The 57,113-nt window shown below is 68.1% G+C and carries 51 protein-coding genes (1 of these 51 only partly in view); 19 read left to right on the top strand and 32 right to left on the bottom strand.

From position 1 onward, the window contains the following. The 8 genes from DIE16_RS01520 to DIE16_RS01485 form a co-directional block, all read right to left on the bottom strand. On the bottom strand, window positions 1-582 hold the 5' end (the start) of the coding sequence (locus tag DIE16_RS01520) for a cytochrome c (RefSeq protein ID WP_185500285.1). The gene continues 747 nt to the left of window position 1, outside the view; the window shows 582 of its 1,329 coding nt (coding positions 1-582); its start codon is at window positions 580-582; its stop codon lies beyond the left edge, outside the window. Between the two features lie 16 nt (window positions 583-598). After that, complete coding sequence (locus DIE16_RS01515) at window positions 599-2,818, bottom strand: xanthine dehydrogenase family protein molybdopterin-binding subunit (RefSeq protein ID WP_124519461.1); 2,220 nt, start codon at window positions 2,816-2,818, stop codon at window positions 599-601. 84 nt (window positions 2,819-2,902) lie between these two features. Continuing rightward, window positions 2,903-3,358 (bottom strand): (2Fe-2S)-binding protein, encoded by a 456-nt coding sequence (locus DIE16_RS01510; RefSeq protein ID WP_124891638.1) that lies wholly within the window; start codon window positions 3,356-3,358, stop codon window positions 2,903-2,905. A 142-nt stretch (window positions 3,359-3,500) separates the two neighbouring features. After that, complete coding sequence (locus DIE16_RS01505; protein WP_044843118.1) at window positions 3,501-3,800, bottom strand: putative quinol monooxygenase; 300 nt, start codon at window positions 3,798-3,800, stop codon at window positions 3,501-3,503. 94 nt (window positions 3,801-3,894) lie between these two features. Continuing rightward, entirely contained in the window at window positions 3,895-4,938 is a 1,044-nt protein-coding gene (locus DIE16_RS01500; protein WP_124519462.1) for an NADP-dependent oxidoreductase, read from the bottom strand. A 205-nt stretch (window positions 4,939-5,143) separates the two neighbouring features. Further along, window positions 5,144-5,764: a TetR/AcrR family transcriptional regulator gene (locus tag DIE16_RS01495; protein ID WP_044843116.1), complete on the bottom strand. Its 621-nt coding sequence runs from the start codon at window positions 5,762-5,764 to the stop codon at window positions 5,144-5,146. A gap of 124 nt (window positions 5,765-5,888) precedes the next feature. Further along, window positions 5,889-6,899, bottom strand: a complete 1,011-nt coding sequence (locus DIE16_RS01490) for a DNA-binding protein (protein WP_124519697.1) — start codon at window positions 6,897-6,899, stop codon at window positions 5,889-5,891. A gap of 246 nt (window positions 6,900-7,145) precedes the next feature. Beyond that, window positions 7,146-8,492 (bottom strand): PLP-dependent aminotransferase family protein, encoded by a 1,347-nt coding sequence (locus tag DIE16_RS01485; protein ID WP_124484830.1) that lies wholly within the window; start codon window positions 8,490-8,492, stop codon window positions 7,146-7,148. 133 nt (window positions 8,493-8,625) lie between these two features. On the opposite strand from DIE16_RS01485, the gene DIE16_RS01480 reads away from it, so the two are divergent. Genes DIE16_RS01480 through DIE16_RS01470 form a run of 3 tightly spaced genes read left to right on the top strand, consistent with a single transcriptional unit; the run spans window position 8,626 to window position 10,595 of the window. Continuing rightward, on the top strand, window positions 8,626-9,030 hold the full coding sequence (locus tag DIE16_RS01480; RefSeq protein ID WP_124519463.1) for a VOC family protein: 405 nt from the start codon (window positions 8,626-8,628) through the stop codon (window positions 9,028-9,030). Between the two features lie 35 nt (window positions 9,031-9,065). Continuing rightward, window positions 9,066-9,695, top strand: coding sequence for a LysE family translocator (locus DIE16_RS01475; protein ID WP_124519464.1), 630 nt, complete (start codon window positions 9,066-9,068; stop codon window positions 9,693-9,695). Window positions 9,696-9,749: 54 nt separating this feature from the next. Next, window positions 9,750-10,595, top strand: a complete 846-nt coding sequence (locus DIE16_RS01470; RefSeq protein ID WP_124519465.1) for a PhzF family phenazine biosynthesis protein — start codon at window positions 9,750-9,752, stop codon at window positions 10,593-10,595. A 150-nt stretch (window positions 10,596-10,745) separates the two neighbouring features. Here DIE16_RS01470 and DIE16_RS01465 read toward each other — a convergent pair whose 3' ends face one another. Further along, entirely contained in the window at window positions 10,746-11,936 is a 1,191-nt protein-coding gene (locus tag DIE16_RS01465) for a helix-turn-helix transcriptional regulator (protein WP_044843154.1), read from the bottom strand. Window positions 11,937-12,217: 281 nt separating this feature from the next. Between DIE16_RS01465 and DIE16_RS01460 the strand changes: the two genes are divergently transcribed. From DIE16_RS01460 to DIE16_RS01440, 5 genes are all read left to right on the top strand, one after another. Continuing rightward, complete coding sequence (locus DIE16_RS01460; protein WP_124519466.1) at window positions 12,218-13,156, top strand: alpha/beta hydrolase; 939 nt, start codon at window positions 12,218-12,220, stop codon at window positions 13,154-13,156. Further along, window positions 13,153-14,277 (top strand): bifunctional 3,4-dihydroxy-2-butanone-4-phosphate synthase/GTP cyclohydrolase II, encoded by a 1,125-nt coding sequence (ribBA, locus tag DIE16_RS01455; protein WP_124519467.1) that lies wholly within the window; start codon window positions 13,153-13,155, stop codon window positions 14,275-14,277. The genes DIE16_RS01460 and ribBA overlap by 4 nt, the downstream gene beginning before the upstream one ends. 198 nt (window positions 14,278-14,475) lie before the next feature. Continuing rightward, window positions 14,476-14,898: a helix-turn-helix transcriptional regulator gene (locus tag DIE16_RS01450; RefSeq protein ID WP_124519468.1), complete on the top strand. Its 423-nt coding sequence runs from the start codon at window positions 14,476-14,478 to the stop codon at window positions 14,896-14,898. Between the two features lie 2 nt (window positions 14,899-14,900). Next, window positions 14,901-16,235, top strand: a complete 1,335-nt coding sequence (locus tag DIE16_RS01445) for a type II toxin-antitoxin system HipA family toxin (protein WP_124484837.1) — start codon at window positions 14,901-14,903, stop codon at window positions 16,233-16,235. Between the two features lie 107 nt (window positions 16,236-16,342). Further along, window positions 16,343-17,578 carry an NADH:flavin oxidoreductase gene (locus tag DIE16_RS01440; protein ID WP_124519470.1) on the top strand — a complete coding sequence of 412 codons (1,236 nt, stop codon included), beginning with the start codon at window positions 16,343-16,345 and terminating at the stop codon, window positions 17,576-17,578. A gap of 71 nt (window positions 17,579-17,649) precedes the next feature. On the opposite strand, the gene DIE16_RS01435 is transcribed toward DIE16_RS01440, so the two are convergent. Further along, entirely contained in the window at window positions 17,650-18,777 is a 1,128-nt protein-coding gene (locus tag DIE16_RS01435) for a 4-hydroxyphenylpyruvate dioxygenase family protein (protein ID WP_044843109.1), read from the bottom strand. 356 nt (window positions 18,778-19,133) lie between these two features. Between DIE16_RS01435 and shiA the strand changes: the two genes are divergently transcribed. The 4 genes from shiA to DIE16_RS01405 all read left to right on the top strand — a co-directional run bounded on the left by shiA (window position 19,134) and on the right by DIE16_RS01405 (window position 23,794). Then, window positions 19,134-20,441: a shikimate transporter gene (gene shiA, locus DIE16_RS01425; RefSeq protein ID WP_124484839.1), complete on the top strand. Its 1,308-nt coding sequence runs from the start codon at window positions 19,134-19,136 to the stop codon at window positions 20,439-20,441. Between the two features lie 211 nt (window positions 20,442-20,652). Further along, window positions 20,653-21,954, top strand: coding sequence for a UDP-N-acetylglucosamine 1-carboxyvinyltransferase (locus DIE16_RS01420; RefSeq protein WP_124519561.1), 1,302 nt, complete (start codon window positions 20,653-20,655; stop codon window positions 21,952-21,954). A 396-nt stretch (window positions 21,955-22,350) separates the two neighbouring features. Further along, a complete protein-coding gene (locus DIE16_RS01415; RefSeq protein ID WP_124519472.1) occupies window positions 22,351-22,722 on the top strand; it encodes a DUF4440 domain-containing protein in 372 nt (123 codons plus the stop codon). A gap of 301 nt (window positions 22,723-23,023) precedes the next feature. Continuing rightward, on the top strand, window positions 23,024-23,794 hold the full coding sequence (locus DIE16_RS01405; protein ID WP_124484841.1) for an IclR family transcriptional regulator C-terminal domain-containing protein: 771 nt from the start codon (window positions 23,024-23,026) through the stop codon (window positions 23,792-23,794). 54 nt (window positions 23,795-23,848) lie between these two features. Here the strand turns inward: DIE16_RS01405 and DIE16_RS01400 are convergent, their stop codons facing one another. From DIE16_RS01400 to DIE16_RS01375, 6 genes are all read right to left on the bottom strand, one after another. Next, on the bottom strand, window positions 23,849-26,149 hold the full coding sequence (locus DIE16_RS01400; RefSeq protein ID WP_124519564.1) for an ATP-dependent DNA helicase: 2,301 nt from the start codon (window positions 26,147-26,149) through the stop codon (window positions 23,849-23,851). After that, the gene (locus DIE16_RS01395) at window positions 26,146-27,840 is read right to left on the bottom strand and encodes a VRR-NUC domain-containing protein (protein WP_124519474.1); all 1,695 of its coding nucleotides are present in this window, start codon (window positions 27,838-27,840) and stop codon (window positions 26,146-26,148) included. The genes DIE16_RS01400 and DIE16_RS01395 overlap by 4 nt, the downstream gene beginning before the upstream one ends. Before the next feature lie 107 nt (window positions 27,841-27,947). After that, window positions 27,948-28,826: a MipA/OmpV family protein gene (locus tag DIE16_RS01390; RefSeq protein WP_044843101.1), complete on the bottom strand. Its 879-nt coding sequence runs from the start codon at window positions 28,824-28,826 to the stop codon at window positions 27,948-27,950. A 207-nt stretch (window positions 28,827-29,033) separates the two neighbouring features. Then, window positions 29,034-29,345 (bottom strand): hypothetical protein, encoded by a 312-nt coding sequence (locus tag DIE16_RS01385; RefSeq protein ID WP_044843100.1) that lies wholly within the window; start codon window positions 29,343-29,345, stop codon window positions 29,034-29,036. Between the two features lie 17 nt (window positions 29,346-29,362). Next, on the bottom strand, window positions 29,363-29,554 hold the full coding sequence (locus DIE16_RS01380) for a hypothetical protein (RefSeq protein ID WP_124519566.1): 192 nt from the start codon (window positions 29,552-29,554) through the stop codon (window positions 29,363-29,365). A gap of 89 nt (window positions 29,555-29,643) precedes the next feature. Next, window positions 29,644-29,943, bottom strand: coding sequence for a hypothetical protein (locus tag DIE16_RS01375; RefSeq protein ID WP_124519568.1), 300 nt, complete (start codon window positions 29,941-29,943; stop codon window positions 29,644-29,646). A 141-nt stretch (window positions 29,944-30,084) separates the two neighbouring features. Here DIE16_RS01375 and DIE16_RS01370 point away from each other — a divergent pair, with 141 nt between their 5' ends. The 3 genes from DIE16_RS01370 (at window position 30,085) to DIE16_RS01360 (ending at window position 31,672) form a co-directional block, all read left to right on the top strand. After that, window positions 30,085-30,333, top strand: coding sequence for a hypothetical protein (locus tag DIE16_RS01370; protein ID WP_124519570.1), 249 nt, complete (start codon window positions 30,085-30,087; stop codon window positions 30,331-30,333). Between the two features lie 343 nt (window positions 30,334-30,676). Then, entirely contained in the window at window positions 30,677-31,108 is a 432-nt protein-coding gene (locus DIE16_RS01365; protein WP_044843097.1) for a CBS domain-containing protein, read from the top strand. A gap of 63 nt (window positions 31,109-31,171) precedes the next feature. Next, window positions 31,172-31,672, top strand: a complete 501-nt coding sequence (locus tag DIE16_RS01360) for a PRC-barrel domain-containing protein (RefSeq protein ID WP_124484847.1) — start codon at window positions 31,172-31,174, stop codon at window positions 31,670-31,672. Window positions 31,673-31,706: 34 nt separating this feature from the next. Here DIE16_RS01360 and DIE16_RS01355 read toward each other — a convergent pair whose 3' ends face one another. Both DIE16_RS01355 and DIE16_RS01350 read right to left on the bottom strand, forming a co-directional pair. Further along, window positions 31,707-32,351, bottom strand: coding sequence for a DUF4142 domain-containing protein (locus tag DIE16_RS01355; protein ID WP_124519901.1), 645 nt, complete (start codon window positions 32,349-32,351; stop codon window positions 31,707-31,709). A 380-nt stretch (window positions 32,352-32,731) separates the two neighbouring features. Beyond that, window positions 32,732-34,699 (bottom strand): ATP-binding protein, encoded by a 1,968-nt coding sequence (locus tag DIE16_RS01350; protein WP_124519572.1) that lies wholly within the window; start codon window positions 34,697-34,699, stop codon window positions 32,732-32,734. A gap of 378 nt (window positions 34,700-35,077) precedes the next feature. On the opposite strand from DIE16_RS01350, the gene DIE16_RS01345 reads away from it, so the two are divergent. Continuing rightward, complete coding sequence (locus tag DIE16_RS01345) at window positions 35,078-36,115, top strand: sigma-54-dependent Fis family transcriptional regulator (RefSeq protein ID WP_124519903.1); 1,038 nt, start codon at window positions 35,078-35,080, stop codon at window positions 36,113-36,115. Window positions 36,116-36,159: 44 nt separating this feature from the next. On the opposite strand, the gene DIE16_RS01340 is transcribed toward DIE16_RS01345, so the two are convergent. Together DIE16_RS01340 and DIE16_RS01335 are read right to left on the bottom strand one after the other, a co-directional pair. Continuing rightward, entirely contained in the window at window positions 36,160-37,959 is a 1,800-nt protein-coding gene (locus DIE16_RS01340; RefSeq protein ID WP_124484850.1) for a methyl-accepting chemotaxis protein, read from the bottom strand. Between the two features lie 238 nt (window positions 37,960-38,197). Further along, window positions 38,198-38,452, bottom strand: coding sequence for a DUF3562 domain-containing protein (locus tag DIE16_RS01335; protein WP_124484851.1), 255 nt, complete (start codon window positions 38,450-38,452; stop codon window positions 38,198-38,200). A gap of 614 nt (window positions 38,453-39,066) precedes the next feature. Between DIE16_RS01335 and DIE16_RS36475 the strand changes: the two genes are divergently transcribed. Then, window positions 39,067-39,477, top strand: a complete 411-nt coding sequence (locus DIE16_RS36475) for a hypothetical protein (protein ID WP_185500291.1) — start codon at window positions 39,067-39,069, stop codon at window positions 39,475-39,477. Window positions 39,478-40,009: 532 nt separating this feature from the next. Here the strand turns inward: DIE16_RS36475 and DIE16_RS01330 are convergent. From DIE16_RS01330 to DIE16_RS01300, 6 genes are all read right to left on the bottom strand, one after another. Then, window positions 40,010-40,945 carry a universal stress protein gene (locus DIE16_RS01330; protein WP_124519574.1) on the bottom strand — a complete coding sequence of 312 codons (936 nt, stop codon included), beginning with the start codon at window positions 40,943-40,945 and terminating at the stop codon, window positions 40,010-40,012. 259 nt (window positions 40,946-41,204) lie between these two features. After that, window positions 41,205-42,587: an amino acid permease gene (locus tag DIE16_RS01325; protein ID WP_124519477.1), complete on the bottom strand. Its 1,383-nt coding sequence runs from the start codon at window positions 42,585-42,587 to the stop codon at window positions 41,205-41,207. Between the two features lie 654 nt (window positions 42,588-43,241). Continuing rightward, window positions 43,242-44,444, bottom strand: a complete 1,203-nt coding sequence (locus tag DIE16_RS01315; protein WP_124519576.1) for an MFS transporter — start codon at window positions 44,442-44,444, stop codon at window positions 43,242-43,244. Between the two features lie 141 nt (window positions 44,445-44,585). Continuing rightward, entirely contained in the window at window positions 44,586-45,611 is a 1,026-nt protein-coding gene (locus tag DIE16_RS01310) for a DedA family protein/thiosulfate sulfurtransferase GlpE (RefSeq protein WP_124519578.1), read from the bottom strand. Window positions 45,612-45,799: 188 nt separating this feature from the next. After that, window positions 45,800-46,306 (bottom strand): cupin domain-containing protein, encoded by a 507-nt coding sequence (locus DIE16_RS01305; protein WP_124519580.1) that lies wholly within the window; start codon window positions 46,304-46,306, stop codon window positions 45,800-45,802. A 288-nt stretch (window positions 46,307-46,594) separates the two neighbouring features. Beyond that, a complete protein-coding gene (locus DIE16_RS01300; RefSeq protein WP_124484858.1) occupies window positions 46,595-47,065 on the bottom strand; it encodes a universal stress protein in 471 nt (156 codons plus the stop codon). A gap of 390 nt (window positions 47,066-47,455) precedes the next feature. Here DIE16_RS01300 and DIE16_RS01295 point away from each other — a divergent pair, with 390 nt between their 5' ends. Then, window positions 47,456-49,498 (top strand): PAS domain S-box protein, encoded by a 2,043-nt coding sequence (locus DIE16_RS01295; RefSeq protein ID WP_124519582.1) that lies wholly within the window; start codon window positions 47,456-47,458, stop codon window positions 49,496-49,498. After that, complete coding sequence (locus tag DIE16_RS01290; RefSeq protein ID WP_124484860.1) at window positions 49,495-50,142, top strand: response regulator transcription factor; 648 nt, start codon at window positions 49,495-49,497, stop codon at window positions 50,140-50,142. The genes DIE16_RS01295 and DIE16_RS01290 overlap by 4 nt, the downstream gene beginning before the upstream one ends. A 69-nt stretch (window positions 50,143-50,211) precedes the next feature. Here the strand turns inward: DIE16_RS01290 and DIE16_RS01285 are convergent, their stop codons facing one another. From DIE16_RS01285 to lhpH, 6 genes are all read right to left on the bottom strand, one after another. Then, window positions 50,212-50,616 (bottom strand): lysozyme inhibitor LprI family protein, encoded by a 405-nt coding sequence (locus DIE16_RS01285; protein WP_124484861.1) that lies wholly within the window; start codon window positions 50,614-50,616, stop codon window positions 50,212-50,214. Between the two features lie 218 nt (window positions 50,617-50,834). Beyond that, window positions 50,835-51,545, bottom strand: a complete 711-nt coding sequence (locus tag DIE16_RS01280; protein WP_124519584.1) for a hypothetical protein — start codon at window positions 51,543-51,545, stop codon at window positions 50,835-50,837. A gap of 217 nt (window positions 51,546-51,762) precedes the next feature. Beyond that, on the bottom strand, window positions 51,763-52,092 hold the full coding sequence (locus tag DIE16_RS01275; protein WP_124484862.1) for a DUF4148 domain-containing protein: 330 nt from the start codon (window positions 52,090-52,092) through the stop codon (window positions 51,763-51,765). 295 nt (window positions 52,093-52,387) lie between these two features. Further along, window positions 52,388-53,263 carry a PilZ domain-containing protein gene (locus DIE16_RS01270; protein WP_124519585.1) on the bottom strand — a complete coding sequence of 292 codons (876 nt, stop codon included), beginning with the start codon at window positions 53,261-53,263 and terminating at the stop codon, window positions 52,388-52,390. Between the two features lie 78 nt (window positions 53,264-53,341). Next, a complete protein-coding gene (locus tag DIE16_RS01265; RefSeq protein ID WP_185500284.1) occupies window positions 53,342-55,882 on the bottom strand; it encodes a penicillin-binding protein 1A in 2,541 nt (846 codons plus the stop codon). 196 nt (window positions 55,883-56,078) lie between these two features. Continuing rightward, window positions 56,079-57,086 carry a trans-3-hydroxy-L-proline dehydratase gene (lhpH, locus tag DIE16_RS01260; protein ID WP_124484865.1) on the bottom strand — a complete coding sequence of 336 codons (1,008 nt, stop codon included), beginning with the start codon at window positions 57,084-57,086 and terminating at the stop codon, window positions 56,079-56,081. Window positions 57,087-57,113: the final 27 nt, after the last annotated feature.

The following is a 57,113-nucleotide window of genomic DNA, read 5'->3' as shown; positions in this document are numbered from 1 at the left end:
CCACATCGCGTCCTTGGCCGGCTTGTCGGCATAAGGCGTCGTATCGAGGAACACCATGTTCCACAACGCGAGCGGCCAGCGCATGTTGAGCGGCCACGGGATGTCGGACGCCCGGTTCGCCTGCTTCACCGGCTCGACGCCGTGCATGAGGTACGCGTACAGCGCCTTCACGTCGTCGTCCTTCAGCTTCGCGTACGACGGATACGGCATCGCCGGATACAGGTTGTGGCCGTCCTTCGCGACGCCCTTGCGCAACGCGTTCGCAAAATCGGCTTCCGTATAGCCGCCGATGCCCGTGTCCGGGTCGGGCGTGATGTTGGTCGTGTAGATCGCGCCCATCGGCGTGACCATCTTCAGGCCGCCGGCGAACGGCGTGCCGCGCGGCGCGGTGTGGCACGCGACGCAATCGCCGGCCTTCGCAAGATACGCGCCGCGTGCGACCAGCGCGCTGTCGGCGGCGGCCGCTTGCGCGGCATGCGCCGTCGTGCCGGCCATCAGTGCGGACAGCGCGATCAACGACGTGCCGAACGTGCGAGCGGCGCGATTCAGGCGGTTCGGACGATTCGAGGTGAGGTTTCGCATGGTTCGTGTCCTCCCCTCAAGCCGTCTTCAGCTGGTTGCCGACCGGCAGCTTGCGCAGCCGCGTGCCGGTCGCCGCGAAGATCGCGTTCGACACGGCAGCCGCGGTCGCCGCGGTGCCCGGCTCGCCGATTCCGCCCGGCGCCTCGGCGCTTTTGACGAGATGAACCTCGATCGGCGGCGTCTCGTTGATGCGCATCACCCGGTAGTCGGTGAAGTTGCTCTGCACGACGCGGCCGTCCTCGATCGTGATCTCGCCATACAGCGCGCCCGTGATCCCGAAGATGATGCCGCCCTGCACCTGCGCCTCGATCGTGCTCGGATTCACGGCCATCCCGCAGTCGACCGCGCACACGGCACGCTTGACCTGCACTTCGCCGCCTTCCACCGCGACGTCGATGACGATCGAGAAGAAGCTGCCGAACGCGTGCATCACCGATACGCCGCGCCCTTGCCCCTTCGGCAGCGGCGTGCCCCAGCCGGCCGCCTTCGTCGCGACATCGAGCACGTTGCGCGCACGCGGCGTCTTGTCGAGCAGCGCGCGGCGGTACTGGACGGGATCGGTCTTGGCCTGCGCCGCGAGTTCGTCGATGAAGCTCTCGACGACGAACGTGCTGCGGGTCGGCCCGACGCCGCGCCAGAACGCGGTCGGCACGTGGCGCGGTTCCTGGCGCACGTAGTCGATCAACTGGTTCGGCAGGTCGTACGGCAGGTCGTTGGCAACCTCGACCGCGTCGGGATCGACGCCGTCCTTGAAGGCCGGCGGTGCGAAGCGCGCGAGGATCGACGAACCGACGATCCGGTGCTGCCATGCGACCGGCTTGCCGTTCGCGTCGAGGCCGGCCGAGATCCGGTCGTAGTAGTACGGGCGATACATGTCGTGCTGGATGTCTTCCTCGCGCGTCCACACGACCTTCACCGGCGCGTTGACCTGCTTCGCGATCTTCACGGCCTGGCCGATCATGTCCGTTTCGAGCCGTCGGCCGAAACCGCCGCCGAGCAGGTGGTTGTGCACGACGATCCGGTCGGGCGCGAGACCCGTGAGCTTCTGCACGGTGTCGACCGCCCGCGTCGGCACCTGCGTGCCGACCCAGATCTCGCAGCCGTCGCCGCGCACGTGCACCGTGCAGTTCACCGGCTCCATCGTTGCGTGCGCAAGGAGCGGCTGTTCGTAGACGGCATCGATGCGCGTCTTCGCGTTCGCGAACGCGCGGCCGACGTCGCCGTCCTTGCGCGCGACCGCGCCCTTCCCGTTCGCGGCGGCCTGCGCGAGATCGGCGACGATGTCCTTCGTCGACACCTTCGCGCCCGCGCCTTCGTTCCACTTCACGACGAGCGCCGACGCGCCGCGCTTCGCGGCCCACGTGTGATCGCCGACCACCGCGACCGCGTTGTCCGCGCGCACCACCTGGCGCACGCCGGGGATCTTCTTCGCGGCCGTGTCGTCGACGCTCGCGACCGTGCCGCCGAACACCGGGCTGTTCACGATCACCGCATACAGCATGCCTGGCACGCGCACGTCGAGCCCGAACTGCGCGGTGCCGTCGACCTTCTCCGGCGAGTCGAGCCGCTTCACCGGCTTGCCGATCAGCTTGAAATCGGCCGGCTGCTTCAGCGCGACGTCCTTCGGCACCGGCAGCTTCGACGCGGCGTCCGCGAGCTGGCCGTACGATGCGCGCCGGCCGCTCGGCGTGTGCTGCACTTCGCCGTTCGCCGCCCGGCAGCTGGCCGGATCGACGTTCCATTGTTTCGCCGCCGCCGAAACCAGCAGCGTGCGTGCGGTCGCGCCCGCGCGGCGCAGCGGTTCCCACGCGTAGCGCACCGACGTCGAGCCGCCGGTCAGCTGGCCGCCGAGCAGCGGATCGAGGAACAGCTTCTCGTTCGGGGGCGCATGGTCGAGCGTGACGTTCGACAGCGGCACCTCGAGTTCCTCGGCGATCAGCATCGGCAGCGCCGTGTAGACGCCCTGGCCCATTTCGACCTTCGGCATCACCAGCGTGACCTTGCCGGCGCGGTCGATCTGCACGAACGCGTTCGGCGCGAATACGCCGGCGCGCGCGCTTTCGTCCGCATCGCCGCCGATCACCGAGCGGCGTGCATCATCGCCCGCCGCCGGCATGCTGAAGCCGAGCAGCAGGCCGCCGCCCGCCGCCGCGCCGAGCGACATGCCCGCCTTGAGAAACGAACGGCGCGACACGCCCGCGCCGGCCCGACCTGCTTCGATCAGTCCTCGCGACATGTCAGCCTCCGCAGAGCCGCCTCAACGAGGCTGACCGCCCCCTCGCGGGGCAGCGAACAAAGTGAGCGTGGTGGCTGTTTCATCTCATGCCCCCTTCGCGGCGTGTTTGACCGCCGCGCGAATCCGGTTGTAGGTACCGCAGCGGCAGATGTTGCCGGCCATCGCCGCGTCGATGTCGGCGTCGCTCGGGTTCGGGTTCGATGCGATCAGCGCGGTGGCCGCCATCACCTGCCCGGACTGGCAGTAGCCGCACTGGACGACGTCGACCTCGCGCCATGCCTGCTGGACCTTCTGCCCGGCCGGCGTCGCGCCGACGGCTTCGATCGTCGTGATCCTGCGGCCCGCGACGGCCGCGACCGGCAGCACGCATGCGCGTGCGGCGACGCCGTCGAGATGCACGGTGCACGCGCCGCATTGCGCGATCCCGCAGCCGAATTTCGTGCCGGTCAGGCCGACGACGTCGCGCAGGACCCACAGCAGGGGCATGTCGTCGGGGGCGTCGACCGTGCGGTTCTCGCCGTTGATGTTGAGGGTGACCATTCAGCCTCCGGGGACGGTGTATTGGGGAAGCGGCGCGAACGATGCGCTGCGCCGCGTTGTCGTTGTCATCGCCGTTGCGTCATGCGTGACGGCTGCCGCACGGTCCCGGGCGAGAACGGGCCGTGACGGGGGTACCGCGTCGTTACTCGGCCACGTCGATGCCCGACAGCACCTTGATGACGGGCGGCGCCGCGAACCAGTCGGCCGACTTCACGCGAAATTCCGTGAAATGCGGGCTGGCGAGGTGCGCGTCGAACGCGGCCTGGTCGTCGTAGATCTCGTACAGGTGCAGGTTCGGCGAACCGTCCTGCTCGCGGAACAGGTCGTAGCGCCGGTTGCCCGGCTCGACGCGCGTCTTGGCGACCATGCTGCGCAATTCGGCCTCGGCGGCCTGCGCGTGTTCGGGTTTCAGGAACAGGGAAGCAATCACGTGAAGCGCCATCTTTGTCACTCCTTTCGAAACGGAATCGAGCATGCCACAAGCCGGCGTCTCGCGACGCCAGCGTGCAATCGTCGTGTGTCGTCTTGCGCCGGTGTCAGGCCAGTTCGTCCGGACCCACGCGCACGACGACCTTGCCGAAATTCTTGCCGGCGAGCAAGCCGATCAGCGCGTTCGGCGCATCGGCGAGATCGGGGATGACATCCTCGAGCGCCTTCACCTTGCCCTGCGCGAGCCACTCGCTCATCTCCGTCAGGAACTGCGCGTAGCCCGTCGCGTAATGATCGAAAATGATGAAGCCCTGCATCCGGATGCGCTTGCGCAGGATCGTCCCCATCAGCAGCGGCAGGCGATCGGGGCCGGCCGGCAACGCGGTGTCGTTGTAATGGGCGATCAGTCCGCACACCGGCACGCGCGCATGCTCGTTGAGCAGCGGCCACACCGCATCGAACACGGCGCCGCCGACGTTCTCGAAATAGACGTCGATGCCCTTCGGACAGGCTTCCTTCAGCCGGGCGGCGAATTGCGGATCGCGGTGGTCGACGCAATCGTCGAAGCCAAGCGTGCCCTTCACGTACGCGACCTTGTCGGCGCCGCCCGCGACGCCGATCACGCGGCAGCCCTTCAGCTTCGCGATCTGGCCGACCACCGCACCGACCGCCCCGCTCGCGGCGGCGACGACCACGGTTTCGCCGGCCTTCGGCTCGCCGATCTTCAGCAGCCCGGTGTACGCGGTGAACCCCGGCATGCCGAGCACGCCGAGCGCGTGCGACGGATGCGCGAAGTCGCGGCCGAGCGGAATGAGACCGCTGCCGTCCGACAGCGAATAGTCCTGCCAGCCACCGCGCGCGACGACCAGGTCGCCTTCGCGATACGCGGGCAGGTTCGACGCCACGACACGGCTGACCGTGCCGCCGACCATCACGTCGCCGAGTTCGACCGGCGGCGCATACGACGGCGCGTCGCTCATCCGGCCGCGCATGTACGGGTCGAGCGACAGCCAGATCGTGCGCAGCAGCACCTGGCCGGCACCGGGCACCGGTACGTCGCCGGTTTCGAGACGAAAGTCGTTCGGGGTGGGCGCGCCGACCGGGCGCGCATTCAGAATGATTCTGCGGTTTGCTGCCTTGCCTTGCGGCATGGGAACCTCCGTCAACAGGAAGGGACGTGCACGGGCACGATCGGATCAACGTTGGACAACCGTGATGCGCGAGGCTGCGGCGTTGCCGGCGAATCAGCCGGCGGCGGGGCCGCGGCCTCGCGGGTAAAACAATGTGACCTCAGCGTAAGTAGACCAGTCGTCTAGCGCTCACGCAAAAAACAAGGCGCGCCTGCGCGCGCCCACATTACGACTGCACTCCGTCAGGCTCGAAGGACGGCAGGTTCAGCATCCGCCGTGTTTCGAGCATCGCGCGTTCGAGCGGTTTGCGGTCGCGGTGAATCTTCTCCAGCAGCGTCGCGCCCAGCCACAGCTCGTAAAGGATCGCGGCCGTATGCGCCGGATCGTCGACGCCGCCCAGCGAACCGTCGGCCAACCCGGCCTCGATCCCGCCCGCGAGCCGCTCGATGATCTGGCCGGTGCCGCGCCGCAGGACCGCGCGCATCGCCTCCGACAAATCGGACACTTCCGCACCGAGCTTCACCGCGAGGCACTTGCCTTCCGGATCGTCCGCGCACTGCGTGCGCAGCCAGTTGCCCCAGTACGTCATCAGGCGCTGCGCGCCCGTGCCGGCCGGGTGCTTGAGCAGGTTGTCGAGGTGCTCGAGATAGCCTTCGAAATACGATTCGAGCAGCGCCTCGCCGAACGCCTCCTTCGAGCCGAAGTAATGGTAGAACGAGCCCTTCGGGATGCCCGCCGCGGCGAGAATCTCGTTCAGACCGACCGCCGAAAACCCCTTGTGGAGCATGATCGGCTTCGCGATATTCAGGATGTGCTGGCGGACTTCCGCGCCTGAAGATGCATTCATGATGGCGTATCTTAGCAACGATTAGACCGGTCGTCTAGTAAGGTCGAGCCGGCAAGTTGAGCGGCACTTTACCCGAATCGCACCGCGTCGCGGACACGTCGTCGCCACACCGTGGCGCCCCAAGTCACGCGGGTTTGGGGGCGAGCTTCCTCGCGACCGGTTTCGCCGCACGCAGGGTGCCGCCCGCCGGTCGACCCGGCGCCCGGCGCGCGGGGGCGCGTGACGCGCGTTCGGCACGCAATGCGTCGAGTTCGCCGACGTACGCGGCATTGGCCGCGCGGGCCCCGTCGAGCTGGCCTTCGAGCATGCCGCAGCGGTGTTGCGTGTCGGCCAGTTGCGCCTGCAGTGCCGCGAGATCCTTGCGGTGCTGCGTATCGCGCTGTTCGGCACGAGCCGTGGCCGCGTCGAATTCCTTCTGAACGCGTGCGGCCGCGAGCCGTTCGCGGTCGATCTCCTGAAGCGCTCGCTTCTCCGCTGCACGCAAGCGCTCCTCGGCCCGGCCCGCGTCGTCGCGCAGCCGGTCGAGTTGCGACGTGAAATCGGCGCGCGCCTGCGCCAGCGCGCGATCGGCGTCCGCGTTGTCGGACTTCAGCCGCTCGATTTCCGCTTGCAGCGCGCGGCGCGATGCTTCGTCGGCCGCCCTCGCCTGCTCGAGTTCCTGGATGCGCACCTGGGCCGCCAGCAACGCGCTCGTGCGGTGCTCCAGCGCGGTTTCGGTGCGGGACAGGTCGGCTTGCAATGCCGCGACCTCCGCTTTCGCCGCGGCCCGCTCGGCTTCGACTTCGGCGCGCAGTGCATCGAGCGCTGCGGCGGCATCGGCACTCGAGCGGCGCCACAACGCGGCGACGAGCTCGCCCGCTGCCGCCTGCAGATCGGCCGGCAAATCCGGATGCTCGATGCGCACCCGGCTCTTTTCCCGCAACTCGGCCCAGAACTCGCCGAGCACCGCCGTCGGCGTGCTCATGCTGCCCTTGCGCACGAGCTGGTAAAGGCGGTTCGCGGTGGGCGTGACGCCGAAACGGAAGAACATCAACGCGCAGACCTCGCGATAGAGCTCGCGGGTCTTCGGGAAATCGGCTCTCAGGCGGTCGATTTCGGCGATCAGGCGGGATTCGTCGGCAACGAGGTCGGACATGACGGTTTGAGTCGGTAGTTTCGTTAATAATATAACGTAAACCGTTAAATATCCAACTTTCACGCCCCTGCTGTTTGACATTATTTCTATAATGTTGAAATGAGCGAGGCGTGTGGCGTGTGGAATCGAAGCAGATCGTTTGCACGATTTGGTAATCGCCGGACCAAAGAGCCGCCAATTACCGTTAGTGGGGAGAGATACAAAACCCTGCGACCAAACGGCTAGTACGGTGCTCGCCCGGTGGCGTCACGCGCGCTGCTTCATCAGCCCTGCCAGAAGGGTCAGTGCTTCTGTCAGATCGTCGAACGACGGGCCGCCGAGGCAAAGTCGAATTCCGCTCGCCCGATCCTCCGGGTTCACCATCATGGATTCCGGAGGGGTCACCTTGATACGCATCGCTGCTGCGACGGATGCGACACGATTGGCAGCGTCACGCTCCATCGGCAGCCACGCGTTGTAGGCGCCGGGATGCGAGACCACTTCGCTCGCGCCGAGCAGAGAGATGGCCAGATTGGATCGACGCCGCGCCTCGTGGTGGAGGTCCCGCTGGATCGAGGAGATGACGTCGGTGGCCAGCCACTCCTCAACCACTGCGCAAGAGAGCGCCGACGGCGCCATTGGCAGGTCCCGCAGCGCGTCTTCCGCTGCGTCGTTGAGTCCGGCCGGCAGCGCGAGCACGCCGATCTGCAAACCGGGGCCGAGCGATTTGGACAGCCCGTTCACATGCAAGGTGATCTCGGGCGCCAACGCCGCAAGCGGTGGCGAAGCCGGCTCTGCCGACGCATAGACGCCGTCCTCGATGATCCACGCGCCCGCCCGGCGGCAAATATCCACGATGGCCTGCCTTCGTTCCGTGCCCATCGTTGCGGTGGTCGGGTTGTGCAGCGTCGGCGTGAGATAGACCGCCTTGCTGCCGGTCGACGCGATGCCGTCGAGTGCGTCCGCCAGTGCCCCCGGCGCCATCCCCTGCGCGTCGGTCTCGACGCCCTGCATCCGATATCCGCTACGCCGAGCCAGCGCGATCGCGCCAGGATAGGTGATCCGCTCGGTCAGAAGCAGCCCCTGCGAGCCACAGGCAAGATCGAAGGCCAACGATAGCGCCTGACGGGCGCCGCTCGTTAGCACCAGATGCGTCGGTTCCACCATCAGGCCCAGCGTTTCGAGCCAGCGAGCCAGCACACGTCGGTGCTCCATATGTCCGGCGGGCGGGGCATAGAGATTGAGATGGTCCGCATCGATCTTGCGTGCGATCCCCGTCAACGTTCGCGCCAGCAAGCGCGCGTCGAGCATGGCTGGCGGCACATTGGACGAAAGGTCGATCTGGCGATCGTGATGCGCCTGGCGGATCGCCACGAAAGTTCCTCGGCCCTTGATGCTGCGCGTCAGGCCTCGCCGTTCAAGCGAGGCATAGGCTTTCGTCACCGTGCCAAGGCCAATCCCCAGTTTCAACGCGAGATCGCGATGAGCGGGCAGACGGTCGCCTCCCGTCAGCCGCCCCTCGATGATGTCGTCGGCGAGGGCGAGGACCAACCGCTCGGCGGTATTCGCGTCGATGTCGGCAAGTCGTGGTGACCAAGGGGATTGCAGAAGCATGTTCGCCGCCCAAATATTAGTGTCACGTGACACTATTTATGAAAGCAACAAGCGTAACATGCGCGATGTGATTGGATGAGGTCATGCATTTCTGGAGGCGCCTGATCGCCATGACAGGCGTGTGGAGAGTCGAATGTTGAGCCATGTAACTGTTGGGGCGCGTGATCTTGGGCGGGCAGGCCGTTTCTATGACGCGCTGCTCGCTCCGCTCGGACTGAAGCGTCGCGTCGTCACGTCCGATGGCGGGCCTCCGGCGCTTTGCTGGGTAACCGGTCAATCGCCGCTGCCGCGCTTCTATGTCTACATCCCGTACGACGGTGAGCCGGCGACCATCGGCAACGGCAGCATGGTCGCCTTTCTGGCCCCCTCGCAAGAAGCCGTGAACACGGCCTACGCGAACGGTCTCGCGCACGGCGGGACGGACGACGGCGCACCCGGGTTACGCCCCCACTACGGTGACGGCTACTTCGGCGCGTATCTGCGCGACCCCGACGGGAACAAGGTCCATATCGTTCATCGCGGAGACCTCCAGCCGTAACGCTGGAGACGCCCCGCATCTTTGGAGAAACTCGAATGATCGCCAGTCAGATCGCACTCGCCTACGGCACCTACCTCATCGCCACCGCCAGCCCCGGACCGAGCAACATGGCGATCATGGGAACAGCGATGCGCGACGGCCGTCTGCCGGCCCTCGTTCTGGCTGCCGGCGTCATCACGGGCTCACTCTTCTGGGCGATCCTGGCGGCGACCGGCGTTTCCGCCGTGCTGGCCGCCTATGCCGAGGCGCTTTTCGTCATCAAGATGGTTGGGGGTGTCTATCTGCTCTACCTGGCGTTCCGCACGGGCAGATCGGCGCTGAAACTGGGCTCCGGCTTCGCGAAGATGGAACCAGGACGCTCGACACCTCGCTATCGGCGGCTCTACCGCCAGGGCATTCTCATGCATATCGGGAACCCGAAGGCGGTTCTGGCCTGGATGGCAATCATGTCCCTTGGGCTTCAGGAGCACGCCCCCGGCGGCACCTTGCCGGCGATCATCGGTGGTTGCGCGTTCCTCGGCGTCATCGTGTTCGGTGGTTATGCGGTCCTCTTCTCGACCGCTCGGATGATCGCCCTGTATACCCGTCTTCGGCGCTGGATCGAAGGCACGCTATCCGCGGTGTTCGCCGTTGCGGGAGTCAATCTGCTTGCCTGGCAACGTTGATATCCCGGCTTGTCGGCGCCATCACGAACTGACCTGAATTGAAAGAGCGATGTCATGACCTTTGCGATCCATATGATCGATGTCTTCGGCGCCGGGCCGCTTTCGGGCAATCCGCTGGCGGTCGTCATCGGTGCCGATGCCCCGGCAACGGATGACATGCAGCGGCTGACGCGGTGGTTCAACCTGTCCGAGACCGCTTTTCTCTTGCCACCCACGCATCCTGAGGCGGACTACCGGGTCAGGATCTTCACGCTGGACAGGGAGATGCCTTTTGCCGGGCACCCGACGCTCGGCAGCTGTCATGCGTGGCTCTCGACGGGCCGCGTGCCGAAGAGCGAAGCGGAAATCGTCCAGGAATGCGGAGCCGGGCTGGTTCCGATCCGACGCAATCACGAGCGGCTTTCCTTCGCCGCCCCGCCGCTGATCCGCTCCGGCGCGCCGACACAGGATGAATTGGACCAGGCCCGGCGACTGCTGGGGATCGAATCCGGCGATGTCCTTGATGCCGCCTGGATCGACAACGGTCCCGGATGGCTGGGCATCAGGCTGGTATCGGCGGAAACGGTGCTCGCCCTCAATCCGCTCCGCGGTTGGCCCGGCCGGATCGATGTCGGCGTTATCGGCCCTCATGCAACAGGCGGCAACGCGGCCTTCGAGGTTCGCGCCTTCTTCAGCGACCATCTGGGCACCGTCGTCGAAGACCCGGTCACTGGAAGCCTCAATGCTTCAATGGCGCAGTGGCTGTTCGCGACAGGTGTGGTTGACGACGACTATGTCGCCGCCCAGGGGACACGCCTCGGCCGCCATGGCCGCATTCATTTGACCCGCGACGAGGCTGGTCAAATCTGGGTCGGCGGCAAGACCCGCACGCATGTCGAAGGCCGGCTCCGCGGCCTTTGAAAGGGCAAACGAGAAAGCGGCAACCGGATGTACGGGCGAGCCTCTTTTGCATGATGCCTCCATCGCCGAGCGTCACGTGCCCCGTCGACCGTTGTCGCTGGCTCGCCAGAGGAATGCGGCCGACTCCGACGGATCGACATCGGCCTCTACTTATCCCAGCGGCACCACGCTCCCGAGCAGGATTCGCACGAGTGTCGCCTGGCGCGTCACGCCCGTCTTCGAGAAGATCGCGCGCAGGTGCGTACGCGCCGTGTTCTTGCTGATCCCCGACTCCTCCGCCGCCTCCTCGAGCGTCAGCCCGTTCGTCAGCAGCAGCGCGAGCGACGTCTCGGCGGGTGTCAGGTCGAACAGCTTGCGGATGATTTCCTGCGCGCCTTGCGGCTTGCGGTCGGGGTCGCGCAGGAACAGCGTGACGGCCGGCCGGCGCTTGTTGTCCTCCGACCAGTCGGACAGCAGCACGGTGCGCACCAGCAGCCCGAGGCGCGGCTTGTCGAAGCCGCGCGTGATCGGCATCGCCTCGACGATCGCCGCGGCCGTGCCGTGATGCCCCATCACCGCGTGGCGGATCAGCCGCTTGAGCGTGCGGTTCTCCTGCGCATCGGTCGCCTCGATCGTGCCGCGCGCAATCGTCAGACCGTTGTTCTGCTTCAGGATCTCGTCGGCGACGCCGTTCATGTCGATGATCGTGCCGTTCTCGTCGAGCGTGATCGTGCCGATCTGCATCCGGTTGATCGCGTTGGCATAGATCGACCGCTCGACCTCGGCCGTGTCGAGCCGCGAATGCAGTTCGACCGCCCGCTTCAGGTGCGGCAGCAGCAGCGCGCAGATCGCCTTGTCGCGCGCGGAGAACTGCTTCGACGCATGATTGCGGCACACGCGGAACCGGCACTCGACGCCCGACGGCGTGCGCAGGTCCGCGCCGAGAATGTAGCGCACGTCCTGCGGCTTCAGGAACTGCTTGTACAGTTCGCTCGACAGCCAGCCCGTATCGCCGAACACGTCGTCGACCGTGACCACGCGATCGGCCGGCAGGCCGACGAACGGGTCGAGCGAATAGTAGTAATTGTTGTACGACGCCTCGCCGTCCCCCGGCACGACCGGGCCGAACTCCGATGCATGCACGGACAGCGGCGCGCGACGGTCGCTCGCGGCCGCGCGCAGGATCAGCGTCACGTAGCTGGCCTGCAGCAGCCGGCGAACCATCTCGAGCGCGCCGGCCCACGGCGGCGTTTCCATCGGCCCCTGGTAGATGCGCGCCATCAGCTCGCTGAAATCAGCGACGCCGATGTCGGCCTCCTCGCTCGTTGACTGGCTCTCTTGCGGGGCCCATCTCGTCTCCATCAGCACGCTCCATCCTCCATGCAACTTGTGTTCGGTGCGATTCATCCGCGCCGCCATGATTAAGACGTGTCTTAATTCCGGCGTCATCGGGACATTCACTGAATGGTGAGCTTTGGCCATCCGGACGCGCGAACCATCGTCCAATCGGATGATGTGGCACCCTGCCCGCTGCGCTGGAATGCCCGTCAGGCCGTGCCGGCAAGCATCCGGCGCGGGCTCAGGGAAAACCGCGATGCGGGTTTACCTGATTCAGACCGCATCCGATTCAGACAGGAGTTCCAATGCCGCTCGACCCTCAGGCGCAGGCGCTGCTCGCCGCGCTCGCCCAAGTGCCCCCGATCGATTTCGATCCACTGACCGTGCCCGCGTACCGTGCGAGCCTCGCCGGAGGCAGCGCGTTCGCGCCCGGCGACGCGATTGCCGCCGAAGAGGACTGGCAGATCCCGGCGCCGGGTCGTCAGTTATCCGCACGACTGTATCGGCCCGATGCCGACGGGCCGTTGCCGCTGACCGTGTTTTTCCACGGCGGCGGCTTCGTCGCGTGCGGGATCGATTCGCACGCGAACCTGTGCCGCAGTCTTGCCAGGCGGGCGCGCACGCTCGTGCTGTCGGTCGATTACCGGCTCGCGCCCGAAGCGCGCTTCCCGGCAGCCGCGCAGGACGCTTGCGACGCGGTGCGCTGGGCCGCCGCCGGTGCGCGTGATCTCGGTGCGCGCGCCGGGGCGATCGCCGTGGCCGGCGACAGCGCGGGCGGCAACCTGGCCGCGGTCGCCGCGCTGCAGTTGCGCGGCTCGGGCATCGCGATCGCGCACCAGTTGCTGCTGTATCCGGTCGTCGATTGCGCGAACGAGCATCCGTCGTACGAATCGCTCGGCGAAGGCTATTTCCTGACGGCGGACGCGATGCGCTGGTTCAAGCGCCAGTATTTCGACGACGGCGCCGACCGCGCATCGCCGCTCGCGAGCCCGCTCGCCGTGGCGGACCTGTCGGGCGCGGCGCCGGCCACCATCGTCAGCGCGGAATTCGATCCGTTGCGCGACGAGGCCGAAGCGTACGCACTGCGCCTCGCGCAGGCCGGCACGCCGGTCTCGCTCGTGCGTTGGCCGGGGCAGCTGCACGGCTTCGCGAGCATGCTCGGCGCAATCGACGCGGCCGATCGCGTGCTGACCTTCGGCGCCGACGCGCTGCGCCGCGCCTTCGACGCGACGGAGGCGCAATGACGCTCGCCGGTACGCGGGAAATCGTCGACGAGCTGCGTGCGGGACGGATGGTCCTGCTCGTCGACGAGGAGGACCGCGAAAACGAAGGCGACCTCGTGATCGCGGCCGATCACGTGACGCCCGACGCGATCAACTTCATGGCGCGCTTCGGGCGCGGGCTGATCTGCCTGACGCTGACCGCGGAGCGCTGCGAGCAACTGCGTCTGCCGCCGATGGCCGATCGCAACGGCACGCCATTCGGTACCGCGTTCACCGTCAGCATCGAGGCGGCCGAAGGCGTGACGACCGGCATTTCGGCAGCCGATCGCGCGCGAACGATCCGCGCGGCGGTGCGCGCGGGCGCGCGTCCCGACGATCTCGTGCGGCCCGGCCACGTGTTTCCGATCGCCGCGCGCCCGGGCGGCGTGCTGGTGCGCGCGGGACACACGGAGGCCGGCTGCGATCTCGCGGCGCTCGCCGGGCTCACGCCCGCGTCGGTAATCTGCGAGGTGATGAACGACGACGGCACGATGGCGCGGCTGCCCGAGCTGCGGACGTTCGCCGCGCATCACGGGCTGAAGATCGGCACGATCGCGGACCTGATCCATTACCGCCGCGAGCACGAGTCGCTCGTCGAACGTGTCGGCGAACGGCCGCTGCATACGCCGTGGGGCCGGTTCCGCGCGATCGAGTATCGCGACACCGTGCACGGTGCGCCACATCTTGCGCTGGTGCGCGGCGAGCCCGATCCGTCGACACCCGTGCTGACGCGCGTGCACGAATGCCATTCGCTGCTCGACCTGCTCGACGCGGAACCGTCCGCGCATTCGTGGCCGCTGCACGCGGCGCTGCAGCGGATCGACGCGGCCGGTTGCGGCGTCGCGGTGCTGCTCGACTGCGACATGCGCGGCGACGCGATGCGAACGCCGGCCGGCCACGCACGCCGTGACGGCCGCGTGACGGGAATCGGCTCGCAGATCCTGCGTGAGCTCGGCGTGCGGCGGCTGAACGTGCTGTCGAGTCCGTTCCGGCTGCCGGCGCTGTCGGGGCACGACCTGGAAATCATGGCGTTCATCCCGCTCGGCGACGACGATCCGGAAAGCGCGGGCGCCGCCGATGCGAGCCCGCTGCGGGCGGCGTGATGATGCCGGGCTGACGGGCTGACGGGCGACAGGCTGACAGGCGCGTGCCGCGCGTCCTGGCGCCGCCCCACGGGTTTCCGCTTGACGGGCTATCGTTTGTTTTTATGAAATACAGTCTGAGGTTTGTATTTTGACGATACATACCATAGACTGTATTTTTCGATTACAAACGATCGCCTGTCATTGCGCGGAGAGCCCATGGCATTCCCTGTCCAGACCTTGAGCCAGTTGCGCCCGATCCTCGTCGGCTTCCGGAAGTCGGCGGGGTTCACGCAGGCGCAGCTCGCTGCCCGCCTCGGCGTGACGCAACAGTCGTACGCGCAGCTCGAAGCCAATCCGTCCACGGTCAGTATCGAACGTCTTTTCAAGGTGCTGAACGTGCTCGGCGTTCGCCTGGCGCTCGAGCCGGGCACGCCGGACGACGCAGCGGCGCCAGCTGGCACCGCGCCGGCGCCCAAGCGCACGCCGGCCGCGCGCGGTCGCTCGTCCGGTTCGCCCGGTTCGTCCGAGCTGCCGGCTCGCCCGCCGGCCGCTGCGAAGGCCCCATCCGCCGCCACGCGGAAACGGCCCGCCGCCGCCACGCCCGGCAAGCCTCGGGGCACCACGCGGGAGGACTGGTGACGATGGCCCGCCGCCCCCGCCACGACCGCCTCGACCTGTGGATGAACGGCATCCCGGTCGGCTACTGGGAAGTCCGGCGCGGCGTCGAGCGCCTCGTCTACCTGCCGGCGTGGGTCGACGATCCGCAAGGCCGTCCGCTGTCGCTGTCGCTGCCGTTCACGCCGGGCAATCAGCCGCACCAGGGCGCGATCGTCGCCGACTACTTCGACAACCTGCTGCCGGACAGCCAGCCGATCCGCCGCCGCATCGCGCAGCGCTACCGGCTCGGGTCGACGGCGCCGTTCGAACTGCTCGCGTCGATCGGCCGCGATTGCGTCGGGGCGCTGCAGTTGTTGCCCCCGGACGAAGCACCGGTCGACCTCGAATCGATCGACGGCACCGCGCTCGACGATACGGCCGTGGCCGACGTGCTGCGCCACGCGACCGCCGCGCCGCTGCCCGGCCACGCGGAGCCGGACGGCGAGCTGCGCCTGTCGATCGCCGGCGCGCAGGAAAAAACCGCGTTATTGCGCGACGGCGATCGCTGGCTGCTGCCGGCGGGCAGCACGCCGACCACGCATATCTTCAAGCTGCCGCTGGGGCGCGTCGGGAACATGCAGGCCGACATGCGCACGTCGGTCGAGAACGAATGGCTGTGTTCGAAGATCGTCGCCGCGTACGGCCTGCCGGTCGCCGCGTGCGACATCGGCCGGTTCGACGACCAGAAGGCGCTGATCGTCGAGCGTTTCGACCGCCGTCCGTCCCGCGACGGCACCTGGATCCTGCGGCTGCCGCAGGAGGACATGTGCCAGGCGACCGGCACGCCGTCGGGCGCCAAATACGAATCCGACGGCGGCCCCGGCATCGCGACGATCATGGGCATCCTCGCGAATTCCGCCGAGGCCGCGCGGGACCGGACGAACTTCTTCGTCACGCAGCTCGTGTTCTGGGTGCTCGCGGCCATCGACGGCCACGCGAAGAATTTCAGCATCGCGCACCTGCCCGGCAACACGTATCGCAGCACGCCGCTGTACGACGTGCTGTCCGCGCATCCGATCATCGGCACGCGCCGCAACCAACTGCCGCCGCGGCGCGCCCGGCTCGCGATGGCCGTGTGCGGGAAGAATCGCCATTACGTGATCGGCGACATCCAGCCGCGTCACTGGATCGCGCAAGGCGCGCGTGTCGGTCTGACCGAAGACGTCGTACGCGCGGCCATGGCCGATGTGGCGGCACGCACCGAACCGGTAATCGCCGGCGTCGCGTCGCGCATTCCGGCGGATTTCCCGTCAGACGTGGCCGATGCGATCTTCGACGGGATGCGCCGCCAGGCGCGCAAGCTGGGCGCGGCCGACTAGGCGGTGCGGGCGCCCGGGCGGCGGGCGGCGGATCATCCACGTGGACGATGCGATCCGGCGTCGGCTCCGCACAATGGTCGCCATCCCCATTCCGACGCACGCCCGACATGGAACCTGCCGCCCTCGATACTGCATTCAGCCCGCTGCAGATCGGCCCGCTGACGCTGCGCAACCGCTTGATCAAATCCGCGACCAACGAAGGGATGACGCCGAACGGCGTGCCGTCGCGTGCGCTCGTCGGGTTTCATGAACGCATCGCCGCGGGCGGCGCCGCGCTGACGACGGTCGCGTACTGCGCGGTCAGCGACGACGGCCGCACGTTCGTCGACCAGGCGCGGCTCGATGCGCCCACGGTCCGGCAATTCCGCGCGCTGACCGACGCGGTGCATCGCCACGGCGCGGCGGCGTCCGCGCAGATCACCCACGGCGGCTGCTTCACGTTCCTGCCGTCGCTGTCGACGAAACGTCCGTTGAGTGCGTCGGGCGGGTTCAACAAGGTCGGCGTGATGAGCGGCCGCTTCCTGAAGCAGGCGATGACGCGCGATCAGATGACCGTCATCGCCGACGAATTCGCACGCGCGGCGCGCCACGCGCGCGACGCGGGCTTCGACGCGGTCGAGATCCATATGGGTCACGGTTATCTGCTGAGCCAGTTCCTGTCGCCGCTGTACAACCGCCGCCGCGACGCATACGGCGGCGATGCGGCGCGTCGCGCGACGTTCCCCGTCGAGGTGCTGCGCCGCGTGCTCGATGCGGTCGGCCGCGATCTCGCCGTGGTCTGCAAGATCGGCGTGACCGAAGGGGTGCGTGGCGGCGGAACGCCCGACGACGCATCCGAGATCGCACGGCGGCTCGAGGCCGAGGGCGCGCACTTGCTGGTGCTGAGCGGCGGGATGAACGTCGAGTCGGTGTGGCAGCTGTTCGGCAGCCCGCTGCCCGGCGAGGCGCGCGCGAACGCCGACAACGCGATCGTGCGCACCGCGATGGCGCTGCAGAAGCTCACCGAGCCGAAGATGGGCGCGTTTCGGGAGATGTATTTCCTCGAGCATTCGCGGCAGGTGCGAGCGGCCGTCCGGATGCCGCTCGCCTATCTCGGCGGCGTGCGCTCGCGCGAGAACGTCGCGCTGGCGATGCGCGAAGGATTCGACGCGGTGGCGCTCGCCCGCGCGCTCGTGTTCGAGCCGGGTTTCGTGAACGAACTGCGCGACGGCCGCATCGCGCAATCGGGCTGCACGTCATGCAATCGCTGCGTCGTGTCGATGTACACGCCGGGCGGTACCGCATGCGCGCTCAAGGCGCCGAACGATCCGGCGCCGAACCGTGTGCCGGCCGCGGGCGGGTGACGTTACGCGGTCGCTGATTTCTCAGTCGCACTCGCAGCCGTCGCCACTACCGCGACCACGCCCTCTGCCGCTCACCCGGCGTCGCGGGCGCGGGCCAGCGCTGCGAGGTTCCCTTCCCCGAATCCGTGGTGCCCCTGCCGCTGCACGATCTCGAAGAAGATCTCGCCGGGCCGGCGCTTGACGAAGGTCTGGAAGAACAGGCGCGGCACGCCGTCGCTGCCGATTTCGCCGTCGACCAGCACCGCGCGGCGGCGCAGCGCGTCGAGATCGACGCCGTGCCCCGGCAGCCGCGCATCGACTTCGTCGTAATAGCGCGCCGGCGGTTCGATGAATTCGACGCCGTTCGCGCGCAGCGCATCGACGCTCGCCAGGATGTCGTCGGTCGCCAGCGCAACGTGCTGGACGCCTTCGCCCGGATGGTCCGGCAAATACGCGTGCATCAGCTCGGTGCGGCGCGTGCCTTCCTCGTAGACCGGAATCCGCACCGCGCCGCACGGCGACACCATCACGCGCGACTCTTCCGACACATGCCAGTGCGCGTCGATTTCATGGATTTCGCGGAAGTGCAGCAGGTCGTGATAGAAGTCGAGCCACTCGCGCATGCGCCCCGCGCCGACCGTCTGCGTGAAATGGTCGACCTGCTGCAGGCCCGTGCCCGCGCAATCGAGATCGGTATGCGCGGTCGCGATGTCGATCGGCCGGAAATCGATGTCGAAGATCGAGATGTCGCCGACGCCGCCGCGCTGGCCGTCCCGCCCACGCCAGCGATCGACGAAATAAAGGTGCGAATCGCCGATCCCCTGGATCGCCGGAATCTTCAGCTCGCCGACCCCGATCCGCTCGCCCTCGAACGCCCACGCGCCGAGCTCGATCGCACGCTCGAACGCGCGCCGTGCGCTGGCCACCCGCAGCCCGATCGCGCACACGCCCATCCCGTATTCCTCTGCATAGCGCGCAGCGAACGAATCGGGCTCGGCGTTGATCAGGAACTGCATCTGCCCTTGCCGGTACAGCGTGACGTTCTTGCTGACATGGCGCGCGATCGCCTTGAATCCGAGCTGCTCGAAGCGTTGCGCGAGCGCGTCCGGCACCGGCGCCGCGAACTCGACGAATTCGAGTCCGGCCATCCCGAGCGGATTGGCGGCCGGATCGGCAACGGGCGGCGTATCGCTGGACAGGGGGTGGGAATTGCCGGGCATTACAGTCTCCGGGGGTATGCGGTCGATGGGGATGACGCCCGCGCGTGCGGCATCCCCGGCCGATGGGGTGGCCGGGTGTCCGCCCGATTCGGGCAAGGTTTTGATGGTCCCGATTTTAACCAGATCGTTCACGCCGGCACACCCTGGCCGAACGGGATACGAATGCCTCGCCTAGTGCAAACCCGGGATTCGTTCGATAATCGCACATAAAAGAGCGATAATCGCGCATTTTGTCCGATCGGCCAATTGCCGTCGCGCGGCGCGCGCCCTATTCTCCGTCCACCCATCGACTTCAATGCAGCATCGGACGCGGCGCCGCCACGATTCCACGATGCGCCATGCCAGGAGACTTCGCCATGACCCCAACCTTCGACACCCTCGACGCCGCCGCCGGCGCCCGCGCGCGCAGCCAGGCCCGCAAGGCCGCGATCGGCAGCTTCGTCGGTGCCGTCGTCGACTGGTACGACTTCCTGCTGTACGGGATCGTCGCCGCACTCGTCTTCAATTCCGAATTCTTTCCGAAGGTCAGCCCGACCATGGGCACGCTCGCGGCGTTCGCGACCTTCGGCGTCGGCTTCCTGTTCCGGCCGCTCGGCGGCGTCGTGTTCGGCCATTACGGCGACCGGCTCGGCCGCAAGCGGATGCTCGTGCTGACCGTGATGCTGATGGGGCTGTCGACCGTCGCGATCGGCCTGCTGCCGAGCTTCGCGACGATCGGCTGGTGGGCGCCCGTGCTGCTGGTGCTGATGCGTGCGATCCAGGGCTTCGCGGTCGGTGGCGAATGGGGCGGCGCGGCGCTGATGGCCGTCGAGAGCGCACCGAAGCAGAAAAAGGCGTTCTACAGCAGCGGCGTGCAGGTCGGCTACGGCGTCGGGCTCGTGCTGGCCACGGGGATCGTGTCGATCCTGAGCCATACGCTCGGAGAGGCCGCGTTCAAGTCGTGGGGCTGGCGCCTGCCGTTCGTGTTCAGCATCGTGCTGGTGCTGATCGGGCTGTGGGTCCGCAAGAGCATGGACGAGTCGCAGGAATTCGTCGAGAAGGTCGAGCACGGCAATCGCAAGCTGCGCCTGCCGGTGCTGGAGGCGCTGACGCGCCATCCGAAGGCGTTCCTGCTGATCGTCGCGCTGCGGCTCGCCGAACTGTTCACGATGTATATCGTCACCGCGTTCGCGCTCAGCTATTCGACGTCGAACCTCGGCATGTCGCGCGACCTGTTCCTGAACATCGGCCTGCTGGTCGGCGCGGTCAGCTGCGTGACGATCCCGTGTTTCGCGTGGCTGGCGGACCGCTTCGGCCTGCGCCGCATCTACCTGATCGGCGCGCTGATCGGCCTCGCGTCGGCGGTGCCGTTCTTCGTCGCGCTGGAATCGCGCTCGATCGCGTGGATCGTGGTCTTCTCGATCCTGCTGGCCAATGCCGCGCACGACATGATCGTGAGCGTCCAGCAGCCGCTCTTCACCGAGTTGTTCGGTGCGGAATACCGCTACAGCGGCGCGGGCGTCGGTTATCAGTTCGCGAGCGTCGTCGGCGGCGGGTTCACGCCGTTCATCGCGGTGGCGCTGGTCAGCCTGGCCGGCGGTTCATGGCACCTGGTCGCCGGCTATCTCGCGGTGGGTTGCCTGATCTCGCTGGTGGTCGCCGCGCGGATGCGGGCGGCGGAGTGAGGAGATGACCGGAGGGCCGGCCGCAATACGCGCCGGCCATTTTCACACCGGCTACTATCCCCGGCGAGCCGGACGGGCCCGGCCCTCGCCCAACGTCAAACACGGTCAATCCCGCGCGCAGAAGCCCTTTTTGCCCTCTGAACATTCCACGTCACCCGCCGACCAATGGCATCATATGGGCCTACGTCAGTCACAGATACGCCCCCATATCATGTCGAATCTCATCGTCCACGGCGGCACTCCGCTGCGCGGGGACATCAAGCCGTCCGCGAACAAGAACGCCGTCCTGCCGATCCTGTGCGCCACCCTGTTGACCGATCAGCCGCTGCGCCTCGTCGGCGTGCCGGACATCACCGACGTGCGCAAGATCCTCGACATCTTCCGCACGCTCGGCAGCGACGTGTCGGTCGACTTCACGACCGGCATTCTCGAACTCCACCATCGCAACACGACGTTCGACCCGGCCGTTCACCGCCTGCCCGAGGCGATGCGTTCGTCGATCATGCTGATTCCGCCGCTGCTCGCGCGCTTCGGCGTCGCGCGCCTCGAGAACGACGTGAAGGGCTGCACGCTCGGCGTGCGCGAAATCGATCCGCACGTCGAAGTGTTCGAGCGCTTCGGCGCGCACATCGAGCGCACGCCCGATTCGCTGATCGTCCGTGCCGACGGCCCGCTGACGGCCAACGATCACTGGCTCGACTACGCATCGGTGACGACCACCGAAAACTTCGCGCTGTGCGCGACGGCCGCCGGCGGCACCTCCACGCTGATGAATGCGGCGTCCGAGCCCCACGTGCAGGAGTTCTGCCAGTTCCTCGCGATGATCGGCGTCGCGATCGAAGGCATCGGCACGTCGCGCCTGTGCGTGACGGGCGGCGGCAAGCTCGGCGGCGGCGAATTCCGCTTTGCCGAGGATTTCCACGAAATCGCGACGTTCCTCGCGCTGGGCGCGATCACCGGCGGCGACATCACGGTGCGCAACTCGTCGCCGGAGCATTTCCCGCTGATCGACCGCACGTTCGCGAAGTTCGGCGTGACCGTCACGCACCGCGACGGCTGGTCCCGTGCGGAACGCGACGGCCCGCTGCGCGTGCGCCGGCCGTTCACGCAGAACATCCTGACCAAGGTCGAAGCCGCGCCGTGGCCGTACCTGCCGGTCGACCTGCTGCCGATCTTCATCGCGCTCGGCGTGCGTGCGGAAGGCAGCGCGATGTTCTGGAACAAGGTCTACGACGGCGCGCTCGGCTGGTCCGGCGAACTGTCGAAATTCGGCGCGCACGTGCTGCTGTCCGATCCGCACCGGCTGATCACGTTCGGCGGCCTGCAACTGACGCCGGCGCGCGTCGAGAGCCCGTACATCATCCGTGTCGCGATCGCGCTGCTGATGGTGGCCGCGAGCATCGAAGGCCGCTCGGAAATCATGAACGCGCTGCCGATCCGCCGCGCGCACCCGCATTTCGTCGAAAACCTGCGTTCGGTCGGTGCGAACGTCGAGTGGACGAGCAGCGAGTAATGGCAATCGGGATGCGGCGGGCGTAACAGGCGCGCCGCATCCGCCGCTTTTTGCATTCGACCGGCGGCGCCGACGCGCCGCTGCCCCCTCTTCAGCCATCGGCCGCCGTCGGGTGCGTATCGGCCACGCCCCCGCCTCACTTCCCGTCCCGGCATCGACGTCGTTCGCGTCGACGTGGCAGCATCGATCACACCATTACGGTCACGGCCCCTCGGCCGGGATTGCTCGAGCGCATGAGCTGGATGTCGCCGGCGCCAATGCATTGCATCGCTCGCCGAACGCCAGATTCAGACCTGTCCGATTGCCCAAACACCTGTCGAAGCCATAGGCTGCGTTCCTTCCCAAGCGAATAGCCGCACACACGGCAACTCGCACTTCAACCGGAATGCAAGCGACATGGAACCTCGATTCACACTGATGCAGATGCGCGAAGTCTGGATCGATGCGTATCGCCACGCCGACGTCGAGCAACTCGATTTCGTGGCAAGCCCGCACTTCTTTATCCAGCACGAAAATCGCTTTCGTCCGAAAGCGCAGTTTCTCGCTCGAATGCGCGCCCTGTCGGCCGAACGGGCGACGGTCACACGTCGTGTTGCATACCGGGATGACGCGATACAGATCGCCGAGCACGCGCAATGGGCGACGATATCCGGAACTGGATTCGTCTGGCACGACGGAACGATGGATTCTCGCTTCGATTTTCTGGAGCTGTGGTGCGTGAGCGACACCCGATGGCGGATTGCCGCGCTTTGTCACGAACACACGTGAGCCCGAGAACCTCGCGCTGCCTGACCGCCCGTCGCGACCAGAACGCCGGACGAGCGCGTGCCCGAAACCGCCGGCGCTCAGACAAACGGATTCCGCAATACTGGATCACCCTCCACCCGCAAGCCGTCATGCATATCTTCGGTGTACAGGTACTCGCAGCCCTCGATCGAGGCCGTTGCCACGATGCACGGGCTGCAAGGCCGAACGGATAGCGCCGGCTGGCCGCATGTCGCATTGTCCGCCGCGCCGCGCGATAATCGCCCACTCCCGCACGAACACCGCGCACGACGCGCCCCCGACCATGAAAAAGCCCGACCTCGACCGACGCGACTGGATTGCCGGCCTCGAAAAGGGCCTGATGATCCTCGAGGCATTCGACAGCCAGCACGCGCGGATGACGCCGACCCAGGCCGCCGCCCGCACCGGCCTCACGCGCACGGCCGCGCGGCGCTACCTGCTGACGCTCGAATCGCTCGGCTACGTGTACACCGACGGCAAGCTGTACGGCCTCACGCCTCGCGTGCTGCGGGTCGGCTGGTCGTACTTCGATTCGGCGCGCCTGCCGCGCACGGTCCAGCCCTATCTGCAGCAACTGAGCGCGTCGCTGAACGAATCGGCGTACGTGAGCGTGCTCGACGGCTGGGAACTCGTGTTCATCGCCCGCAACGGCGTGTCGCGCGTGATGACGACCGGCTTCGTGCTCGGCGCGCGCGTGCCCGCCCCGCTGACGTCGCCGGGCGTCGTGCTGCTCGCGCATCAACCGGATCGCGAGGCCGTCCGCACGTGGCTCGACGACACCGAACTCGCGCCGTTCACGCCGCACACGATCACCAACAAGGCACGCCTGCTCGAACAGGTCGACCACGCGCGCGACGCGGGCTTCGCGGTGATCGAGCAGCAATTGCAGGTCGGCGTGCGCGGCATCGCGGTGCCGCTGAAGAACCGTCACGGCGAAGTCGTCGCCGCGCTGAGCACGAACATGCCGATCGGCGCGGAGACGACCGACGCGGCCGTGCGGCGCGTGCTGCCGCATCTGCAGGAAACCGCGCTCGCGATGCTCAACGTGCTTTAGGGATTCACGCGAGCCGCGCGCACGACATCCCGCGCACGACATCCGTCACGCCCGTCACCCGATCCGCCACCACCGCGGCAACAGATCGCGCACCTCCCGCCGCCGGTAACGATCGTCGATCAGATGCACGACGCCCTCGTCGTGTTCGGTGCGGATCACGCGCCCGGCCGCCTGCACGACCTTCTGCAGGCCCGGGTACAGATACATGTAGTCGTACCCGTTGCCGAAGCGCGCCTCCATCGCGCGCCGCATCTGTTCGTTGACATCGTTGACCTGCGGCAGCCCGAGCGTCGCGATGAACGCGCCGATCAGCCGCTCGCCGACGAGATCCACGCCTTCCGAGAACGCACCGCCCAGCACCGCGAAGCCGACTCCGCGCCCGCCCGCGTCGAAGCGCGCGAGAAACGCGTCGCGCTCGCTTTCGGCCATGCCGGGCGCCTGGGCCCACACGGGCACGTCCGGATGACGCGTCTGCATCAGCGCGACGACGCGCCCGAGATAGTCGAAGCTGCTGAGGAAACCGAGGTAGTTGCCGGGCCGTGTCGCATACTGCGCGGCGATCAGGTCCACGATCGGTTCGAGCGAACGGTCGCGGTCGCGCCAGCGCGTCGATACGTGGCTCGCGACGCGCACGATCAGTTGCTCGGCGCGGAACGGCCCGTCGACGTCGAGCCAGCCGGTGTCGGCCGGCAACCCGAGCGTGTCGCGATAGAAATGAAACGGGCTCAACGTGCCGGAAAACAGCACGGTCGCGCGCGCGGCGTCGTAACGCGGCGCGAGAAAGCCGGCCGGAATCACGTTGCGCACGCACAGCGTCGACTGGATGCGGCGCCGGCGCCCGGCCGGTGCGACGCCGTCGAGCCCGGCCTGGCGCGGCAGCGGCTCGCCGTGCAGCGTCGCGTCGAAGATCGACGCGCCGTCGAACGCATCGGCGAGCACGCCGAACTGGATCGCCTCGAAATGAAAGCGCAGCAGCGCGTCGCCGTTCGCGCGCGGCGCATCGGTCAGGTGTTCGCCGATCGCCGCGACGAGGTTCTGCACGGCCGACACGATCGGCCCCGGAATCTCGGGGTATGCCGCATAGCGCGCGGCCTGTGCGCGATTGAGCGTGCCCCACGCGCGCGCGAGCCGGTCGAACGCCTTGCGCAGTGCCGCGGGCGCCGCCTCGCGCGCGGCCGCGAATGCGAACGGGTCGAGCGATGCGCTATACATCTTGCGGGCTCGATCGAGCAGGTTGTGCGCCTCGTCGACGAGCACGCCGACGCGCCACTGGTTCTGCTGCGCGAGCGTATGCAGCATCGCGCTGCCGTCGTAGTAGTAGTTGTAGTCGCCGATCACCATGTCCGACCAGCGCGCCAGCTCCTGCGCGAGATAGTACGGACAGACGTCGTGCGCGAGCGCCGCCTCGCGCACGGTATCGCGATCGAGCAGCCCCGCGCCGATCGCCGCGTCGCGCGCCGCCGGCAGGCGGTCGTAGAAGCCTTGCGCAAGCGGGCACGATTCACCGTGACACGCGCGGTCGGGATGCTCGCACGCCTTGTCGCGCGCGACGAACTCCAGCACGCGCAGCGGCAGCGCCGGCGTGCCGGCGCCGAGCGTGGTCGCCGCTTCCAGCGCGAGCGCGCGACCGGGCGTCTTCGCGGTCAGGAAGAACACGTGATCGAGCTCGCCCTCGCCGCACGCCTTCAGCAGCGGAAACACCGTGCCGAGCGTCTTGCCGATGCCGGTCGGCGCCTGCGCCATCAGGCAGCGCTCGTCGCGCGCCGCGCGATAGACGGACACGGCCAGCTCGCGCTGGCCGCTGCGGAATCGGCCGTGCGGAAACGTCAGCGCGCGCAGCGCCGCATCGCGGGCCGAGCGGTGCGCGGTCTCGCGCTCGGCCCAGCCGACGAAGCACGCGCACTGCTCGGCGAAGAACGCGGCGAGCGCGCTTGCGCCGAGCGTCTCGGTCAGCACGGTCTCGCGCTCCGACACGATGTCGAAATACACGAGCGCGACGTCGATTTCCGCGAGTCCGCGTGCGTCGCACATCAGGTGCGCATAGACCTTCGCCTGCGCCCAGTGCAGCGCGCGATGATTGGCCGGCATCGCGTCGAGGCTGCCGCGGTAGGTCTTGATCTCCTCGAGCCGGTTCGCGACCGGGTCGTAGCCGTCCGCGCGCCCGCGCACGGTGAGCGTGCCCCACGTGCCGGTCAACGCGATCTCGGTTTCGTAGCGCGCGCCGCGCTTCGACGTGACGGCGCCATGACCGGCAATGCCTTCGAGCGCGGTCGGCGCGGGCGTGAAGCGCAGGTCGAGATCGCCGCGCCGCGCGGTGAATTCGCACATCGCCCGCACCGCGACGACGTAGCTCATGCGGACAATCCCGCCGCTTCGGCCTGCTCGACACCGGCTCCGGCCCATTCGACATCGACGACACGCACCGGCATGCCGTGCGCGAGGCAGTACGCGAGCCAGCGCGTCTGGTTGTCCTGCAGCCGGTCGCCGGGGCCCTTCACCTCGATCAATTCATAGCGCCGCTCGCCGGGCCAGAAACGGACGAGATCGGGCAGCCCCGAGCGGTTGCCGCGGATATCCGCGAGCAGGCGCGTGAACCACAGCCGCAGGTGCTCGGGCGGCAGGCAGGCCAGCGCCTCGTCGAGCAGTTCGCCGGTCAGCACGCCCCAGAACACGAACGGCGATTGCAGCCCCGTCTTCGTCGCGAAGTGCCGGCGGATCGTGTCGCGGTACGCGCTCGAGTCGAGTTGCGCGAAACAGGCGGCGAACGCGTCCGTGCGGCGCACGGCGAAATCGGGCGCGTGCAGGTCGGCCGGGCCGCGCTGGAACGGGTGAAAGAACGCGCCGGGCACGGCCGCGAACACGGGCTCCCAGCACAGCAGGCCGAACAGCGAATTGATCAGCGTGTTCTCGACGTAGTGAACCGGCGCATCGGGCTGCGCAAGATGGTCGCGCACCGCGTATTCGACGCTGACGAACGCTTCAGGGCGCATCAGCACGAGCGTCTCGCGCGGCACGTCGGGCGTGCTGCCCGCGCGTTCGACCCGCTGCCCGAGACGGCGCTGCAGGCGCGGCAGCATCCGCTCGACGCGCTGGCGCTCCTCGTCGCTTTCGAAGCCGCCGCGCGCATCGAGCGCCAGCGCGAGCGCATCGGTGTCGCGGCCGCAGCGTTCGAGCACGCGAATGCGCCGGTGCCGGCTGCCCGGCCACGCGCTGCGCGCATACGCGTCGAGCGCGGCAGCCCAGTCGGCGCGGCGCTCGCAGGTCTGCCCGAGCGTGAACAGCAGCTTCGCGCGGCGCGTCGCGAGCCACGGCTGCGCGCAGCCGACCGCGTCGATCGCCTGCAGCAGATCGTCGAACGGCTGGTCGTCGGGCCATGCGTCGAGTGCTTCTCGGCAGGTCTGCAGCGCGAGATACGCGTCGACGTCGTCGCGCTGCTGGAACGCGCGCGACGACGGCGCGAACGGCACGCTTTCGTACTGGAACACGCCGAGATCGGCGAGCACGAATTCGCTCCAGTCCTGATGAAGATTGCCGAAGAACATCAGCCGCAGGCGGTCGCACAGCGCGCCGACCGTCACGCGCAGCACGCAATCGTCGGCCTGCGCGCACCATGCGTCGAGCGGTTGCGCCACGTCGTGCGCGGGCCGCAGCCGCTCGAGCCACTCGGGCTTGCGCTCGCCCGCGTGCGCCGCGAGCGACGGGAACATCTTCAGCAGGTCGGCCTTGGTCGACAGCAGGAACAACTCGTCGAGCGTGAGCGCGGGTGCCGGATCGACCCAGCCGAGCTCGACGAGCGGCGCGGCCGCGTCGAGCGTGCTGCCGATTTCGTCGTACGCGAGCTTGCTCGCGCGGAAGTCGGTGCCGCTGCGCATCAGCATCCGCACGAGCAACGCACGCGACGCTTTCGGCAGTTGCGCGAAATGCGCGAGAAACGCATGTTCGCTCGCATCGAGCAGGTCGTCGTAGCGCTCGCCGAGCCAGGCCAGCGCGCGTTCGAAATTGGTCAGGTAGTAAAACGCCGGGGGCGTCGGCGATGCAGGCGTCACGGGGATCGATCACTGTACGTTTGTACAGGTCGGAATCATATCAAATGTGACGAAAAATGCCGCATGCCGCGCACCGCCATGCGGCTGCCCCGCCGGCGCCGACCCGGTCAGAACTGGTAATTCACCGACATGTCGAACACGCCGTTCGTCGACTGCTGCGTGATCGGGCTGCGCCGTGCGCGGCCGACGAGTTGTTCGATCGCGCCGTCCATCGTCACGAACCAGTGCTTGTTGACGAACCACACCATCGTCACGCCCGCGCCGAACGACTTCATCCCCGCGCCCGACGAATAGGCCGGCAGCCCCGAGCGCGCGGACGCCCCCGCGGGCACGCCGAACCAGCTGTTCATGTAGCGCGAATCGGCGAACGACACGGTCGGCCCGGCGAACCAGAAGAAGTGTTCGTTGCTGCCCGGCATCGGCATGTACGCGGAGAAATCGCCGACCCAGCCGTTCGAGCCGCCGATGCTGCGCCGCACATCCGCGCGCAGCACGAGCGGAAAATCCTTCGAGATCACGTAGTCGGCCGCGAGCTTCATCACCGGCGCCGCGTTGATGTTGTCGAGCCCGTTCAGGTGGTCGAGGTCGTCGGCCGAGCGGCGCCCGAGGTCATAGCCGACCGACAGGCTCACGCGCCAGTTGGGCCCGCGCAACACGTTCGCGCCGAGCCCGTCGCCCGTCGACAGGAAGAACAGGTCGCGATAGCGCACGTCGAGATTCGGGCCGCCCATCACGCGATAGCGATCGGAACCCGCGTAGCGCGGCTGCAGCGTCATCGCCGCGCCGACGCTGACCTGCCACGTGGGGACGGTCGGGCTGAACAGTTTCTGCAGCGGGACGCCCGCCGAGTATTGCCATTCGCCGAGCGGCGACGGCGTCTGGGCCGACGCGTCGCGGGCACCGGCCGCCGCGAGCGCGGCGAAGGCCGACAGGCCGGACACGAACCGGCGGGTGCCGGGCGACAACAACGGGCGGGCAACTGTCATCAAGGCGGTCTCCGTCGGTTGCACGAAACGAACCTGAGGGAAAGCGCGTCGCAGCCTGGCCGGCTGCAACGGCGAGCAGCCGACGGCGCGAACGTAGCGTGCGCTGAATTGTGAACATCCTACGCTGGCGCGCGCGAAGCCGCAAAGCGCCCGTTGAACGCGGGCACTTTGCCGTATTCCGGCATGAACCGGCGCAGGGTTGCGGAATCAGAAACGCTCGACGTGATAGTCGCCGGCGAGCGCGGCCGGGCTGCGCTTCGCCATCATGCGCGAGAAGCCGTCCGCGAGACGCCCGAGCGCGAGCTGCTTCTGGCTCGCGTCCCAGTGCGTGTAGGTGTCGTAGGCGGTGTCGTCGAACGACACGGTGACGGCGACCGGGCGCCCGCTCGCGCGAAAGCCGATATGCAGCACGCCGCCCGGCAACTCCTCGATGTGGTAACGCAATGAACGCGACTCGAAATAGCGGCCCAGCACCTGGGCGATCGCGCGCTTGTCGGGCGATTGCACGTGAATGTCCATGATGGTCCTCCTTTTGATCATCGCGCGGCCGGCCGCGGTTCGCTGCCCTCGCCCGGCATCCGCATCGGCGGCGGCTGCGACGGCGGATCGCCTTGCGGCAGGCCCGGGAGCACGGGCGGATCGAACGGATCGTCGTGCTCGGGCAGCGCCGGATCGGGATCGAAGTCGGGCGTCGGCTCCGGACGGTGCAGCATGGATCGTGTACTCATGTCGCTCCTGCGCGGCGGCTCGCGCGTGTCGATGGGTGCGGCGAGCGCGCGCAAGCGGCGTGCCTGCCCGGTGGGCAGCCGCGCACCGGTCATGCATCGTAGGCCGCCATCACCAGCCACAGCGTGCGCCCTTCGGCGGCGAGGCGCGCCGCGAGTGCGAATCGATCGGACGGCGCGCATCGCGCGGCGAGCGCCCGCCGTGCGCTTTCCGGCCCCGCGTAGACGGTAGGGTTCAGCTCGCGAACCTCGTCCTTCCCGTCGAACATGCGCCGCTCGGGCCGGTGGATCTGCGATTCGCGCTTCCATGTGTCGAAACGCTCGCGCACTTGACTGAAATCGCCGCCGCACACGTTCGCGTCGTAACGTATTCTTTCCCTGGGTTCATTCATCACGATGTCCTCTCGTCCACGCCGGCGGCGGGCCGGCCACGTCTCAGCCCGCTCGGCCGGTTCGACGGCTGCAAGCGTCATGCCGCCCGCGCTGCGCGGGTACGGTGCTTGCACCCCTCGTACCCATAAGGAGGTTCGATCATGACCGCATCCGCCCCCGGTAGCCGAGACGCCGTGTCACCGGCTGCCAGCCCGCTCTCCCTAGCCACGTCGCGCAAGCCGTCCGACGACAAGACGGAAGAGCGCATCGACGAAGGGCTCGAGGAGACGTTCCCGGCCAGCGATCCGCCCGCCGTCGGCGGTGCGACCCGCATCGACCCCGCCAGGCCGTCCGGCGAACGCGAACGTCGCGCGCCCGACGCCCCGCCACCGCCCCGCGATCACGGCTGACGGCGGCACCCCGGCCCGCGATGCGCGGCAGCGTAGCGTCGCCCGGCCGGCCCAACCGGAGTGAAGTGATGAAACGCATCGAACGTGCATGGCACGAAGTCAGCGGCGCCGCAGGCGTCGCGGCGCTCGCCGCGATCGAGAGTGCGCTGGTCCTCGCAATCGTCGTGATGACGGGCGTCGGCCACTGAGCGTCGCTCGCGGCCCGGCCGCGGCTGGCGCCGTGGAAGATGTACAAGCCGGCTGGCAAATTTCTCCGTGGCCCGGCCGCGCAGGCCCGGCCTGTGCCGATTGAACGCGGCACGCGTTCTGCTTCCATGTCGTCTCGTTCACGAAGGAGGCGTTCATGTATCGCGTCAATGAAATCATGTCGCGCGACGTGGTCTGCGTCGCGCCGACCGACACGATTCGCCATGCGGCCGAATTGATGCAGCGCTTCGACATCGGCGTGCTGCCGGTCTGCGACGACACCGGGCTCGTCGCGATCGTGACGGACCGCGACCTCGCAGTGCGAGCGCTGTCGCACGGGCATTCGTCCGATACCCCGGTGAAGGTGGTCGCATCCGCGCCGGTGCAGTGGTGCGTGGAAGATGACGGCGTCGGCGACGTCCAGCAGCGGATGGCCGACGTGCAGTTGCACCGGATGCCGGTGCTCGACGCCAATCACCAGATCGTCGGCATCGTGTCGCTGGGCGACATCGCGACACGCGCGGGCGGCCCGGCGCGCGACGAGCTGGCGAACACGCTCGAGGACGTGTCCCTGCCGCGCCGCCGCTGACCGCGGCACCTCACCCGGCCCGCGCGCCGTGTGCGCCGCGCCGCTTCGACCAGGAGAACAGCGATGACAACGGACAGACCGTCGCGCACGCAGGCGCGCATCGTCGGCGACCGCGGCCGTTCGGCCGGCGGGCCGGGGCCGGACGTGATGGCCGCCAGCACGCTGGAAGACGATCGCGTGCTGACGCTGGACGGCGACGACATCGGCAAGATCACGAACATCATGCTCGATATCCGCTCGGGCCGGATCGCGTATGCGGTCGTGTCGTCGGGCGGGTTGCTCGGGATCGGCGACAAGCTGCTCGCGGTGCCGTGGAACGTGCTGACGCTCGACGCCGGGCGCCGCTGCTTCGTGCTGCCCGTTTCGACCGAGCGCGTGCGCGACGCGCCCGGCTTCGAGAAAGACCGCTGGCCGACGATGGCCGATCCCGCCTGGGCCGAGGGGCTGCACGCGTACTACGGCGCATCGCCGTACTGGCTGATCGAGGAAGGCGAAACGGTACTCGATGCGCCGCCCTTCGAGGCGTCGCCGGAGGGCCCGGAAAGCGACACGCGGCCGCACTGACGGACGCGCCGGGGCGCGCGGATCGCCGTGCGGATCAGTGCGCGGCCGCGATCGCACGCTCGAGTGCGCGCGCGGCGCTCAGGTGCGCCTTCAGCGTCGGCAGCGCATTGACCGCGAACGCGCGAAGCTGCGGGTCGTGGCCGTCGCGCGCCTCGGCTGAGTAGAGCCGGATCGCCGCGTCGTGCGCGTTCGTTCCCGCCAGCTCGATGTACCCCTTTTCGAACGCATGGCCACTCTTGCTTCGCAGCGCATTCACCGCCGGATCGACCAGCATCCGCGTCTGCACGGGCAAGCCCTTTTGCGTGCCGAGCCGGCGCAATTCCGCGGTCATGCGAACGTGATCGTCGATCATCCGGCGCGCGAAGGTCTTCACGCGCGGATTCGACGACCGGTCGAGCGCGAGCTTGCTCGCCTGCAGCTCCGTCTTGCCGACGATGCCCGCCTTGTCGATGAATTCGGCGTCGATGCCGCTCGGCCGCCGCGTCATGTCCGCCTCGTCGGCGGTCGCGCCGGGACTGACGACGCCCGGCGCGACCTGAACGGACGATGCCGGCGGCGCCTGCGCATGCGCCGGCGCGAACGCCGGCACGCGCAACACCGCGAGCGCACCCGATCCCACCAGGCACACGATGGCGGCAACCGCGGCGGATCGGCGGAGATTCCTGTCGCTCGTTTTCATCCGGACCTCCGTATCGGTCGACGGATCGGCCCTGCCGAACGCGGCAACCGGCCCGTCATGCGGGACGATGCGCGGACGCGGGAAATCGGTCCACGCGCCTTTGCTCCATGCCCCCTCGACATACTCGATCGACAATGCGGCGGTTACCCGCAGCGTGCGCTCCGCGAACGTCGTGTCATACGTGACTTCCCGCGGATCCGCAGCCTGTCGCACACACCGCGCGAACCGTCGATGTTGGGCACGACCCGAATCGCCGTCGCGCGTCGCCGCTCGTCGGGTACGCCGCCCGTCGACTCGGCCTGCCGCCGGGAGCCGATGCGCCGGGCAAGGTTCGATCCCTTCATCGTGCCGCCTGGCGCGGGATGCGGAGGCCCCGCGCGTCAGCGATGCCGCTCGGCGCTCGACACGTCGACGATGACGCTGGCCAGCGTCGGCATGTCGACCGGCTTGCACAGATACGCGTCGAAGCCGGCGGCCATCACGCGGTTCCGGTCCGCCGCACCCGCATGCGCGGTCACCGCGACGACGGGCAGGCGCCCGCTGCCGTTCGGCAAATGGCGGATGTGGTCGAGCAGCCAGAAGCCGTCGCCGTCCGGCATCGCGAGATCCGACAGCACGACGCTCGGGTGCTGCCGCGCGACCACGTCGAGCGCGTCGCGCCCCGATTGCGCGGTCGACACCTGCGCACCGAGCGTTTCGAGCGCCGCCGCGAGGCTCGCGCGCGACGTCACATCGTCATCGACCACCAGCACGCGCCGGCCGTCGAGCGCGACCGCCGTCGACGCACCGCTCGGCCGTAACGGCTGGCCGTTCGGCATGTCGGCGCCCCAGTCCACCGGCAGCATCACGGTCACGGTCGTGCCGCACCCGGCGCCATCGCTCGCAGCCGTCACCTCGCCGCCGTGGAGCCGTGCGATGTTGCGCACGATCGACAGGCCGAGTCCGAGCCCACGCTTGGGCGAGGCCGACGCGCCTTCCGGCCGGTTGAACGTATCGAACAGATGCGGCAGGCGTTCCGCCGAAATGCCTTGGCCGGTATCGGCGACCGACAGCCGCACGCGCGCGCCGGCCCGGGTCAGGGACACCTTGATGCTGCCGCCCGGCGGCGTGAACTTGATCGCGTTCGACAGCAGGTTCGACAGCATCTGGCGCACCCGCTCGCCGTCCGCGGAGATCACGCAGTTGGACATCTCGCACGCGATCGACAGTTCGAGACCGTTCGCCTCCGCCGTCGCGCCGAGTTCGCGCACCGCCTCCCGCACGACGCGCACGAGATCGACGGGCGCGCGCTCGAGCCGCATCCGCCCCGTTGCGAGCGACGAGGCGTCGAGCAGGTCGCCGACCATCCGCGACAGCGAGCGTGCACTGCGGTCGATCGCATCGATCGCCTGGTGAGCGAAGCTCTGGCCGTCGGCGCTGCGCATCACCTCGACCCAGCCGTAGATCACGTTCAGCGGCGTGCGCAGTTCATGCGATACGGTGGCGAGCAGTTCATCCTTCAGCCGGTTCGACTCGTCGGCCTGCACGCGCGCGTCGCGCGCACCGCGTAACGAACGCAGGTTGCGCCGCTCGCTTCGGCGGCGTTCGCGCGCTTCGCGCAGCGTCATCGACATGCCGGTGCAGTTGCCTTGCGCGTCGACGATCGGCGCCGCCACGAAGGTCGCGCGAAAGCGGCCGCCGTCGTGGCGCAGGCACAGAATGTCGAGCGGGCCTGCAGGCGGGCGCGCGTTCGCGAACGTCGTGGGAACCGGATGCAACCGCAGCCAGCGCGGCGCGATCAGCGTCGTGACGTCGTGGCCGATCACCGCCGCGGCATCGATGCCGAACAGGCGCCGCGCGGCCGGGTTCCAGCTCGTGATCCGCCGGACCGCATCGACGCCGACGATCGCGTCGGGCGACGCATCGACCACGCGGCGCAGCAGGATGTCGTCGAGCGAGCGCGCCGCGGGTGCCGGTTCGCGACGCGGCATGCGTGCGTCGTTTTCCTCCGCATCCTCGGCGCCGTGCAGCCGATCGTTTGCGAGCAGCGGCTTGACGACCATCACGAGCACGCATTCGACGAAACCGATCGCGACGAAGGCGCCGGCCTGCGCGAGCAGCGCGGGCAGCGTCACCTCGCGCCAGCCCAACGCGCCGATCACGACCGCGCTCGCGGCGATCGCGGCCAGGCCGCCGCCGAACGACGTCAGCCAGGCCGCAGCCGCAACACCGGCGTAGAAAGGCAGCTGTGCAAACGGTGCATGTACGCCGACGACGTGCATCGCCCACGCCTGCAGCGCGGACGCCACCCCGACGGCCAGCACGACCCATGCGCCCTGCCGGAACAGTTCACGGGTAAGGATCCTCATCGTGTCCCTGCATCGCCCCGGCGACCGTCGCTCGACGGCTCCCGCCTCGGCGGCCGGCATGTGCCGTCGAGCGTTCGGGGGCGAGCCCAAGGGCCGGCGCAACGCGCGTACCCGCGGCACGGCCGCGCGGCGGCTTCGCGGCGCGGCGCGCTGCGCGTGCCGCCGCGCCGCGTCGCTCGGCCGCCCTGCCGCATTTGCGCGGAACGCGGGCGCTGCCGACTTGCGATTTTTCATCGGTCGGCTGCAAAAAAGCATCGACACGCGGTGTCGGCTGCCGCCTGTCGGCATCGTGCCCCCGTGATCGCGTATTTCTTCGATCCCCGCACCGGACATTGTAAATTTCTAAATCGCGGCACCTTCCGTGCGGTTTCGCTGTCGATGATAGATATTGCAATGAAGGGAACGTGCGGTGCCGATTTTCAAAACGGGCCGCCGACGCTTATGGCTGAATCCGCAAACCGTCCGAAGCAAGGCGCCGACGCGCGCCGGCTGTCCGGCCGCTCCGCGGCGATGCGCACGCTGCTCGGCCGTATCGAGAAAATCGCTCCGACCCGCGCGAGCGTGATGATTGCCGGCGAAAGCGGGGTCGGCAAGGATATCGTCGCGCGCCGGCTGCACGACCTCAGCGGGCGACGCGACGGGCCGTTCGTGCCCGTCAACTGCGGCGCGATTCCGGCGGACATCGCCGAAGCGCAATTGTTCGGTCACGAAAAAGGCAGCTTCACCGGCGCGATCGCGCAACGGGAGGGGTTTTTCGAAGCCGCGTGCGGCGGCACGCTGCTGCTCGACGAGATCGCGGAGATGCCCGCGGCGCTGCAGGTGAAGCTGCTGCGGGCGCTCGAATCGAACACGATCATTCGGGTCGGCGGCACCGATTCGATTCCGCTCGACGTGCGCATCCTGTCGGCGACCCGCCACAATCCGGCCGATGCCGTGCGCGACGGCCGGCTGCGCGAGGACCTGTTCTACCGTCTCGCCGCGTTCGCGCTGTATGTGCCGCCGCTGCGCCAGCGCAGCGGCGACGTCGAGGCGATCGCGCATGAGTTCGTCGATGCGCTCAACGCGCGGCACCGCTCGCACAAGCGGCTGACCGACGCGGCGATCGCCGCGCTGCGCGCCTATTCGTGGCCGGGCAACGTGCGCGAGCTGCACAACACGATCGAGCGCGCGTACATCCTCGCGGACGACGGCATCGACGTCGCGTTGCCGAGGCCGGCAGCGCCGCCCGCCCACACGTCGGACGACGCGATGGCGCTGCCACTCGGCGCGACGCTGCACCATGCGCAGCAACGTTTCATCGCGGCGACGCTTCAGCACTTCGACGGCAACAAGCCGCAAGCCGCGAAAGCGCTCGGCATCAGCCTGAAGACGCTCTACAACCGGCTCGCGCTGATGCGCGACGACGGCCGCGCCTGAGCGCCGCCGCGCGCCGCGGCGCGCCCTGCGTCAACCGGCGCAGGTCATGCGACCTTGAACTGCCCGACCGTCGTCGCGAGCGCGTTCGCCTGCGTCTGCAGCGCGGTCGCGGCCGCGGTCGACTGTTCGACGAGCGCCGCGTTCTGCTGCACCATTTCGTCGAGCTGGGTGACCGCGCGGTTCACTTCCTGGATGCCGCGCGTCTGCTCGTTCGCCGCGTGCGTGATCTCGGAGATGATCGTCGTCACGTTGGCGACGTTCGACACGATCTCGCGCATCGTCTCGCCGGCCTGGCGCACCTGCCCCGACCCGGCCGACACGCTCGCCACCGTCGATTCGACCAGCACCTTCACCTCGCGCGCGGCCTGCGCGCTGCGTTGCGCGAGACTGCGCACTTCCTGCGCGACGACCGCGAAACCGCGGCCCTGCTCGCCGGCACGCGCCGCTTCGACGGCCGCGTTCAGCGCGAGGATGTTGGTCTGGAACGCGATCCCGTCGATCACGCCGATGATGTCGCCGATCCGGCCCGACGCTTCCTCGATCTTCTCCATCGTCGACACGACGTCCGATACGACCACGCCGCCGTGCGACGCGATCCGCGACGCCGCGGCCGCGCGTTCATCGGCCTGGCCGGCAGCGGCCGCCGACTGGCCGACCGTCGCGGTGATTTCTTCCATCGACGCGGCCGTTTCCTCGAGGCTCGCCGCCGCCGATTCGGTGCGCGACGACAGGTCCTGGTTGCCCGCGGCGATTTCGTTCGCGGCCGTGCGCACCGATTCGCTCGCGTCGCGGATCTGTCGCATCACGTCGTTCAGCTTGTCGACGAAGCTGTTGAACGAGCGCGCGATATCGGCCACCTCGTCGCGGCCGTCGGCCGGCAGGCGCTGCGTCAGGTCGCCCGTGCCCGAGCCGATCGACGCCATCGCCTGACGCACCTGAGACAGGCGGCGGAACGCGGTCGTCGTGATCGCGCCGACGATCAGCGACGCGACGCCGACGATCACCACCAGCGTGATCAGCGACGCGGTCAGCAGCGAGCGCATCCCGGCCGTCGCTTCCGATTTGTCGAGCAGGACCAGCGCGTACCAGTCGGTGCCCGGCACGGCTTGCGCGCGCACCAGCTTCGCGTCGCCGCCGACGTGCACTTCGACCGGCGCGCTCGACGCCGCCAGCGTCGCGGCGCCGATGCCGCCGAGGTCGGGCGACACGTCGGCGACCGGCTTCAGCGTGAGCTTCGCGTCAGGATGCGCGACGACGTGGCCGCTGCTGTCGATCAACATCCCGAAACTCGCGGGCGTCGGGTGGATCGACTTCACGTTCGCGATCACGCTGTCCATCGCGACGTCGGCGGCGACGACGCCCTTCAGCGCACCGTCGCGCAGGATCGGCACCGCGAACGTGACGACCAGGTTGCCGGTGCCCGCATCGACGTACGGCGGCGTGACGACCGGCTTGCCGGCCTGGGCGGCCTGCTTGTACCACGGACGGCCGGTCGGGTCGTAGTCGGGCGGGATGCCGGTCGGGTCGGAGAAATGGAACACCTTGTCGGCATAGCCCGCGTAGACGTTCGTGAAGCCGCCCGCCGCGGCCATCTGCTTGAACACCGGCAGCGGATCGGGCGACAGCGCGGCGTCCTGCAACGACGCGATCATCCGGCTTTTCGTCGCGACCCAGTCGCCGATGCCGACCACGTGGCCGCTCGCGACGGAGGTCAGGTTGCGGTCTATCGCGTCGTTGTTGTACGCGCGTGCGATGAAGTAATTGATCAGCGTGGTGGCGACGAGCGCGAACACGACGATGGCGACGCACGCGGCAAGGATGCGGGTGCGGATGGACGAGAACATGGCAACGACTCGGTAAGGGAGCGCGAACGCCCGGTGGACGAATTCACCGGGTAAACGGCATCCGCGCCGCTTACTTGAGGCCGTTGTGTCGATTCGGTCAAATATATGAAGAAAGGCGCGACCGGCAGGCAGGCGCGTTGTCGGTATGCAGGCGTGCAGCGGTGCCGGAGGCGCGCGCGGCGCTCAGGGGCCTTCCGCTGTCATGAGGCACCGCGGCGCCGGTCGCGCCGATCGTCCCTTACAGACGGCGGCCGGTACGCGTATCCGGCTCGTCGCGCGGCGTACTGGCCGGCGTGTCGCGCTCGAGTTCGTCCTGCCTGCGCATCCGTTCGCGCAGGTGGCGGATCGCGAACACGTGGATGTAATCGTGCACGCGGGCATCGGACGACAACGCTCGCACTTCATCGTCGAGCATCGTGCGCAACTGATCGGCGCCGATCGCGCGCTCTGCGGCGACGGCCTTCAAGGCATCAAGCAAATTGTCCTGTGACATCGACGGGCTCCTGACGGTCGAGGAACGAAAGGAAAACATGACGCTATCGGAAGATTAAAGGCTGGACAGCCGCCCGGCGTACGATGCGCCGAAGCGTGGTTGCGCGCGATCAACGGCACCTTGCGTGCCGCCGCGCCGATCCGTCGCCGGACCGGCTCGCGCGCAGGATTCGCGGCGCCCAGGGCCCGCGAACGACTGGAAGGATTGCCACGCCACCCCGAGGCGCGGCACCGCGCGATCGCTCGGACGATGAACCGTCGCGCGATGCCGATGCAGTGTGGGACCTTAGACCCGCGAAAGTCCTGCGTCAAGCGACGCGCGACGGCCGCGATTCGTCTGTTCGAATGCACCGGATCGGGGCGCCGCACATCGGGGGCGCCGCACATCGCGCCTGCCCGCCTGCCCGCCTCGCGCCGCAGCGGCCGCTCGCCGGTCCGACGTGTCAGCGGATTCCGATACCTCGCACGCAACGTCTGACAGCGACTTCAGCACGCACCGATTGGCAGCGCGGTCTCCGCGGCGGATACTGATGTCATGAACGATGCGTTCATACCCGGTCATCGCTCAGCCGGCCCTCGAGCCGGCACGCGGGGTCGGGCGCAGGGAGACCCATCATGATTCATCGCAACTTCCCGGCGCGGGACGGACAGCGGCGCACGCGCATGCTGGCCGCGACCGCCGTGCCGGCAGCAATCCGGCCGCCCGAAGATCTCGACGCGTTGCTCGCACTCGCGCGCGAATCGGGCTTGCTCATCACGCTCGACGGGCAGATCGGCCGCGAAAAGTACCAGAGCGTCGCGGGATCGGTGCTCGCGCTGCAGCGGTTCGCCGCGGCTCTCCGCGCGCGGGCCGGTGCCGGCGCAACGGTCGTCGTGAGGCCGCGCCGCAAGACGCGCCCCGGCTGGCCGCGGCTGCGCGATCGCACGCCGGGCGGACGAGGCCGACTGCATGGCGTGCGTCGCGGTGCACGCGTATGCCGCGACGCGCACCGCCCGCGCGACCTGCGAGCGCCTCGCTCCGCGTAAAGGCCTGGACGCGGGGCCTGAACGCAGCGCCTTTACGCAGCCGACGCCGCACGCGGCCGCGTGAAGGCCGCGGCACCGCGCCGGGCGCGCAGCGCATGCCGCGATCCACACCGAATCCGCGATCGCGCGATCGCGTGGCATCACGCGCCGTTCCACACGGCGACATCGACGAAAACAATACCTGCGAGGAAAAGAGTCAGCACGGGGCCAGGAAAGCGGACGGGGTGCAATGCACCCCGTCCGTTATCCAAGGCAGCCGCCGGCTGCCTACCCTCGTGCCAGAGAGTTCGTGATCGGCCGATGCGCGATGCGCTGCGCGGCACGGCTCCGGAAATCGGCTGAATCGCAACGGCGTCGGACATGCGCCGGTTCGCGCGGTTCCGGACCGACGTGTCGAATCGCGGCGTCGGGTACGGACGACGGACCATCCGCCGCATGCACACGCACCTCGTGCGACTATCTCATGCAAAACGCGCGACGTTTCTGATGCAGGTCAATGAAAGTCCGCTTCGCATTCGTCGCAGCGCAATCCTCACGCGGCCTCGCGCACGAGCAGCACCGGCACCTGCGCGAGATGCGCGACCCGGCGCGCCACGCTGCCGATCAGCCAGGCCGCGATGCCGCGCCGGCCGTGCGTGCCGACCACCAGCAGTTCCGCATGCCAGTGCACCGCGTCGCGCATCAGCGCATGGGCGACGTCGTCGCTGGTCGGACGGGTTTCGACGATGCCGCGCTTGGTCGGGTTCCCCGTTGCATGGAACAGCGGACCGATCCGCGCCAGCGCATCCTCGCCCTCCGCGCGATACGCATCCTCGAGCGCGCGCACCGGCACGAGATCCGTCAGACGCACCGCGCGATCGACGACATAGGCCGCGTACAGCAGCGTCGTCGGCACCGCGAAGCCGAGCCCGACGCGCACCGCGTGCAGCGACGGCTCGCTGCCGTCAACGGCGAACATCAGGCGCTGCAGCGGCCCGTCCGACGGCCGCACATAGTCGGCGGGCACGATCAGCAGCGCGCAGCGCGCGCGCGCGGCCAGCGTGTCGGACACCGCCCCCTCGACGAGCCGCAGCAGCCCATGGTGCGGATTGGCGCCGACCACGAGCACGTCGGCGTGCCATGCCGACGTGTCGTTCGCGAGCGCATCGGCCACCGTGCCGCCCGTGAGCGACGTATCGATGATCATCTGCTCGATCCCCACGCCGCTGCCGGCGAACAGTTCCGCGATGCGTTCGAGCGTCGCCTGAGCTTCACGCGTCATCTCCTCGCGCGCGGAGGTCAGCAGCGCGTCGACGCGCGGGATGTCGGGCAGCACGAGACGCGGATTGTCGATCGCGCAGACGATGCGCACCTGCATGCCGGGACGCAGCAGCGTGCGCGTGTAGCGCGCGGCGGACAGCGACTCCGGCGTCAGATCGACGGCCAGCGAGATCCGCGCGAGCGGCGGGATGGTCGGGGTGGACTGCATGGCGAAAGCCTCCTTGCGGACGCGTCGTCGCGAACGACGACCGGAGCTTCGCGCGGGCAGCGGCGAACGACGAACGGCGGACGGACGGCCGACGCGGTCGCGCGGATCGGCGGACGGCCACGCGAAGCGCGGACAAGCGATTCAGACAGCATATGTCGTCCGGCCCGCACGTGCATGATCGCGATCAATACCCGTGCGGGCCGCGATGCGCCGCGCACGCCTGTGCGGCGCGCGGCGCGGCGACTTTCGGCCGCTTGGCTTACGACTTCGTCGACGCGGGCGCGCTCGCCCGGTTCGCATGGAACACCGCGTATGCGATGCCGAGCAGCACGATCCAGACCGGGCCGATCACGAGCGCGACGCGCGTATCCGGCGAGAACGCCATCAGCACGACGACCAGCGCGAGAAACCCGAGTGCGACGAACGAGCCGAGCGGATAGAACGGCACGCGGATCGGCAGGCGCGCGATCCTGTCGGCCGACAGCGTGCGGCGAAAGCGCATCTGCGCGATCAGGATCACGCACCACGTCCAGATCGCACCGAACGTCGACACCGACGTCAGCCACGTGAACACGTGCTGCGGCGCGAGATAGTTGAGCAGCACGCCGATCAGCAGCAGCGCGACCGACACGGCTACGCCGTACACCGGCACGCCGTTGCGATTCACGCGGCCGAGCATGGCCGGCGCCTGGCCCTGCTGCGCGAGGTTGTAGAGCATCCGCGCCGTGCTGAACAGGCCGCTGTTGCACGACGACAGCGCCGCGGTCAACACGACGAAGTTGATGATGCCGGCGGCGGCCGGGATCCCGAGCCGCGAGAACGTCATCACGAACGGGCTGCCCTGCGTGCCGATCTGGTCCCACGGATAGAGCGACATGATCACGAACAGCGCGCCGATGTAGAAGATCAGCACGCGCCAGAACACCGAGTTCACCGCCTTCGTCAGCGACTTCTCCGGATTGCGCGCCTCGCCGGCCGTGAGGCCGAGCATCTCGACGCCGAGATACGCGAACATCACGATCGGCAGCGCGCCGATCACGCCGTCGATGCCGTTCGGCATGAAGCCGCCGTGGGCCCACAGGTTCGAGATGCCCGTCGCGACGCCGCCGTTACCGATGCCGAACGCGATCATGAGGCCGCCGCCGACGATCATCAGCACGATCGTGACGATCTTGATCAGCGCGAACCAGAACTCGAATTCGCCGTACAGCTTGACCGCGATGAAGTTCACCGCGCCCATCGCCGTGAGCGCCGCGAGCGCCCAGATCCAGTTCGGCACGCCGGGGAACCACATGTGCATGTAGACGCCCACCGCGGTGATTTCCGCCATGCAGGTGACGATCCACACGAACCAGTAGGTCCAGCCGGTCAGGTAGCCCGCGAGCGGGCCGAGGTAGTCGCGCGCATAGCGGCTGAAGGCGCCGGCGACCGGATTGGTGATCGCCATTTCGCCGAGCGCGCGCATGATCAGGAAAATCGCGATGCCGCCCAGCAGGTAGGTCAGCAGGATGGCCGGGCCGGCCGTGCGGATCGCGGCGGCCGAGCCGAGGAACAGGCCGACGCCGATCGTCGCGCCGAGCGCCATCAGGTTGATGTGCCGCTCTTCCAGCCCGCGGTGCAGCTGGTCTTCTGGTTGTTTCAAGTCCGTCTCCTGGCAGCCGCGAACGGGCCGCCGTCATTGTCGATGTCAATGCGCGACCGTTCATGCCGATACCGGCAAACCGAAAACGAAAAATCCCCGCCGCCGTTTTCCGGATGAAAAACGCTGCGGATACTGCGTCACTCCGATTGGAATTACCGTTGATTATCGGTATTTTCCGGAACAATCCGGAAAAACGGATCTGGCCTTTCACGGAATACGCCCGTGCGGCCCGCGCGACAAGGCTGTGCGCGTGGCGGGCGGCAATGGGATCAATCGCTTTCGGCGCGAACGAACGCGCGTCGAATGTGCGCAATCAAGCGCACGCAATATGCAGGCGGGATTATAAGAATAATCGGATGTTTCGCGCCAGCCGATTTTCCCGGAAACGGGAAGCGTGAGATCGGAGGCGAAATCGGCACGTGCGCGGCATCCCGCGCACGATTTACTTCGATAACGGCCGGACTGTCGACCCTGTCGATACCCGTCAGGCTCGATCCGGTCGATGCAGCGAGATTACGATCGCCCCGCATCCGGGTTCGAGCGCCTGCCCCGCCCCGGTCACGATCACGTCCGGGAATGCAGCGACTTCATCTCGCACCACGCCGAACACCGGTTTCGCGTCGCCAGCGCCGTATTCCTTGCGGTACCGCCGCGTCAGTCCGAAACGCGCGCAGTCGCTCGCGGCCGGCCGGCGCCAACGGCAATGACCACGCCACCCAGTATCGCCATGCCGATCGAGGTCAGCGTCACGACGAGCGCAACGCGCCCGTGACCGGAAAAGAGCCCCACAAGCAGCCCGGCAAGCGGCTGCGTCGCGTTATTCAGCAGGACGATGACGCCCGTCGTCTTGCCATAGTCCCGAGGGGGAATGATGGCCTGCCGGGCGCTGCGTATGTACACGTTGAACATCTTGTCGAAACCGATGACCAAAAGGAAACCGGCGACGTACATCGCAATCGAACCGGCCATGCCCATCGCGAGGCCGCCAGCCGCGATCGCGACGAATGCGACGATGCCGAGCCGCTCGCGCGCCACCTCGATACGCGCGACGAACAGCAGGACCGCGACTGTCGCGACGGCACCCGTGACCTGCAGTCCGGCATAGAAACCGCCGGACTGCCGAAACGCACCGGTGACCATCGCAGCCGACGTCGCAAGTGTCGTCCCGATCACGAGGTTTTCCGCCGCTGCGAGCAGGATCAGCCGCAACAGCCCCGGCAGCGTGACGACATGCTTCAGCGCCACACCGAACGGTGCATACCACGGCCCCACCGGGTGTTCCGGAGGCGCAACGCGTGCCGTGCTGGTCCGTTGCCAGACGAATGCCAGCAAATCCGCCGAGACAAACAGCAGCGCCGCGGAAGCGACAGCCCACTCCCAGTCGCGATACCCAAGCAGCGCCGCCGCGACGATCGGTCCAAGCACGACGCCCAACTGATCGGCGAGCTGCGTATAGGACAACACTTTTTCGAAGCGCTGCTGCGGAAAGATCTGCGGCAGCAACACCTCACGAGCGACGAGACCTTGGCTCGTGAGTGCGCCGCATACGGCGGACAATGCGATCAGCCATCCGATTCCGCTCCAGGCGACATAGCCGGCGATGCCGATCACGCAAGCGACGGCCCGGCTGGTCTGGCTCGCTCGCAGCACGCGGATCGGTGACACACGGTCGCTCAGTGCGCCACAGACCGGAAAGGCGATGAATCGCGGGAACGCCTCGACGAAAAAGGCGAGCCCGGACCACGTCGCTTTCCGAGTGACCTGAAAGACGACGAGCGGCACCAGAAAGAGCAGCATCTGGTCTGCGAGCCGCGACAAAAAGAAAGAACCCAGAAAGGCCGGCTGATCGACGCGCATCCCGCGTATGCCCCTGCAGATTTATTCCACCTTCACGACGTGTTGGCAAAGGGACTGATCCGCTTGGGCTGTTCGGGACCACACACGAATTGGGTGCACGCTTCGGACACTTTCCGTCATGAACGGAATCCCGCGCACGACTCACTTCGACAACGTCGCGCGCACCGTATATTCGCCTGCGAGCGCCGCATGTTCCGGCCGCACGAAATACCTCGATGAATCGAGATCGGCCGGCAGCGGCTCGACCGGATAGCCGTGCTTCTCCCACGCGTCGAGGCCGCCCTTCAGCGCCTTGATGTTGTGCAGCATCTTCTTGCGCTGCATCTTCGCGATCAGGCGCTTCGCGGTCGCCTCGTTCGGGCACACGCAATACACGACGATCGGCCGCTTCAGCAGCTCCGGATCCAGCAGGTCCGGCGAATCGAGATCGACCGGCACCGCACCGGCAATCCGGTACGGCTCGCGTTCGCGAATCGCGCGCGGCCGCGCATCGAAGATCAGCGGCGGCTCGTTCGACGTCATCATCTCGACGAGTTGCGGCGGGGAGATGCGCACTTGCGCGAGGTAGCGGCGGAACTGCACGCGGCGCACCCAGCGGTACAACAGGAACGTGATGAAGATCGCGAGGAACGCGTCGAGGATCGTGCCGCCGCTCGCGCGCACCCACAGCACGAACTGGACGATCTGGTCGTGCACGGCCGCGCCGCCGATGAGCCAGAACGCGGCCCACAGCGACGCGCCGGCCAGATCCCAGAACAGGAACACGCCGACGCCGATCGCGGTCGTGCCGAGCAGCGGCGCCGACACGAGGCCGAGGCCAGGGAGGAATTTGGAGAGGACGAGCAGCGGCGCGCCGTATCTTTCAAATACATTACGCGCGAAGCGCAGCGTCGTGTCGAGCGACAGCGAGAATCGCACGAGCCCGTTCAGCAAGCGCCGGCCGCGCGTGCGGCCCATGAAGAACCACAGCGAATCGGCGAGCATCGCCGCGCCGATCGCCGCCACGAACATGCTCGCCCAGGACGCCTGCCCCATCGCCGCCATCGTACCGCCGAGGATCAGCATCGGCACGGCCGGCACCGGCACGCCGAGCTGCGTGATCAGTACGCTCGCGAACACGGCCCACGGGCCGAGCGACGAGGGAATCGCGATGGGAAAGTGCCACACGGCGGCGCTCCTGGAAGACATGCGGTCCGTGCGACGGGGGCGGCCGTCGATACGGCAAGCAGCGATCGCCGCGGCACCTCCGCGGCCGATCCTGCACCACCGTGCATTCTAAACGGGTTTGGCCGCGGCCGCGCGGAACGGCTGCCGTCGAAGGCGGCTCGGTGCGGCCGGCATGGCCGCCGGCACACTCATGCGTCGGAGCGCTGCGCGAGCCCCGCGACGTATTCCGCATACTCGGGGAATGCGGCGGCCAGCGCCGTCGCGTCCGCGAGTTCGAATTCCGCAAACTCGAACCCCGGCGCAACCGTGCAGCCGACGAGCGCGACGTGCTCCGGCGACGCGCAGCGCGCGCCGAACCAGCGCCCGGCCGGCACGACCGCCTGGAATACGGTGCCCGGGTGCGTGAGCGGGTTGCCGAGCCGGTGGATCGTCAGGCCGTCGCGCTCGTCGAGCACCCACACTTCGAGCGGATCGCCCGCGTAGAAATGCCAGACCTCGTCGGAACGGATCCGGTGCCACGACGAATACGCGCCCTCGCACAACAGGTAATAGATCGCGGTCGACGCCGCACGCGACGCGCCGTCGGCCGGACGCACGACCGTATCGGCCGCGCGGTAGGTTTCTCGGAAATAGCCGCCCTCGGGGTGCGGTTGCAGATCGAACTGTTGAATCACGTCGGCGGCGGAGATCGGCATGGCGGATGACGTCGATGAAGGAGTGAACCGGACACGCAACGCGCGGCCCGTCCGATCGACGATGCGATCGACCGGCGTCGCGTGCCGCTGCGTCGATCGCCGCGGCCATGCACGCGGCGACCGGGTCGCGCGCGGAACGCGGCGCGCGACGATGAAGCGAACGCCGGTCGATGCTGCCAGAAGTGCAGGCCACGATGCAACCGGCGCACCGTCGAACCCACATCACGCCGGCGCCCGCGCGGCAGCCCCTGCCCGCCGCCGCTCACGCGTCGGTGCCGTACCGCCCCGTCACGCGGTCGCCGCCGCGGCCGGCTCGTCGTGCCGCACCAGCAGCACGGGCCGGTCGGCCGCGCGCAGCAGCGATTCCGCGACACTGCCGAGCAGCAGCCGGCGCAGGCCGTGGCGCCCGCTCGTCCCCATCACGATCAGATCCGCGCCGACCTCGGCCGCCGTGCGCATCAGCACTGCGGCAACATCCTCGCCGTACGCGTCGATCGCGCGTACGGTGCCCGCCACTTGCCGCTGCGCGAGCGCCGCTTTCGCGTCGTCGAGCACGGGCGTCGCCGCAGCGGTTGCCGCCGCGTCGCCATCGCGTTCGGCCGCAAATCCCGCATCGACGTCGACGAGCTGCGGCCGGTGCTCGACGACATACGCGCACGTGACCTCGCCGCCGGATGCCGCCGCGATCCGGATTGCCTCGTTCAGCGCGAGACGCGCACTCGGGCTGCCATCGAGCCCGACGAAAATCCGCTTGTACATGGTCCACCCTCCGACCGGGCACCCGTCGCGCATCGCGCATACGGCGTCCCCGTCACCGCAAGCCGGCCCGATGCCGGCTCGCCTGCCGAACAGTCTGCCCCACGTGCCGACGCGCCCGTTGACGCGCGTCAAATGCGGCCGGGACGCCCGCTACACCGCCCGGCTATCTCATTTTTAGCTGACCCTATTACAAAAAACGCGTAAAACGCGCACAATTTCATCTTGAAAATAGACGTCGCACGCGGCCGGTGCGAGTTTTTCCCGGTTTTTCCCGGTTTTGCCGCGCTGCCCGCGTGCCACGGGCGGCCCCGACACCAGAATGGCCATCGAATGACCACCGCCAGTGGAACCCCGTCGCGTGACGCCCGAGGGCCCGCGCGTTTCCAGATCATGTTACGCCAGCCGCTCGCGGCTGGCGTCGTTACGCTGTTCGCCGGCGCGGCGCTGTCGCTCGGCGTCGCGCTGCTCGTGCGCGAGCAGTGGCAAGGCGCCGTCCATACGCGCTTCGAACGCCGCACGACGCACGTGACGGCGATGCTGCGCCACGAGCTGCAAGGCAGCGTCGCCGTGCTCGAAAGCGCGCGCGGCGCATTCGCGCTTGCGCCGCAGATCACCGCCGAGCAATGGCGCCGGTATGCCGACACGCTCGATCTCGACAGCGGGCGCTCGCCGATCCGGCAGCTCGGCTATGCGCCGCTGTCGACCGCGGCGCGCAGCGCCCTCGCCGGCCACGCGCCGATACCAGCCGGCCCGCTCGCGGTGGCCACGCTCGTTGCGCCGGCATCGAGCTCGGCCGGCGTGCGCTTCGGCGCGCCGGACCAGGCTCCGCTGGCGCACGCGCTGCGGACCGGCGATATCGCGCTCGGCATCCATCCGGCCGACAACGATACGTCCCGCGATGCGCGCACCCTCACGCTGTTCGTCCCCGCGACGGCTTCGTCGCGCACGGCCGTCGCCCATGACGCCGGCGCGGACGGCGTGCTGTTCGCGGAAGTGAGCCCGAATCGCCTGGTCGAGCGCGCGCTCGACGCGGAACGCGGGCTCGACCTTCGGATGAGCGCGGGCGACGATCCGCACCCGATCGCGAGCGCCGAGACGACGACCGACGAAGCCTCCGCGTCACCCGACCTGATGCGGCGCACCGACCAGCTGAATTTCGGCGGAACCGTGCTGAAGCTCGCCTATTCCGCGGACGGCCGCCCGAGCGCGACCGGCGCGCAGCGCGCGGCCGGCACGGTGCTCGCCGCGGGGCTGATTGCGTCGTTCGCGTTCGCGGCGCTCGTCCATGCGCTGCTGCGCGGCCGCGCCGGCCACGCCGATACGGGCGCCAGCAGCCGCGGCATCCTGAACGAGGCGCGGATGATGGGCATCATCCGTTCGTCGATGGAAGCGATCATCACGATCGACGAGAAGCAGACGGTGGTGATCTTCAACCCGATGGCCGAACAGGTCTTCGGCGTGTCGGCGATGGAAGCGATCGGCGCGCCGCTGTCGCGCTTCATCCCCGAGCGGTTTCGTGCCGCGCATGCGAAGCACGTCGACCAGTTCGGCGTGACGGGCGTGTCCGAGCGGCAGATGGGCCGCCAGCGCGTGCTGTTCGGGCTGCGCGGCAACGGCGAGGAGTTCCCGATCGAGGCGTCGATCTCGCAGATCCGCGATGCGTCGGGCAAGCTCTATACGGTGATGCTGCGCGACATCACCGAGCGGCAGCGCGCCGAGAATGCGCTGAAGCAGTCGCGCCAGGAACTGCGCGAACTCTCGGCGAACCTGCAGAACGTGCGCGAGGAGGAAAAAACCCGCATCGCGCGCGAACTGCACGACGACCTCGGCCAGCAACTCACCGCGCTGAAGATGGACCTGTCGGTCATCGAGCAGCAACTGCGCACGCCAGAGCATGCGCAACCCGAAGTCGGCGTGCTGTCGCACCTGCAGGGCATGCGCCGGCTGATCGACGCGACCGTCGCGTCGGTGCGGCGCATCGCGGCCGACCTGCGCCCCGTGATGCTCGACGATCTCGGCCTCGTGCCGGCGATCGAGTGGCTCGCGAACGACTTCACGAACCGCTACGGCATCGACGTCGAGCGCCACATCGAAACGGGCGGCCTCACGTTCACCAGCGCGGGGGCGACCACGCTGTTCCGGATCGTCCAGGAAGCGCTGACGAATGTCGCGCGCCATGCGGACGCGACGCGCGTCGCGCTGCGCCTCGACATCGAGGAAGGCTTCTGCGTGCTGCGCGTCGCGGACAACGGCCGCGGCGCGGCACCGGTCGGCACCGCCCATGAGGACAAATCTTTCGGCCTGATCGGCATTCGCGAACGCGCACACATGCTGGGCGGCAGCGTGACGATCGACACCGCGCTCGCGCGCGGCTTCTCGATTACCGTCGCATTCCCGCTCGGTTCCGTACAACAGGAAACCACCCTCACATGATCAAGGTGCTCATCGCCGACGACCATACGCTCGTGCGCGACGGTCTGCGGCACATCCTCCAGAACGCCACCGGATTCGAAGTGGCCGGCGAAGCATGCGACGGAGCGTCGACGATCGCGCTCATCCGGTCGACGCCTGCGCAGGTGCTGGTGCTCGACCTGTCGATGCCGGGCCGCAACGGCGTCGAACTGATCAAGCAGATCAAGGACGAGAAGCCCGCGCTGCGCGTGCTCGTGCTGACCATGCACGCGGAACAGCAATACGCGGTGCGTGCGTTCCGCGCCGGTGCGTCGGGTTATCTGACCAAGGAAAGCGCGAGCGCCGAACTGGTCGGCGCGGTGACCAAGGTGGCGTCGGGCGGCGTCTACGTGAGCCTCGCGATGGCCGAACAGTTCGCGCAGAGCCTGAACGAGCCGGCCGAGACGCTGCCGCACCAGCGGCTGTCCGATCGCGAGTTCGACGTGTTCCGCCGCATCGCCGCCGGGCAGACGCTGACCGAGATCGCGCAGGCGCTGTGCGTCAGCGCGAAGACGGTCAGCACCTACAAGACCCGGATCCTGGAAAAGATGCAGATGCCGCACGAAGCGGCGCTGGTCCGCTACGCGCTGCGGCACAAGCTGCTCGACGAAACGGACGACGTCTAGGCGAACGGGCCGGCGAACCATGACGGCCGAGTGATGTGCGCTAGAAGCTGGCCGGACGTCGCGCAGCCGTTACTTCGCCGGCACCGGGCACGCGAGATCGCCTTCCTCGCAGGACAGATAGCCCTTCAGCGTCTCGGTGCGGGTCTTGGTCAGATCGTCGAGGCACGTCGACACGACCATCGGATAGGCGCTGCCGCCTTCGGCATTCGCGCTGGAGAAGTTGCATTCGGCATCGCGGTAGGCGATCCACGCGCGCTGCGCGTTCACGAGTTTCTCTGCGAGCGGCTTCGCATCGCGCAGGCGCGCGGTGACAGCCTGGTAGGTGCGGTTCAGCTCCGCGTCGGATTTCTTGTACGCGCGATCGGCACATGCCGTCATCGCCGCCTGATCCGTCGCGTCCGCGCAATTCGCCTGTGCGTGGGCAAGGTTCGCCGTCAGCGCCAGCGCGCACAGCAGACCGGTCAAGACACGCATGGATGCTCCTGTTTGTTTTCGTTGAAGTCGTGGAACGTGATGCCGGGTTGGTCGCGCATCGGCCGCTGCGCCACGGCGACACCGATCGCGATGCTAGCGCACGCGCAAACGGTTGTCAGCGGGTGTCGGACTGAAGCGTGGGATTCGTTTGACGGAACGACGGTGCACGCACCGAAATCAATGGTTCAAGCGCCGTTCGGCGGTGCGGACAAAAGCGGTCAGTAACGGTACGCGTAGCCGGTTCCGATGCGTTCCGCCTTCAACGCGCTCACACTACCCGACAGGCCGAGCAGTTTGAGGATCTTTCTGGTGCGACGCCCGCTAATCAATTCGTCCCGGTAGGCCAGCAACACCAGCAGAGCCACAACCAGCGCCGACATTATCAGCACGAACGGCATCAACTCGAAAAACTCGCCCCAAGCGGGCAGTGCGAATGCATAAAGTACGGCTTGTCCAAAAAATAAAAACAAAGTCACCCCGAGGCAAACGTAAAGCATGGACTTGTTGAAAACGGGTTTCAGGCCTTCAGGGCAAGGCGGCCTGAATACGACCAGTCTCGCCTGCGGATTATTGACCGCCATCAGCAATCCGCTTTTATCGAAAACAGCGTCCACATGCCCGCCATTCTCGAACGAGAGAGTGTCGAACCAGCCTTTGAGCGCTCGCCCGCCGACCTCCATCTCGATCCAGTAGCCTTCGGCCGGTTCGGGGCAATTTCGGTCGGAATCGTGCACCGTTGCACTGGCTAGTGCCATACCGCCTTCGCCAATGGACGCAAGCAACACAGGAGCGAGCTCCGTTGCCCTTTCCTCGAACTTGCGCAACTTCGATGGCGAATACTTCTCGATCGAGTAGCGCAAATTTGATACCGTTCCGCTGACCGAATACAAGCGCATCGCTTTCCCGTTGATTGAAGCCGTCTCGTCCATTCCGCAGGAATCTTACTCTACCGATGCAACGTGAAAAGATCCCTGTCAGGCATCGCATTCGACAGGGTTTGGCACGGGACCGACTCCCGCGTCCTCCTGATGATCGAGAGGGGAACGCCGTCGTGCCCCAATGAAAAAAACCCGCCCTCGAGCCGAGTGCGGGTTTTTTTATTGCGGCTTCGCTGGCGGTCGCAAAGGCCGCCGCGGCGCGACAAGCTCAGTGACCGAAGTACACCGACGAACGATCAGCTGCGGCCGGCACGGTCACGCGCTGGCCCGACTGCGACGTCGCCGCCGGGTTCGCGCCGTAGCCCGTTGCATCAGCCTGCGCACCGGTGTTCTGGGCTGCCGCGATCTTCGCCTGTGCGGCCTGGATGTTTTCCGGATAGTTGATCCAGTCGTTCGGGTTGTAGCCGGCCTTTTCCAGCTGGGCCAGTTCGGCACGCACTTGCGCGCGCGTCAGCGGCTGCTGGTTCGATTGAGCGAACGAGACGACCGGTGCGGCCACCAGAGCGGCCAGTGCAACTGCCTTGATCAGCGATTTCATGATGCGTTACCTCCAGATTTGTCTTGTCAGGCGCTTCGGACTGGGTAGTCGTTGCGCATGAGTGAAAGTCTAGGCGGCACGGCTATCAGGGTAAATACTTAAATCGCAAATTCACTGTTGACCGAAACCGTACAATTGCCGCGCATTCGATCGAATCATCAGATGATTATGGCCGCATCCGCAGCCAATAGGCTCTGCGCGCTCTCGCCCGGCTCGCGCGGTGCGGATCGATTCACCGGGCCGTGGACGACCGCCCAGAGGTTGCCACGTTTGCCCCGCTTCTCCGTTCGACACCTCAGCGGACCTGCTCCGCCTCCACCGCCCCCGACGACAGGTCGAACAGCAGCGCCTTGAGGCGCATCCGGTCGGCGGCAGCGACTTCGTCGAACGCCGCGTGGTGAAGCGTCCAGCCCGACCCGGCCGGATCGGCATGCACCGCACGCACCGTCCCGTCGAGCGTCAGCAGCGCGACACGGTCCTCGTCCGCATACGGCAACTGCACGCGCAACGGCTCGCCGGCCGCCGCGAGCGGCCGGTCGAGCGCGATCGACAGTCCGTTCAGGCTGAGATCGCGCACGATCCCGATGCCGTCGGCCTGCGCCGGCCCGCCGGTGCAGCGGGCCGCGATCCGTACCGGCACGCGCGGCTCCGCGCGCGTGCGCAACCGGTCGACGAAGCCCGGCGGCGACAGCACCATGAACGGCGCGGCGCCCGTCGCCTGCACCGCTTCGACCGTCGCACCGAAGCGCGACACGGCCGACCGGCCGATCGCGACCGCCTCGACGTCGTCGCCGCGGGCAAACTCGAGCACGACCGCCGGCTGCGGCTCGACGAACAGCGCGCCCGATGCGCCGACCCCGATCAACCGGCAGCGCTGCAGCACGCGGGTCGCGCCGACCCGCCGCCGGATGCCGATCGCGGCGCCGGCCGACAGCCCCATGCGCGTGGCCGCCGGCACGGTGTCGTGCGCCGGCGCGGCAGGCTCGGCGTCATCGCGCCGGCGCACGGGCCGGAAGTGATCGAACAGGAAGTCATGCTGCGCGGGATCGCGCAGCGTCGTGCCGGCGGGCAGCAGCGCGGCGCCGCCGGCATCGTAGAGATCGAAGCGGAGCGGGACGCCGGCGGAGATGTCATCGCGCGCGAGCGCGACGTGATCGGTGATGAGCCGCATCGGAAAGGCGCGGAGCGACCGCGCGAGCTGTCGTGACAACGTTATTACGGCAGCCTCGCGCGAAATCTGAACGGCTCGTTACTCCGAACCGCTGGTCGCGTCGGGTGAAGCCGGTGTCGGCGCCGGCGTTGCGGAAGGCGCGACGGCCGGGGCGGAGCCGAGGCCGCCACCGGCGTTGCCCGGGCTCGTCGCATTGCCGCCCGCCGCCGCCGGCTGCGCGACCGGCGGTTGCGACGCCGACAACGCAGCGGCCGACGCCGCCACCTCGGACGCGGGCACCCATTCCTCGACGATGCCGCCGGATGCCGCCTCGGGCGCCGACGCGCCGGATGCGGCCGACGCCGCGGCTGCATCCGCCTCCGGCTCGCGCTCGATACGCTGCGTCCTGACGGGCGCCGCCGCCTGCTTCGGCTCGGGCCCGAACCAGCCGTCGACCAGGTCCGTCACCCGTTCACGCACCGAAGCGAACCAGCCGGGCGACGGTTCGGTGTCGAATTTCAGCTTCGTGTCGACGATCCGGGCGCGTTGCGCGCGCTGGAAGAAGTCGCCGACGATCGGCAGCGCGCTGTGCGCGCCTTGCCCCCAGTAGTCGCTGCGCAGCGTCACGCGGCCGTCGTCGAAACCGACCCACGCGCCGGCCACCAGCCCGGGCTGCATCAGGATGAACCAGCCGTCCGCGTTGTCCTGCGTGGTGCCGGTCTTGCCGGCCACGTCGCCGCGAATGCCGAAGCGCGTACGGATGCTGCTGCCGGTGCCGCGCGTCACGACGCCGCGCATCACGTCGAGCAGCGTCTTGTCGGTTTCGGCGTCGAGCGCGCGCTCGGGCGGCGCCGGCGCGTATTCGGCGAGCACCTCGCCCCGGCGGTTCTCGATGCGCGTCACCATTTGCGGCTCGACGTACAGCCCGCCGTTCGCGATCGTCGCGTACGACGCGACCATCTCCTTCAGCGTCACGGGGCTCGTGCCGAGCGCAAGCGACGGCACGCGCTCGAGCGGGCTTTCGCGCACGCCCATGTCGCGCGCGAACCGCGCCACGGCCGCCGGACCGACCTTCTCCATCACCTGCGCGGTGATCCGGTTGCGCGACAGCGCGACCGCGTCGCGCAGCGTCATCGGCTTGCCCGTCGGCGGCGCGTCGTCGCTCGGCCGCCAGATCTCGCCGCCCTTCAGCGGAATCTCGACCGCCTGGTCGATGAAGGTGTCGTCCGGCTTCATCCCGTTCGCGAACGCGACGCCATAGACGAACGGCTTGAAGGTCGAGCCCGGCTGACGCCGCGCCTGCGCGACGTGATCGAACGGCTCGTTCGTGAAGTCGCGGCTGCCGACCCACGCGCGAATCTGCCCGTCGCGCGGATCGATCGCGACGAAGCCGGCCTGCACGTCGGTCTTCGCCTTGCACAGCGCGCGCATGAAGCCGCGGTCGGCGGCGAGCTGCTTCATCGCGGCCGCATCGTTCTTGCCGGCGTCCTGCGCGGCCTTGTATTCGGGCGACTCGCGCATGAAGGTGCGGAACACCTCGTTGTCGGTGCCGCAGCCGTCGCGGCCGCTCCACGCATTGTTCGCGATGCCCTGCAGCTGATTCGCCTGCAGCGTCAGCGCCTGGGTCGCCATCTGCTGCAGACGCGAATCGATCGTGGTGCGCACGATCAGCCCGTCCGAATAGATGTTGTAGTCGTTGCGGTCGGCCCAGCCGATCAGCCATTTGCGCAGTTGCTGCGCGAAGTGCGGCGCGGGCCCCGGCGGCTCCTTCTGGCGCTCGAAGTCGATGCGCAGCGGCCGGCGCTGCAACTGCGCGAACTGCGCCGGCGACAGCTTGCCGTACTTCACCATCTGGCCGAGCACCGTGTTGCGCCGCTGCAGCGCGCGCTCGGGATTCAGCACCGGGTTGTAGTAGCTGTTGCCCTTCAGCATCCCGACGAGCGTCGCGCTGTCGAGCACGTCGAGCTCGTCGGCCGACTTGTCGAAATAGGTGCGCGCGGCCATCTCGACGCCGTACGCGTTGTACAGGAACGGCACCGTGTTCAGGTAGGTCTCGAGGATCTGGTCCTTGCTGTAGACGGCCTCGATCTTCAGCGCGGTGATCGCCTCCTTCATCTTGCGCGTGAGCGTCGGCGCGCGGCCGATCTCGTCCGGATACAGGTTGCGCGCGAGCTGTTGCGTGATCGTCGAGCCGCCCTGGCGGCTGCCCGAGAACGTATGGAGCGCGGCCGACGCCGTGCGCTTCCAGTCGAGACCGTGATGCTCGTAGAAACGATGGTCCTCGGTGGCGATCAGCGCGTCGACCATGTGCGGCGAGATCTGCTTGAGCGACACCCATTCGCGGTTCGACGGCTTGAATTCCGCCAGCACCTTGCCGTCGGCGGACAGCACCTGCGCCGGCTGGTCGACGCGCGCCTTGCGGATGTCGCCGATGCCCGGCGTGAACGGAATCAGCACCAGCACGTACAGCAGGAACAGCGCGGGCACGGCGGCAGCCGCGCGCAGCACGCCGCGGCGCGTCGGATGACGGAGATGGTGCCAGGCGCTGGCCAGGACACGCTTGACGAGCACGGCGGCAGCGGCCGCGACGGGTTGGGCGCGCGCGACCCATTTGGCACTGAGGTCACGCACTGACGACACGTTTCGGCGATTCACGCGGGTGGGGGATCTGCTGGAAAGGCTGCATCGTACCAAAACTCGCGCGGCCCACCGGCCGGCGGCCGTCCCGGGCCTGCGCGAACGGCGTCCGGGCGTGCGTTTTTACAACAAAAAAAGGCGCGCGCCCCGCAACGGGGCCGCGCGCCAAGCCTGGTACAACGGTGCCGTGCGCCGCTGCTCAGCGCACGAGAAAACCGTAGGTCAGCGGATCGCGCTCGTCGACGATCCAGTTCGCGAATCCGCAGATGTGCGCGCTGCCCTCCACTTCCGGGATCACGGCCGGGATGTCGCCGACCGTCGTCTCGCGCAGCACGCGCCCCTTGAACACGGTGCCGACGATCGACTCGTTGACGAGCGTGTCGCCGGCCGCGAGCCGGCCGCGCAGGTACAACTGCGCGACGCGGCCGCCGGTGCCGGAGCCGGTCGGCGAGCGGTCGACCTCGCGATCCGCGAACACGCAGCAATTTGCCTGCGTCGAGCCCGGATGGCGCGGCGCGTTCGCGATGATCGTGCCGTAGATATGGTTGATCTCCGGAATCTCCGGATGCACGACCGGATATTTCGCGTTCGCGGCGGCTTTCACTTCGGCGCCGAAGCGGATCAGCTTCTCCACGGCCGCCTCGCGCACCGGCAGGTCGAACGGCGCGCCGTCGACGTAGAAATAGAACGCGCCGCCATACGCGATGTCGCCGGTCACGGTGCCGAACGACGGCGTGTCGACCGACACGTCGCGCTGCCAGATGAACGACGGCACGTTGACGAAGCGCACCGGCCCCGCGTGCTCGCCGTCCCATTTCACGAACGCCTCGATGAAGCCGCAGGGCGCGTCGATGCCGACGCGCGTCTCCGGCACCGTGCGCTGCACCCAGCCGAGCTCGACCGCGGCGGTCGACAGCGCGATCACGCCGTGCCCGCAATGGTCGCTGTAGCCTTCGTTGTGCACGAAGATCACGCCGAAATCCGCGTTCGGCGACACCGGCTCGGTCAGGTAGCCGCCGTACATGTCGGCGTGGCCGCGCGGCTCGAACATCAGCGCGCGGCGGATCTCGTCCGCGTTCTCCTTGAGCCATGCGCGGCGCTGGACGATCGTGTCGCCGGGCAGGCGCGGCAACCCGCTCGTGACGATGCGGAACGCTTCGCCGCCGGTATGGACTTCGACGGTGGAAAGGGATCGGGAAATTTTCATGAAGATCGAATGCGTGAAGACGAACGA

It is taken from the genome of Burkholderia sp. Bp9090, from assembly GCF_003857985.1.
Taxonomy (GTDB): Bacteria; Pseudomonadota; Gammaproteobacteria; order Burkholderiales; family Burkholderiaceae; genus Burkholderia.
The sequence above is the reverse complement of the archived record's forward strand: the minus strand, read 5'-3'. Positions and strand labels throughout refer to the sequence as shown.

Coding starts and splice junctions, on each gene's coding strand:
- DIE16_RS01515 (WP_124519461.1), bottom strand. CDS start 2,818: ATGTCGCGAGGACTGATCGAAGCAGGTCGGGCCGGCGCGGGCGTGTCG.
- DIE16_RS01510 (WP_124891638.1), bottom strand. CDS start 3,358: ATGGTCACCCTCAACATCAACGGCGAGAACCGCACGGTCGACGCCCCC.
- DIE16_RS01505 (WP_044843118.1), bottom strand. CDS start 3,800: ATGGCGCTTCACGTGATTGCTTCCCTGTTCCTGAAACCCGAACACGCG.
- DIE16_RS01500 (WP_124519462.1), bottom strand. CDS start 4,938: ATGCCGCAAGGCAAGGCAGCAAACCGCAGAATCATTCTGAATGCGCGC.
- DIE16_RS01495 (WP_044843116.1), bottom strand. CDS start 5,764: ATGAATGCATCTTCAGGCGCGGAAGTCCGCCAGCACATCCTGAATATC.
- DIE16_RS01490 (WP_124519697.1), bottom strand. CDS start 6,899: ATGTCCGACCTCGTTGCCGACGAATCCCGCCTGATCGCCGAAATCGAC.
- DIE16_RS01485 (WP_124484830.1), bottom strand. CDS start 8,492: ATGCTTCTGCAATCCCCTTGGTCACCACGACTTGCCGACATCGACGCG.
- DIE16_RS01480 (WP_124519463.1), top strand. CDS start 8,626: ATGTTGAGCCATGTAACTGTTGGGGCGCGTGATCTTGGGCGGGCAGGC.
- DIE16_RS01475 (WP_124519464.1), top strand. CDS start 9,066: ATGATCGCCAGTCAGATCGCACTCGCCTACGGCACCTACCTCATCGCC.
- DIE16_RS01470 (WP_124519465.1), top strand. CDS start 9,750: ATGACCTTTGCGATCCATATGATCGATGTCTTCGGCGCCGGGCCGCTT.
- DIE16_RS01465 (WP_044843154.1), bottom strand. CDS start 11,936: ATGGAGACGAGATGGGCCCCGCAAGAGAGCCAGTCAACGAGCGAGGAG.
- DIE16_RS01460 (WP_124519466.1), top strand. CDS start 12,218: ATGCCGCTCGACCCTCAGGCGCAGGCGCTGCTCGCCGCGCTCGCCCAA.
- ribBA (WP_124519467.1), top strand. CDS start 13,153: ATGACGCTCGCCGGTACGCGGGAAATCGTCGACGAGCTGCGTGCGGGA.
- DIE16_RS01450 (WP_124519468.1), top strand. CDS start 14,476: ATGGCATTCCCTGTCCAGACCTTGAGCCAGTTGCGCCCGATCCTCGTC.
- DIE16_RS01445 (WP_124484837.1), top strand. CDS start 14,901: ATGGCCCGCCGCCCCCGCCACGACCGCCTCGACCTGTGGATGAACGGC.
- DIE16_RS01440 (WP_124519470.1), top strand. CDS start 16,343: ATGGAACCTGCCGCCCTCGATACTGCATTCAGCCCGCTGCAGATCGGC.
- DIE16_RS01435 (WP_044843109.1), bottom strand. CDS start 18,777: ATGCCCGGCAATTCCCACCCCCTGTCCAGCGATACGCCGCCCGTTGCC.
- shiA (WP_124484839.1), top strand. CDS start 19,134: ATGACCCCAACCTTCGACACCCTCGACGCCGCCGCCGGCGCCCGCGCG.
- DIE16_RS01420 (WP_124519561.1), top strand. CDS start 20,653: ATGTCGAATCTCATCGTCCACGGCGGCACTCCGCTGCGCGGGGACATC.
- DIE16_RS01415 (WP_124519472.1), top strand. CDS start 22,351: ATGGAACCTCGATTCACACTGATGCAGATGCGCGAAGTCTGGATCGAT.
- DIE16_RS01405 (WP_124484841.1), top strand. CDS start 23,024: ATGAAAAAGCCCGACCTCGACCGACGCGACTGGATTGCCGGCCTCGAA.
- DIE16_RS01400 (WP_124519564.1), bottom strand. CDS start 26,149: ATGAGCTACGTCGTCGCGGTGCGGGCGATGTGCGAATTCACCGCGCGG.
- DIE16_RS01390 (WP_044843101.1), bottom strand. CDS start 28,826: ATGACAGTTGCCCGCCCGTTGTTGTCGCCCGGCACCCGCCGGTTCGTG.
- DIE16_RS01385 (WP_044843100.1), bottom strand. CDS start 29,345: ATGGACATTCACGTGCAATCGCCCGACAAGCGCGCGATCGCCCAGGTG.
- DIE16_RS01380 (WP_124519566.1), bottom strand. CDS start 29,554: ATGAGTACACGATCCATGCTGCACCGTCCGGAGCCGACGCCCGACTTC.
- DIE16_RS01375 (WP_124519568.1), bottom strand. CDS start 29,943: ATGAATGAACCCAGGGAAAGAATACGTTACGACGCGAACGTGTGCGGC.
- DIE16_RS01370 (WP_124519570.1), top strand. CDS start 30,085: ATGACCGCATCCGCCCCCGGTAGCCGAGACGCCGTGTCACCGGCTGCC.
- DIE16_RS01365 (WP_044843097.1), top strand. CDS start 30,677: ATGTATCGCGTCAATGAAATCATGTCGCGCGACGTGGTCTGCGTCGCG.
- DIE16_RS01360 (WP_124484847.1), top strand. CDS start 31,172: ATGACAACGGACAGACCGTCGCGCACGCAGGCGCGCATCGTCGGCGAC.
- DIE16_RS01355 (WP_124519901.1), bottom strand. CDS start 32,351: ATGAAAACGAGCGACAGGAATCTCCGCCGATCCGCCGCGGTTGCCGCC.
- DIE16_RS01350 (WP_124519572.1), bottom strand. CDS start 34,699: ATGAGGATCCTTACCCGTGAACTGTTCCGGCAGGGCGCATGGGTCGTG.
- DIE16_RS01345 (WP_124519903.1), top strand. CDS start 35,078: ATGATAGATATTGCAATGAAGGGAACGTGCGGTGCCGATTTTCAAAAC.
- DIE16_RS01340 (WP_124484850.1), bottom strand. CDS start 37,959: ATGTTCTCGTCCATCCGCACCCGCATCCTTGCCGCGTGCGTCGCCATC.
- DIE16_RS01335 (WP_124484851.1), bottom strand. CDS start 38,452: ATGTCACAGGACAATTTGCTTGATGCCTTGAAGGCCGTCGCCGCAGAG.
- DIE16_RS36475 (WP_185500291.1), top strand. CDS start 39,067: ATGATTCATCGCAACTTCCCGGCGCGGGACGGACAGCGGCGCACGCGC.
- DIE16_RS01330 (WP_124519574.1), bottom strand. CDS start 40,945: ATGCAGTCCACCCCGACCATCCCGCCGCTCGCGCGGATCTCGCTGGCC.
- DIE16_RS01315 (WP_124519576.1), bottom strand. CDS start 44,444: ATGCGCGTCGATCAGCCGGCCTTTCTGGGTTCTTTCTTTTTGTCGCGG.
- DIE16_RS01305 (WP_124519580.1), bottom strand. CDS start 46,306: ATGCCGATCTCCGCCGCCGACGTGATTCAACAGTTCGATCTGCAACCG.
- DIE16_RS01300 (WP_124484858.1), bottom strand. CDS start 47,065: ATGTACAAGCGGATTTTCGTCGGGCTCGATGGCAGCCCGAGTGCGCGT.
- DIE16_RS01295 (WP_124519582.1), top strand. CDS start 47,456: ATGTTACGCCAGCCGCTCGCGGCTGGCGTCGTTACGCTGTTCGCCGGC.
- DIE16_RS01290 (WP_124484860.1), top strand. CDS start 49,495: ATGATCAAGGTGCTCATCGCCGACGACCATACGCTCGTGCGCGACGGT.
- DIE16_RS01285 (WP_124484861.1), bottom strand. CDS start 50,616: ATGCGTGTCTTGACCGGTCTGCTGTGCGCGCTGGCGCTGACGGCGAAC.
- DIE16_RS01280 (WP_124519584.1), bottom strand. CDS start 51,545: ATGGACGAGACGGCTTCAATCAACGGGAAAGCGATGCGCTTGTATTCG.
- DIE16_RS01275 (WP_124484862.1), bottom strand. CDS start 52,092: ATGAAATCGCTGATCAAGGCAGTTGCACTGGCCGCTCTGGTGGCCGCA.
- DIE16_RS01270 (WP_124519585.1), bottom strand. CDS start 53,263: ATGCGGCTCATCACCGATCACGTCGCGCTCGCGCGCGATGACATCTCC.
- lhpH (WP_124484865.1), bottom strand. CDS start 57,086: ATGAAAATTTCCCGATCCCTTTCCACCGTCGAAGTCCATACCGGCGGC.